Origin of the sequence: Brevibacillus brevis NBRC 100599, from assembly GCF_000010165.1 — a bacterium.
In the GTDB taxonomy this organism is placed as follows: Bacteria; Bacillota; Bacilli; order Brevibacillales; family Brevibacillaceae; genus Brevibacillus; species Brevibacillus brevis_D.
Map to the genome: position 1 here is coordinate 5808284 of NC_012491.1, position 57671 is coordinate 5865954.

Here is a 57671-nt window from a genome sequence, read left to right on the forward strand (position 1 = left end):
TTCGTTGTAGCGGCCCAAGTAGCAGGAATCGTGGTAGGTGATGCGCTCCTTGACTTCCTTGGTTGGCTTCAATTTGCCTTCCTTCACCCACTCCGCCAACAGCTCAGAGTGGTGATACACCTCTGCGTTCAACCCGAATTCTGGATATTCGTTCTTGAACGTATTGAACGCATGCGGATCGCAGGTGACGATTTTTTTGACTTCATATGATTCAAACAGGGCGATATTTTCTTGGGCGAGCTGTTGGAACAAGAATTCATTACCGATACGGCGAGCCGTATCACCAGAGTTCTTTTCCTCGTTACCCAAAATGGCGAACTTCACGCCTGCTTCATGCATAAGCTTCACGAATGCCTGCGAAATTTTTTGGCTGCGCAAGTCAAATGATCCCATCGAGCCTACCCAGAACAAGTACTCGAATTCCTCGACCTGCTTCACAGTTGGCACCTCGTACTCACCGTTCAGACCTTCAATCCATTTCGTCCGGTCTTTTCGGTTGATTCCCCACGGGTTGCCCTGACGCTCGATATTGTTCAAGGCGCGCTGCGCTTCTGCTGGCATGCTACCTTCCGTCATCACCAAATAGCGGCGCATATCGATGATTTTATCGACATGCTCATTCATTACCGGGCATTGGTCTTCGCAGTTGCGACAGGTCGTACAAGCCCACAGCTCCTGCTCGGTAATGACATCGCCGATCAAGCTTTTCTCATAGACCGCAGTTGCTCCTTCCGCCGTCGCCGCTACTTCAGATGCTTGGAACGCAATCTGGTTGGCAGTCGTCTGCGAAAAAGCGAAGCTCGGCATCCATGGCGTACGCGATGTCACCGACGCGCCTTTTTCGGTCAAATGGTCGCGCATTTTCGTAATCAGATCCATCGGGGAGAGCATTTTTCCCGTTCCAGAGGCCGGGCACATATTCGTGCAGCGACCGCACTCCACACAAGCATACAGGTCGATGAGCTGCGTTTGTGTAAAATCCTCGATCTTGCCGACACCGAATTCTTCCTGTGTCTCGTCCTCGAAGTTAATGCTGGTCAGCTTGCCTGGCGGGTCCAGCTTTTTGAACCACACATTGACAGGCGCAAACAGCAAATGCGCGTGCTTGGACTGCGGCACGTAAACCGCAAAGCCGAGCAAGATGATCAGATGCAGCCACCAGAAAACGTAAAAGCCTACCACTGCTCCCGTTGTCCCTACTCCAATCGCAGATAATACGATCGCAAAAACAGAAGAGATCGGAGCGAACGCCGATGGCTCATGTCCGAGCCAAATTTGTTCAAAAGCGAGCGAGAGCAAGACAGTCGCCATCAGGGAGGAAATCAGCAAGAGAACAATCCCTGACTTGAAGCCGCGCTTCAGACGCTTGAGCTTTTCGATATAGCGGCGGTAAAATGCGTAGCCGACCGCAGCCAAAATGAGAAACGTGGTGATCTCCTGCATGACAGAGAAGTATTTGTGAGCGCTGCCAAAAGGAAGCTCGTAGCCTTTCGAAAGCCCTTTGATAATCAGCTCGATGGCTCCGAATTGCAGGGTGATAAAACCGTAAAACATCACGACGTGCATCACGCCGCTCTTCTTATCCTTCAGCAGCTTCTTGTGGAAAATGACGTTGTCCAGCATCAGATTGATGCGTGCCCCAAAGTCATTTTTCACATCCGGCTTTTTCCCCAGCTTGATAAACAAGTATCTGCTGTACACGACATGTCCGGCTAAATAAAGCCCGTAAGCAAGAACCAGGAAAAAGGCGATCAAATTAATGAGTGCCAGCATGTTTTCTACTCCCCTCTATTGCGAGTTTGTCTTTGGACGTGGAAATCGTTTTTTCTATCTTATCAGAATCATGGAAATAAATGAATGAGTATTCAGTCAGTCTGTTTATTTTTTTCGAAAAATGAAACGATACTGAGCGACCGCTCATAATGGGTACAACTCGATCTTAACACACAAGTTGCGAATCATCCATCCTCTTCGAAGAGTTGGAAATATTCTTACGAAAAAAAACAGCTACCTTTATACGGGTAGCTGTTGATCCTGCTTATTTTCCTGAAGCTTCCTTGGTCTCGGCAGTGGTGTGCTCTTTCTTGGACTTTTGCTCCGAGCGTACGTCCGCGAGTGATTTGACCTTGGTTGCTTTGATACGCTTGTTGCGCGGCAGATCAGTCGGCTCCAGATTGTCTACCTCGTCTTGCATGAGTGCTGCGATACCAACTGCTTTGCCTTTTGCAGCCTTACAGTATTCGCAGTTTTCTTCATCATGCTCGTGGTATTGCTTCGGCTCTGGATAGGACGTGATAACGCCTTCAAAATTACGCAGGACGACTTTATCGGACGCTTGCGAAATGATGTAATTCGGGCTGACAGGAATTTTACCGCCGCCGTGTGGAGCGTCTACTACAAAGGTCGGAACTGCATAGCCGGAAGTATGGCCGCGCAGGTGCTCAATGATTTCGATACCTTTGCTGACAGGTGCGCGGAAGTGTCCAATTCCCTCTGACAGGTCGCATTGATAGATGTAATACGGGCGAACGCGGATTTTCACCAGGTCCTGCACCAGCTTTTTCATTGTATTCGCGCAATCGTTGATGCCGGCCAAAATAACTGCCTGGTTTCCGAGCGGAACACCAGCATTAGCGAGCATCTCGCAAGCCAGCTTTGCTTCCGGTGTAATTTCTTTTGGATGGTTGAAGTGTGTATTAAGCCAAACCGGATGGTATTTTTTCAGGATATTGCACAGGTTTTCTGTAATGCGTTGCGGGAATACAACAGGTGCACGCGTTCCGATCCGAATAATTTCAACATGCGGGATATCGCGCAGGCTGCTGATGATGTACTCCAGTACGCGGTCATTGATCAACAGACCGTCTCCACCGGAGAGCAGTACATCGCGGACTTCTGGTCTTGAGCGAATATAATCGATACAGGCATCCAGCTGTTTCTTTGGCACGCCCATGCCGATCTGGCCAGAAAAGCGACGACGCGTACAGTAACGGCAATACATGGAGCATTGGTTCGTCACCAGAAAAAGCACGCGATCTGGATATCGATGCGTCAGACCAGGTACAGGAGAATCGGTATCCTCGTGGAGTGGGTCTTCCATGTCGTATTTGGTACGAACCATCTCAGAGGACAAAGGTACAGACTGCATGCGAACCGGATCGCTTGGATCGTCTGGATCCATCAGATGAGCATAGTACGGTGTGATGTTGAGTGGAATCGTTTGCGTAGAAATACGTACGCCCTCTTCCTCTTCCGGTGTCAGGTTGATTACCTGCTTCAAATCATCGACCGTCTTAATGGTGTGCGTAAGCTGCCACATCCAGTCATTCCATTGCTCGTCCGTGACATCCTTCCAAAGTTCTATCGAACGCCAATCGCGTTTTGTCGCTACTGTCATGTGCATCCCGTCTCCTCTCGTCTTATGGTGAACCTCTTCGCTTCACTCAATCAACAAGAGATGCAAGTGCCATGCCAACAAATCAAAAGATTTAGAAAATAAGGAATAGAGCGTTTTGTGAGCGCTTCTTATCCATTTGATCCTTCGCGAGTCTGCCGAATTTTCGGCACTCAACAGGGAGGGATCATCCGTTGCGAGAGCTTGTATTGCAGCGTCTGTCTTGGGATGCCCAAGAGCTTGGCGGCGCGAAGTACATTGCCGTCCGTTTGCTGCATCGCCTCTTTGATCACCTTTTCCTCTACCTCACGCAAAATTTCGGGCAGCGTACAGCCTTCCTTGGGTAGGATTTGAGCTGAAATTGGCGCTTCCTTTTTCTCAGACTGCGAGCGTTCCAGCAAATGAGCCGGAAGATGATCCAACAAAATCATGTCCGACTCCACCATATTCATGGCTGCTTCTATGACATGCTCCAGTTCACGGACATTCCCCGGCCACTCATACGCAGCAAACAAACTAGCCACTTCACTGCTGATTCCACGCACATTCATACCGAAGATCTGGTTGAACTTTTCCAAGAAATGATCGATCAGCATATCCACATCTTCTCTGCGCTCTCGCAATGGAGGCAGTTCAAAAGAGACGACGTTGATCCGATAGTATAGGTCGGTTCGCATGACCCCTCGTTCCACGAGTGACTGCGGTGCTTCGTTGACTGCTGCGATTACCCGTACGTCCACTTTGGTCGAATGGCTCCCACCGATCCGTCTGATCTGACCGTCCTGGAGGACTCGTAGCAGCTTTGCTTGCAAATCGAGCGGCATACTGTTTAGTTCATCCAGAAATAGAGTACCACCGTCCGCCAGCTCGAATAACCCTGGTCGATCATCGGCTCCCGTGAAGCTTCCTTTTGTCGTGCCAAACAGCAAGCTTTCGAGCAATGCGGCCGGAAGCGCGGCACAGTTTTGCGCGATGAATGGCTTACTACTGCGGACAGATGCGTGGTGAATAGATTGGACAAACAGTTCTTTTCCCGTCCCGGTTTCGCCGTATATCAACACAGGAGAACTTGTCCGAGCAGCTTTTCGAGCGCGTTCTTTGAGGCGTTTCATTTTTTCACTCATCGTCAAAATATCTTCGAAATGGAAAGTCGTTTCATCTACCGTGCGTTTTGTCCGTTTCGGCTTGCTAATTTGGGCCTGAAGATCAACCAAGCGCTCCGACAGTTCTTTTAGCTTGCCGATATCCTTCGCCACCTCGACTGCACCGACTAACCGTTTGCCTACTCTCACCGGAAGTGTCGTGTTGATTGTCTCTACACGCATTCCCTTCCAATTCTTATATGTCTGTGTCTGGTTGTAGATTGATTCGCCACTATCGATAACACGTAGCAGAGTACTCGACTGTCGATCAAGTGAAGGAAAAACCTCCAACAATGGCTTTCCCAACACCTCTTCTGAGGTCAATCCATCGAGCTTGGCTGCGACGTGATTGTAGAAAATCGTAATGCCATTTGCGTCCACAACGTGAATTCCTTCATCGATAGCACCCAAGATCGCCTGCAACATTTCTACCGTATCTGACAACGGCATCCTGGCTTTCACTCCTTCCTTCCATCCATGCTGCCAAAAAATCATCACTTCGCCGAATATTCGGCACTTTTACGCTATTATCGATTACGCCCTACCTGAATGGCAAGCATAGCGGTATACAGTAAATGTCCCAATATCCAAATGAGGAACGCTGTCATACTAATCGGGGATTTACTTAACACACTAAATGGGAAAAACGCGACAGAAAAACCGAGCATCCAGTACAGCAAGTATCGTACCGATCGGGCTTTTCGTTCCCAAGGGTAAAAGTGCATGAGAAAAAAGGCGACGATCACACTAATAAGCAGATGAATCAATAGTTCTACAATAGAGGGCAGGTTTTCCATGCCCGGTACATAGCTGACATCAATTAAAACGGGAAAGGTATTGGTATCAAACAAACCATCCCCGAGTGCCAAAAAAGCAGCAAGACCCAAACCGGCTATTAGTCCATTTGTGAGTACAAACATGCTGTATCCCCCTCTCACTTCAGCCGCAAGTACTCCTATTGTACGTGCAAAAAACCGCCCTTGCAAAGGGCGGCTTATTTTCCTAGCTCTATTTTCAGCTCATGCTCACCAGCGTACTGCTCATTCATCCATAGCTGGTATGCGATTTCTACCTGTACAGGAACCTCTGCCTCGTAGCGAATTCGCAGCTTGTTCGTAAGCGTCTCCATTGCAAACGGTCCATAGGGACTTTGATAGGTAGAATGGGTGCTGGCTCCTTTTTCGAATTGCTGCCTGGTTGAAACACCACCCTGACGGACCAGCGTAATAGACGTATCTGTCAGCTTCAGTGTCGTGCTTACTTCGCCTACGCCTTCCATCTGCTCTTTGTAGGTCAAGTACCACGCGGATGCTTTTTGTACGCGCTTGCCTTCATAGCTGTGGGTCGTTTCTTCCCAGTTGCCTTCGACATGATGCCGTGCCGTCAATTTCACTTGTATGTCTTGCATGCTGCTTCCACACTCCACTTTCTTTCGCTTCCCTTTTATCCCTACATTCTACCCTTCACCGCTCTTCTGTGGCAACCGCCGCCTCCGATTTGGCATCCGCCAGCAGGTATTTCATGGTAGCAGCAACCCCAATCGCCGCAAGCAACAGCAGACCCGCCAACACCAAGTATCCGACTCCTGCCCCCGTGTAATCGATCATCGCCGTAAACAAACCGATCAGGACCAGACGCATCATCATGCCGATGGAGTTGAAAAAGCTCATCACCCGCCCCATCTGATGCTTCGGCACAACTGTCATATAGAGCGATTGCCGAATCAATCGCACAGAAGCGTTACTCCACCCGTAAAACGTGTACGCCGCAATCAGCGCCCAGCCATACGGCAAAGCAATCATGACGACAATGGCAATCGCGAATAGCAACGTATTGCCGATCATGGCTGCCAGCTGCCCCATCTTGCGTACGACGATCGCAACGAGTAAACCTGCCGCCACAGCACCTAGTGCATACGTGACCTCTCCTAGCGAATAAACCGAGACACCCGCCTGCAACGTTTGGCTTATGTAAACCGGCTTCAATAAGTTCGTCGCCATAACAGCAATGAAGGGCATAAGTGCGGATATACCAAACAGAAGAAATCCTTTCTTTTGCCGAATGTACCGCCAGCTTTCCATCAGCTGCGCCGTCCACGCGACACCCTGGTTTTGCTTCGCTTCTTTTTCCAGTGTGAAGGTATACGTCATGGTAGACAGCAGGGTAAAGGCGAACAAGTACGTAATCGCATTGAAAATAATCACCACATGCAGCCCGTAGGAGCTCAGCAAAATCCCCGCAAACGCGCCAGCAAGAACGGATGCCGTCTGTCCTTCGATCTCGAGCAGACTGTTGATGCTATTGTAGTGCTTGGGCTCAAACGTCTCCTGAACCAACGCGGACTGGGTCGGGTAATGAATCTGGTACATAAAAGTCGTCGTCAAATAGATAACAATCAGCATCCACTCGGTGTACTCTCCGAAAAAGCCCCAGATCGCGAGCAGGCCAAGTACGCCAAATCCGATCAAGTTTTCGATTAGAAGCATTTTTTTGCGGGAGTAACGATCGATGAGCGTCCCGATATACGGCCCAATAAAAAACATCAGTACCGCAGAAGTAAACATCGTGGAGCCCAAAAGTTGAGCAGAGCCTGTCGTTTCCACGAGGAACCAGGCAATCCCGATCATCGTCATGCCTTGCCCAAAACCGGAGAACAAATTGGAAAAGAACAGCTTTCGAAATGGTGCGTAGGCAAATACCTCTCTCATGCAGACAACTCCTTTGTAAGAAAACCTCCGTCGACTTTTCAATCATCTCACTATTATGATTGTACTGACTATTTTATACTTTGTAAACTAAAATGTTTATTAATTTAATTCAATCTCTCTCACCAATAGAAAAAGCCTCCGGTTCTTTTCCAAAACCGGAGGCTTACTTACGTAGATATCTTATTTTACAAAGCTCAAGAGCAGCTCGCGAACGAATTTGGACGCCGCGATTTGCGTCATTTCACTGTGGTCATACACAGGAGCAACCTCCACCAGGTCACAACCGACGACATTCGCACCGTTGTTTGCCATGAAGTGAATCGTATCGAGCAGCTCACGAGATGTAATGCCGCCTGCTTCTGTTGTACCTGTTCCTGGAGCGTGCGCAGGGTCCAATACATCGATGTCAATCGTCAGGTAGATCGGACGGTTGCCGATGGTAGGCAGCACTTGCTTCACTGGCTCCAGTACATCGTATTTGTACAGGTGCATGTTTTCTTTTGCCCACTCAAACTCGTCCTTCATCCCGCTGCGAATTCCGAAAGAGTATACATTTTTACCGCCGATCAGATTGCATACCTTTTTGATCGGGGTGGAGTGGGAGTATTCGTATCCCTCGTAGTTGTCACGCAGGTCTGTATGCGCGTCAAAGTGGAATACGACCATGTCTTTGTACTTTTCATAAACCGCTTGGAATACTGGCCAGGAAACCAAGTGCTCTCCGCCAAGACCCAATGGGAATTTGCCATCTGCCAATACTTTTGCCACGAATGTACGGATCGCGTCCAGACTACCTTCCACGTTTCCAAAAGGAAGTGGAATATCGCCAGCATCAAAGTATTTGATGTCTTCCAACAGCCTGTCCAAGTACGGGCTGTACTCTTCCAGTCCGATAGAAACCTCACGAATACGGGCAGGACCAAAACGAGATCCCGGGCGGAAGCTCACTGTCCAGTCCATCGGCATACCGTAAATAACCGCTTGGCTTTCTTCGTAATTCCCGTGACTACGGATAAAGACATTTCCAGAGTATGCTTCGTCAAAACGCATAGGTGTAGTTCTCCCCCGATTAGTCGCGGGTCAGCTCAGCCACAAAGTTAGGCAGTTTGAAAGCAGCGTGGTGAACTTCCGCATTGTAGTATTTGGTGCCCAGATCTTTGATTTTCGCTGGGTCTACTTCCAACGGATCATGTTGCTTGGAAGCGATAGTGAAGCTCCACAGTCCGGATGGATAAGTAGGGATGCTGCAAGTGTAGAGACGAGTAACCGGGAAGATCGATTTCAGGTCTTTGAACACACGCTTGATCAGTTCACGGTTGAACCAAGGAGATTCCGTTTGAGCAACCATGATACCGTCTGGTTTCAAAGCATCGTGGATGCCTTGGTAGAAACCTTTTTCGAACAAACCTACAGCAGGTCCTACTGGCTCTGTAGAGTCGACCATGATCACATCGTACTCACCTTTGTGGTCATGAATATGTTTAATACCATCGATGACTTGTACATCTACACGCGGATTACCTGTCAATGCACTCGCAATCTCAGGGAAATATTTTTTGCAAGACTCAATGACGCCACCGTCGATTTCAGCCAGAACTGCTTTTTCTACAGACGCGTGCTTTACGATTTCACGAATAGCACCGCCATCGCCGCCGCCTACAACCAGAACCTTCTTCGGGTTTGGATGCGTATTCAGCGCGATATGAGAAATCATTTCATGGTAGACAAACTCATCGACATCGGTAGTCATAACCATGCCGTCGAGCACTAACATGCGACCAAACTGCTTCGTATGAATTACGTCGATTTGTTGAAACTCGGATTTCTCACTGTATAGGGTCTCTGTAATTTTCGTTGTTATCCCGTGATTTTCCGTCTGTTTTTCGGTGTACCACAATTCCATGTTCATGGCTATGTAACCTCCTTCAATTAACCGCATGAAAATACAATATAACAAGAAAATTATAGTAGCTGTCTTCCAAATTGCAAGATATTTTTCTAGCAAGGAAAGTTTAACCAGCTTGCAAGCGACACATACTACTAGTAACTAGTATGTCCTATTTTATTTATTCAACCGCAGAAAGGAGGAGAGGCACACATGGAAGTCATTCGCGAAGCCCCATTGCTGCGCTATTTGCGTTGGGCTAAGAAATTCGTAAAATTTACCATTCTCAGCCTATTATGTTTCTCTTTTGCCATCTTGCTGCTCATTTTGTACTTACGCTCACAACCACTCCCGGAAACATTTGTAAAGCAAACCACGACAATTTACGCTTCCAATGGAGAGGTTTTGGATACGATGCACCGTGGCGAGAACCGGATTTCTGTGCCGCTTGCAGAGATTTCACCAGCATTGCTTGATGCGACCATTGCTATCGAGGATCGTTCGTTCCGCGAGCATTTCGGTTTTGATTGGAAACGATTAGCCATGGCTGCTTATGTCGATGTCGTTAACATGGACATGCGTCAAGGTGCCAGTACCATCACCCAACAATTGGCGAGAAATCTGTACCTCAGCTTGGACAAGACATGGGAGCGAAAAATCAAGGAAGCCCTGCTTGCGATTCAGCTTGAACTGAATTACAGCAAGGATGAAATATTAGAAATGTACGTGAATCAGATTTATTACGGTCATTCAGCCTATGGCGTACAAGCTGCTGCCCAAACCTATTTCGGCAAGGACGCCAAAGATTTGACGGTTGCAGAGAGCGCCATGCTCGCAGGCATCCCTAAGGGTCCTACTTATTATTCACCATTTGTCGATTTAGAACGCGCCAAAGCCAGACAAAAGCTCATTTTGGATGCGATGGAGCGCGACAATCTACTGACATCGAAGGAAGCAGAGCAAGCCTACGCGGAACCAATCAAGCTGAAACAGCGAGCAAACGATAAGGTAACCGAGCCAGCTCCTTATTTCCGTGATTACATCGCTACTTTGGTAAAAAACAAATATGGCATTGACGAAGAAAAATTTATTCATGGCGGTCTCAAAATCCACACGACCCTTGATCCAGTTGTACAAAAAAAGGCCGAGGATATTGTTGCCTCCGTCTTACCGAAGAATAATCCGAATTTGCAGGTTGCCCTCGTCGCCATGGACCCTGCTACCGGCTATATCAAAGCGATGGTAGGTGGACGTGACTACAAGGCGAGTCAGTTCAATCGCGTGCTTGGCAAGCGCCAGCCCGGTTCCTCCTTCAAGCCGATCATGTATTTGTCAGCCTTGCAAAACGGCTATACACCGCTCACGTTGATGAAAAGCGAACCGACCGTTTTTACCTACGATAACAATAAGCAGTACATTCCCGGCAATTTTGGTGGAAAATATCCAAACGCACTGATCAACATGCGTGAAGCAATCAAAACCTCCGACAATATTTATGCCGTCAAGACCATTGATTTTCTCGGGCCGCAAAAAGTGGTTGATCAGGCAAAGCAATTAGGTATTACCAGCTCAATGCAAGCAGTTCCCTCTCTCGCACTAGGAACTTCACCTGTCTCTCCCTTAGAGCTAAACGCAGCTTATGCAGCAATCGTCAACAAGGGACAAGCAGTGAAGCCCATTGCGATCACTTCCATCGAGGACAGCGAGGGCAACCTTTTGGTTGAAGAAAAACCAGAGAAAACGCAGGTAGCCGATCCTGTCGCATCTGCTCTCTTAGTCAATATGATGCAAAGTGTATTTGAACAAGGCGGTACGGGATATCGCGTAGCTGGTGAAATGAACCGACCAGTAGCAGGGAAAACAGGATCTACGGATTATGACGCTTGGCTGAGCGGATTCACTCCGCAGCTGGTTTCGACCGTATGGGTAGGTTACGACAAAAATCAAAAAGTCGATGACGTAAAGGAAGGCTATCTGTCCAAAAAAATCTGGTCCCAGTTCATGGAAAGTGCGCTCAAAGGTCAGCCCCCTGCCCTCTTTGACATGCCTGCTGGTGTTGTTTCTGTCTATATCGATCCCGCTTCTGGAAAACTGGCGACCGAGCATTGTCCGAATCCACAGCTATTTTATTTCGCCAGCGGAACAGAGCCTCAAGATTATTGCATGAATCACATCCCCAAAAATGAGACACCAACACCTTTAAAGCCGCCGGATTCTTCGACCTTTTGGCAGCGCATGGGCAGTTGGTGGAAACCAGATCACTAAAGAAAAAAGGACGTTTCTCTTAATCGAGTACGTCCTTTTTGTATGCCTATTAACCTAGCGTGCTCTGATTGTCTCCGCCGCCCACGACTCCATCTCCATCGGCAAAAACATGGTCGTTGACGATCGTAATCAGACCGGCATGATCAAGCTGTTCCAGTACTTCAAACAAGCTGTCCCTTTTTCCAGCAGGGAGCTTGCGTACAAAATTGTTTATCTCGGTCGGAGTCACATGTGTGCGGAAATGGACGCCACCGTGCCTCACAAAATGATCATGCGATTGTTCATTACCACGGAGATCTTCTTCCAATGGGTACCGCCCCTTCCGTCAAACAGTTTGGTTCAATCCCCATTAGTGTTCCGCGATTTCCCAAAAACTATGATGAACGCTGACAATTATATAAGACAAACAGGGAAAGAGTGACGGCTCTCTCCCTGTTTGTTGACCAAGTGTACATGTAACACAATATGGAAATAAGTTTACCTGACTTCAATTGTGTGAACAATTCATTTCACGATTTGTTCACAGACCGTTCACGATTTCCAACTTTAGGACAAATTTTGCTTTAATTCTTCGGTAGAATTCTCATACATAGCCTCGTTATTTTCAATCAAAAGCTTTTTCAGAGCGGCTTTTTCCTTCTCGGATAGATCGGTCAACATAATACGTCTCTTCATGGAGTAATCCATGCGATTCACGTGATCCGCCAAAATTTTGTAGCCCCTACGCGCTTCCCGATCGATTTCCATGTAGCACGCAGTCGCCCCTGCATAGTAAGGACCGGCTTCATTGCGATCGACTGTTACCCAAACGAGCCAATAAGGCTTTCCATTTGGTACTTCTTCTTTATTTGTCGTCCATTTGATGCCCTTTTCAACAGAACTTTTGGCATGTAAGGCACCCATGTCAATGTACGCTTCGTCCCCATCGATAATGACCGAGGACACAGCATTCAGGTCGAGCACACCTTGACCAAAACCGCCGTGTACATCGGTTTTTCCACTCATGATGGTAAAGCCGCCTTTTTTATTATCAAAAATATCCATTTGAATAACCTCCAGACAATCATTCTCCTTCCTTTTATTCTACTCGAAAAACGTACGATGACGCAATTTGCCTATGTGCCCAGTTATTTATCCATGGGCTTTTGGGTGTTTCATTTTTTGTTTATGAGCTGGATGATTTTTTCGATGCCCCACATGATCAGGATCGTTACGATCGCTGTATGGACGGCCATGGCAACCTTCATGACTAACAGTTCACCTAGCATCGTGTCAGAGGGAACAATAAACAGGTAGTACACAAAGCTGATACAAAGAACACTTAGAAAGATCAACCAGCCTCGAAAGCCTAGCGTGAAGCGAATGAAAGCACCGATGAGCAAACCAATCAAAGGCCCCGCAAACATCAATGAGAATACGAAAGGACCGAGTATGAACCAAACAATCCAGTTATCATCCATTGTCTTACACCCTTTGCTTTTGATGATTACACATCATTGGAATCCGTAGTTTGTTCTACCTCAGCCAGTCCACGCTCATCAAGCACGTAACGTCTACCTGTTTCTTTGTAACGCTCCGAATCATCTGATGAGAAGCGTTTGATCAGAAAGCGCGCTGGCTCCGCACCCTCTACAGCTACAGGCGGCTGGAATTCCAAGTCTTCACCATCTCGAACATGGATAACAACGATACGATCGTGATACTCAATAGACAGGTCTTCCCGTACTTCTTTTTTATTGACGTCAAGCGTAAAGGTCTGTCCGGACTTGTGTATCGTCACTTCAGGAAAGCTTTTGTCATCTTGTGCAATGATGTAATACAGGTAGTCCGCATTTTGATCCGGAGCATTGCGTAACCCTGGTTGTAATTCGTCATCTCCCTGTAGCAATCGCGTTACTTGGTCGATGACCTCTGGTATGGTCGGCAGCTTGGCGTGTTCGCCTTTCACGTAGTATCGTTTTTTCATATCCTTCTGGGCGTAATTGGCACTCATATACGGAACGGTACCGTCCCCAACGCCAGGATCCAGAATCGGGGACCATTCGTTATAAAAAGAATCATAAAAGTAACCGAGCAGTGTTACTTGGCCGGTACCCACGATGGAATACTGTGGAACATTGATCGTTTTGTTATCCCACTTTTCATGCATCTGGCCGCCATGTCTGACGAGCGGCGCATAGTCGAGGCGAATATTTTTGTCCTTTAAAAAATCGTCATAGGTGTAGTACTGAATGTTACTCCTTTTCAGGAAGCCAACCGATTCAAAGTATTTTTTAGAGGGTAGTAGCTCGTAAACAGCAGGTGCATAGGAGGAAATCACTTTCCCTGTTTCCTCATCCAGCCAAGGGATTGAAAAATTGTATCCGTGCTTAAGAGCCTGATATGCCCGTGGAGAGCCAAGGAAGGGTGTGCCCATGTATACGACACGATTCACTTTGCGCTGGTAGGACACATTGGATAGAAGTGTTTCTTTTACCAAGAGCCCACCCATGCTATGTGCCACCAAATGCACCTGGTTTGCCCCACTTGCCTTAAGTGCAGCATCGATTTTCTCTTTTAGAAGCTTGGCATTTTTGGTGCTGCTGTACCGCCAATCGTACGGTAGTGCAAATAAGGTGCGGTGCTTTTTGTATCCCGCCTTCTCCAGTTCCTTTACCATGCTGTAATACTGTTCAGTAAGTTCTTTTAAAAATGGTGCATAGGAAAGATATTCGATGGCGTAAAAATCATCCTTTTCCGGGTGGATCGTCGCATCACGGGCGACTGGCTGTACATCTATACTATTTGGCTTGATCGGCTCCAAAGAGAGTAGCCGGCGGTGTTTAGGATCATTAATACCAATGAGACTATCACCAAGTCCCAACCATATTTCCGATCTCTTTCCATTCTGCTCTACTTCGAGTCGGGATCCACCCACTCCCGGGATTAAAATAACCGGAATCGTTCTGTCTCCTATATAAAGACTGTACGAGTTAGCAGTAAAACCCGAGCGTTTGCTGGCCATAACCTTGACTATGTAGGTGCCAGGATAGGCATTGAAGATAATATGTTCATCCGAATTCTTCGCTTTCGCGGAACTAGCGACTACTTTTCCAGCCTCGTCGAGCAGAAATACGTCCATATCCATTCCAGTAGGGATATCCTTGAGAGAGACCTCCACAGTAGAAGAGAGCGGAAAGGATAAGCTGTAAAAATCTACATCCGTCTTTGAATGAAGATTTCCTACGATCTTTCGGTTATATGCATCCAGCTTGTATGCCGCTTCCCTTGTGTCGTTCGGCTCGTATCCATCTGCCTTGCCGCCTCCTCCATGATCCGCGGAAAAATCAGCTCGCAAGCGGTAGTAGTAATTTTTCGAAAACGAGCCCTGCTTTCCAACTACCTTGATGTAGTACCATTTGTCTTTTTCCAGTGTCAGTCCCTCGATGAGCTCAGACTCATTTCCATGCTGCTCTGAACGGGCAAGCTCCCCTTCCCCCTCATCATACACATACAGATCGTAGTCTTCGTTTGCCGGAATATCTGTGAGGGAAATATTCATCTGTCCCTTTGTTGTTCCTCTGATTTTCCAAAAATCCACATCATCTTTGCTGCTAATCTTTCCATGACTGTCCTTTCCATCAAATAGCCAATCCGATTTGCTGCCCAAAGTATCATTCGGTTCTACCTCAAAGCGAACTTCTCTATTTCGCAGTTCCGCTTCTCCTGGCTTATTCTCGCTTGAAAAATGCGCATAAAATTCCTCTGCTAGCCGCGAAAGCTCTTCATCGGAGGCATCCTGATCCTGATCCTGTTTGTGTTCTGCCTCTTCTGCCGGAGCCTCGTTTTTGTTTTTGTCTTCGCCCTCTCGTTCGACCAACGTTAACGGCTCTTCCTGATCGGAACCCATTTCATCCCAAGGCGCCTTTTTGATTTTTATTATTTCTACGGTCGGCTCTATGTGTTCAGGTAACGATAACTCCCAGCTACGTAACGGCCCTTCCGCATCATCTATGGACATCGTTATCTGGATAGGGCTATCATCCATAGGCATGACAGCGAGGGAAATCTGAGACTCCTCGTGAAAAGAACGGATTTTACTGACGCTGCCCTGACTGACAGAAAGCTCGACTTTATCCGGAGTACCTGATAATTGTGCCTGAAAACGCACCTCTCCCTCGTCGATCCATGCCCACGCCTCCTCTACGAATATTTCCCGTTCTTTTGCCCAGCCCTGTTCCACTGTATTTCCCAAGCATAAAGCGAATAGGAGAAGCACACAAAGCAAGCGTCGCGTGATTATTCCCACAAAAATCCCCCTCATCCTTTTTCTAGCTTTACAGTAGAAAAAGACAGAGAGGGGGTGCAAATATTTTTACTGCGTCGTATGGTTGCGGATTCCTTGTCGTTCCCATGCATTTGCAATGATACGGAAGGGTAGCGCATAATCTTTTATTTCGTGCCCTTGCCCAGAAGCTTTATTTTGATAAGGGAAGCCCTTGTTCACGTCAAAACGAAAGGAAACAGAGTAATAGACTGCGTAGCTCGCATCCTTTTGGAAGCCATGCTGTTTATCCCCCATCAAAGGCGTATCTACACCCACTTCACGAGCTCCTAGCTTGGAAGCGGAATAGGAAGGGCCTCTCCATAGCTGAGGACTCGCTTGTTGCAGGGCTAACAACGACTGTAACGGCGTTTGGCGTAAGCCTGTTTCTGAAATCCATGCCCGCGCAGCTGTCACGACAGGAAACTGATTACTCACGGGATGGCGGTGTCGAGCCTGTAGCTCCACTTGTGTCAAGATGCGCTCTCCCGCGTAGTAATCATTTGGCTGGCTGTTTGGATATCGGTCTCTGGTATGATACGCTTCCCATTCGGCCGTATGGCGAATCGAGCCTGTTGCATTCGGCTCAAAGACTTCAAAGGAGCGCTCTCCCCCTTTTACCGTAATGGTATAGCGTCCTGCCATCGTTTTGGAGAGGTTCCGAGGCTCACACACCTCTTCATCTTCGTCGTTCATAGCGCAGCTCTCGTAGGACAGTTCAAAATCGACCTGATAATCCATCACGATGACAAAGCCGTTGATTTCAGCCTTGTATTTTTGCGATTGGAGTACTTGGCGCCAAGTCGTCTGTGTTGGGACCGTGGTTCCTGTATACACGACCTCTGAGCCTGTAGATGCACTGCTTACCTGCCATTGCATCGGGGCTCCCGGGCCTGTCAGCTTTAAATCAAGCTGTGGTGGCGTATAAACCGCCATGCTCTTGGCATCTGAAATCCACCCCGGATTGGCAGTGACAGTTACGTTTTTGATCGTGTCCCCGCTGACTGAACTCTCCAATTGCGCTTTAAATTGCGTGATTTTTTGATTGATCTCCTGTTCTGTTTTTTGGAAGCCTTCGTTTATTTTCGTCTGATCAATGACCACGCGAATCGTCGCAGGCTCACGTTCCCACACGCCATCTGCATGTAGCGGCAGTTTTTGTAGCTGTCTACCATCACTGTCATAAATCTCTAACCCAATTTCACCGCCATCAAAATCTCCTCCACCACCAGGCGGCTCCGGAACTTCTCCACCGACAATTTTCACTGGCCAAGCCGCACGATTGTCTGTCCAGATCGTCTCGTTTTCCGGCATGGATTTCCCAGGGTTGATATGGGCAATAAAATCCTCGGATTTTTGCGGATACTTCGTCGGAATCGTGATCTTACGCACCTCACCCGGCTTGAATTCATTCACGTCCAAGCGAGTTTCCTTTTCTGAGCTCGCCCAGCGAACAGCCAATTTCGTATCATGCGTTACTTTCCCGGCATTCTTCACGCTGAATGTAATCGTCGCATCGGTTCCTGCGGCTTGAGGGCTCTTCGGGTCAATTTGAAAGCTCGATTTCACAATCAGTAAATTCTCTCCATCCGGTTTTGGAACGCCTTTGCCGATTTGCACAAAAAAATGACCGTCGCAGCCGTCACTCTGGGTCGAATAAAATTGCACCTTGTACAGTCCTTCTAAAAGAAGACCATTTTCGTCTCTCGGGAAATACACCCAGTGGCTATTTGTGGAGGTATTTGAGCTATCGAGTGCCTTTCCGTTTCGCTTTCTTTCCCAGGAGCCAGACGCAGGATCAAACCACCTCATCGAAAAGTGACTATCATCCGACAAAAACATCCGAAACCGATACTTGTCTGGAATCTCCTCTGCTGCCATTTCAATGGTTTCACCACGTTGAATATCCTTGCTCCACTTTTGGTTGTTTCGATCGATTTCTACTGACGCGAGAATATCCCAGCATTTTTGGTCGGATTCAATGGTGAATCGCACCTCACCCGTGCAGCCCGTCTCGGACTCGAACAGCAGTACGATTTCATCGCCAACATCTACGCTTGCCGGCAACATGAGCCTGAATCGCTCGTCCACTGCAAGCTTGTCGGTTAACGCTGTTTTTCCTTCAGGGCTCTTCCAATACCAAGTACCAGATACCTTTGAGGAAAACGATAGATTAGTATCGTATTGATCTCCAGCCTTCGAAAAATACTTGATGTATACGGGGTCTTTCAATGTAAATCCTGAGCTGACCGATCCATTCATGCCTTCACCTTCAGGAGAAAATGGCAGAGGTGGCTCGCTATGTACTAAAAATGAAACCTTTTTTTGATCAGCGATCGAGCAGGAAGCATCTTTTACCACAATCGTTATTTCCCAATTGCATTCAGGTCGCTCCCTCCACTTTGTCCCATCGAGGTTTAGCTTTAGTTTGTACGTTTTTCCTCGCTCGAATGGAAAATAGTACGGGTTATAAACATTTCCGAACGGAAGCTTTAAACTGGAGGAATCATAGGGTCCCCATCTGCCATTGTCATTTTCCCTGACTGGCAAGGTATAAGTTTTTCCGTTTGGAAGGGATACATCCCACTTGAGCGATGCCTCCGAGCTATCTCCGTATTTGGTTGTGTATTTAGCCCGGAACGTAAGCGTATCGAACGGCATAATCTCAATGGTTTGACCGTTTCTTACTGCAGATGCCGACAGCGTAACGATGGGGCATGAGTCTTCGCCATCTGGCGACTCCACTCTAAAATATTTCTCCCAGCACTCTGTTCCATCATCACTGGTGTAGACGACTTTTACCCGTCCAGAGCTACCGATGCTTCCTGTCCCGACTTTCCTGTTGCCATTCGCTCCAGGCTTCATGTCATAACCATTCATCGTGTATTTTCCTGGTTTATTGGCAGAGAGAGTGATATCTGCATTTTTTTCGACAGCAATATCCGAGCCGCCGCTGGCAACAGCATTGTGGTCTTTAATATCCTTGTCGCCAACGACTTGAATGTTCAGTTTGGTTTTTGTTGACCCGATTGAACATGCTGGACCTGGATCAGGCTTTTCGGGATCAGGCTTTTCCGGTGAGGTTACATCACCCACTGTGAATAGTGCTGTATAAGGTGTCGAAACGCTTATGCTGCTTGATCCTTGGCGGCTTCTTTGATGCAGGTCAGTGATGGTTAGCGATATTTCATACAGGCCTGGCTCGGTAGGCTTATAGTCGGTATTTTTAAAGGTCCACTTGTAGCCTGGGGGACTGCTTGTCTCGTTTACTTTGGGAACGGCAGTGCTTGGATCGTTGAATTTTTGATTAGACAAGATGCTCTTGTATCCACGTCCTGTTGTCTTGTTGATCACGCTTAAAGACCATACAAAAATGCCGCGGTCATAGTAAGAAAAGTCCGTGGCATTTGCATGGATCTCAACTGTTTCGTTGAGGTTGTATTTTGTTTTGTTGGTGGTTATGCTGCCGCTGGGTTGTGGGGTGGTTCGGAAGTGGCCTACCGAGATGTACCCGCCTTTGCCGTCTGGGACGAGGTTGTCTCCTTTGGTGTAGCCTGCGCCGCCTGAGGCGGAGGCTAGTTCTGCGAGGTTGTAGGCTTGGTACTCTTTGAAATCTCTTATAGTACTACTAGAAACAGTTTTACTATAAACATTAGCAGTTCCCCCCAAGATATAATTGGGATTTCCACCAAACCGTTTGATCCAGTAGTTTGTTTCATTTTCGTCTACGAAGTACCATCCTCTGTCTGCTTTTTTGTTGATATCAGCGAATCCTAGTACTCTATTTCCATCAATGACCCTATCTACTTCAATTTGTGATACTGTTGCACCGAGTTCTCCATCTATTCCTGAGATCGCAAGAATGTCAAACTGATTTTTCGGTGCAAGCTCTTTTTGTGAATCTACAGTAGCAACACCAATGCCGTGGTAGTTTGGTGTTGCACCTGCAAAATTTGAATAAATAGTAAGTAGCCCGCTTAAGAGACAAAAGGAGAGCACAGAAAAAATTAATTTCCTGTGCTTCATTATAAGTTTTATCATTATTTTGTACCCTTCACTTTATAAAATTTCCGCGTGTTATCAACTCTCTCAAAAGTAGGTAATTTGGGATACATAAAAGCACCAGCATCCGTTGAATCGTTATTATTTATTATTACTAAAGACATATAGTCTGCACCGTTTATTGAAATACTGAAGGATTCATTATTTAAAAAACCTTCTTTAACATTTTGTTTTGAGACAAACATCGCCCTTATCATAAAATCACCATCACCCTTAGGCACCTTCCCACTAATCTTCCCATTCACAACCTTCAAGCTCTTATGAAACTCATCCGCATATTTCGCCCCTTGCTCAAGCTGCCATTTATCCTTCCACAAATAACGCAAAATTTCCGCCGCTTCCCCTCGCGTCACAGGCAAATCCTCACGAAATTTAGGCTGACCACTAGGTGCTGGCTTCATCCATCCCCACGTGATAAGCGCCCCAGTATTGGTTAAATTGGGATTCTTTTCACCCCGAATCGGCTTCCACGCTGCATACACCAGCGCTGCCGTTTCTTCCTTCGTCAACAGCCTGTTCGGCTCTACCTTCACCCCCGCCAAAATCCCCGCCTTCTGCGCCTGCTCATAGCTCACCTTCGCCCAATGCCCTACCGGGAGCTCCGGAACGGGGGCTACCTCCTTCAATCCGCGAATCGCTCCTAAACTCGCGATAAACTGCCCTTGCGTGATTTGACTATTCGGATAAAAGTTCCCCTTGCTATCCAGCCATAAGTATTTCTTCTGTACACCGAAATCAATGGCTGCCTTTGCTGTATGTGAAGCGTAATCGTTCGCTGACGCAGCAGCCTGTACGGTTTGACTATTAGCTACTCCAGTAAGCCCTGCCACTGCGAGAACAGCTGCTAGTAGGTATGACATGATTGCACGTTTGTTCATGGAATGACCCCCCTCTTTACTGGACATTTTACCTATATTATCCATTTTTAGAAAGAGTCTGATTTAGGTTCCTTTGCAAAAAGCTTCGCAACGTATTCTCGGGCACCGCCCCTTCCAGCTTGTCGATCACCTTACCTTGTTCGACGACAAAAACAGTGGGGGTTGCCTCTGCCCCGAGGCGCGACGCTTCATCTAGCTCTTTCTGCTCATGGATATCCAGTCGTTGGATCATTTCAGGTGGATACTCCTTCACGACTTTCTCAAATGTCGGGCCGAACTCCGTACAATATCCGCAGCTATCACTATAGACGTACACCACTTTTACTTCTTCTTGTGCACTGGCTGTACCCCACCACGCACTTATACCGACGGCAAGCATAACAACACCGAGCAGGATCCACAGCCACCATTGCTTGCTTCTACTCACGTCCATCTCCCTTTCGCGAATCAGAATGTTTCATAACGTATGCACTTGTCAAAGAACGATGCCCGTATTATGCAGCTCCGAGCTGAGACAAAAAAAGCCAGCCCCATTGGACTGGCTGACATGTATAAAAAAAAAAAGACGTACCACAACTCTTGCAAGTTCGTACGCCGTGCTTTTCCTCGTATGATGTTTCCTATTGCATAAGTAAACTGCCGCCGTCTTCCTTCATCAACGCACGCAGTTCTTCAATAAACGCCTGCCCTTTTTGAATCTCTTCCTCGGTGTAGCGCTGCTTGCTCTTAAACGTAAAGATTTTGCCCTTCATTTCCTCATAGGGCAAGTGGTTGAAATACAGAATCGTAGAAACCAGCTCGAGGAAACGGGAATTCTCCTCGTTCATACGCAAAATCGCACGTTCTCCACTACCGAAGTCAACCTCATGAAACTTGAGAAAATCATGACCGGTTTCGTTCAAAGAGTAACGATACATATGAATGGCACCTTTACTCTCCATTTGCTCATCCAGAAGCCCCATGTTGCACAGCTCATCTACTCTGAGCGTCAGCTCTTCCGAATATGGACCGTACATGTGAAACTCGTAGCGCTCATCGAAATCCATCTCCAGATGTTTTCCTATGTACACCATCTTTTGTAATTTTTTTCGCCCGCTCACTTCGCCGACTATCTCAATCAGGCGTATGATCTTGGCGTGACGATTAAGCATCCTCCATCACTCCCAGACGTTCTCGAATCTTACGGGAGAGATCCCCCGGCAAAGCCATGACTTTATCCAATGGAAAGTACAGCTTGTAATCAAAACGCCGCTTTCCGCTAATGGCCTGTACAATTTCTGACTTCTGTGACAGCTCGACAAGTTCGCCTGAAGGCATTTGGAGCATAATCGGAATGCGCTCCTCTTCTTCTCCGGCACGGTAAAAATCATACGGAAGATCGGAGGTCGTGTCTACCTCCAAATAATACATCGGATCAATTCCGGCAGATTGAAATAGTTCTTTCAACTCAGACAGCAAGCGAAAATCCCTCGGATTATATTCGACGTATTTAAAGAGATTCCTGTCCAAAAAACGGGCGCACAAATCTTTCAACACAGGGTCTTGCTCTCTGCGCCAGAGCTGCATATAGAAAAGAATGATCGACTCATCAAGCGCTAAATAGTCAGCCAGCTCTACTTTTTCCTGCAAGAAAGGCAGCAGCATGACAGGCTCCTGCATGAACGGATAGCCTTGGGAGAACAAGAGCTTCGCCCGTTGAAAAATTTTGCACAAGATGACTTCGGCACTTCGCGTCACCGGATGGAAATAGACCTGCCAGTACATTTGATAACGAGACATGATGTAGTCTTCGACAGCATGCATCCCGCTGAATTTAAAGACAATGCCATCCTCCTGCGGCCGCATGACACGCAAGATTCGCTCAATCTCGAAATTGCCGTAATTGACGCCCGTATAGTAGGCATCACGCAGTAAGTAATCCATCCGATCGGCATCGAGCTGGCTGGAGATGAGACTTACGATCAGTTTATTGTCATATGTCTTATTAATCACTTCTGCCAATTTCTTCGGGAAGCTATCATCAAACCGACGAAGAATTCGGTTGATTTGCGTATCTCCAAGCAAAATGGCGCGCGTCCAATCCTCGTGGTGATACTTGAACACCTTTTCAAAAGAATGGGAAAACGGACCGTGGCCCACATCGTGGAGCAAAGCCGCACATAGACACAGCAGCTTTTCCTCGTACGTCAACTGAATACGGCCTTCGAACGTCTCCAAAATTCTGCGCATCAGTTCATACACGCCAAGCGAGTGGTTAAAGCGGCTATGCTCTCCACCGTGAAACGTAAAAAAGCTGGTGCCCAGTTGCCTGACTCTGCGCAAACGTTGGAATTCTGCCGAGTTGATCAAATCCCAAATGAATTTGTCCCGCACGTGGACGTAGCGGTGGACAGGGTCTTTGAATACCTTTTCTTCATGAAGAAGCTGGGGCTGTTGCATCCTGGACACTCCCTTCCTGTACTGCTTTTTCTATCTATTACTGACAGTGAATTTTGATTCTATCATATCATACGTCTAATACCTTTTCTTGCTTAAACAAACTCTTACAAAAATCTGAAGAATGCCATTTCCATCTAGACCGAGTAAAAGGCATGTAGGATTATATAGGAAAAAATGGTTGGAATGAGAGGTTTTCGCAAGTGTGGACAAATACATTTCGATACATGACCAAAAACCCACTTTTACTCCTTTTCTTGATGATGATGCTCTTTTTGCCCTTGCTCGCCTCCTGGGGACAATTTCTCTCCTCAGGTTTTTTCGGACAAACTGTTTCCGTATCTCTACTATTCTGGCCGAAAACCGATTGGAAGGTCGCTGTTCCGCTTCCTGGCTGGCTTATTTTTGGTGTGATCTCGCTGATTTACGTTGGCGGCATCTTATGGCTTGTACGGGGGAAAAAGTTGGGGCAAGCCTTTCTGTTCATCCTTGTCGGGCTCTTATTGGCAAAAGCGGCTGGAGCTGCCTTTCAGGCGATTAGCGGATGGTCTACCACGCAGCCAATTGGTGCTCAGTCACTCGCTGGCAAAGCAAATCTGCTTGTGTTTGCCACTTGGCATAATCCTTTGTGGGAGGAGCTTGTCTTTCGCGGCATCCCGTTTCTTTTGCTAACACTCATCTATCGAAGGAGCACAGACCTGCCCACTGGTGTGAAGTGGATGTATCTACTCATTCCTTCCATGATTTTCGCCTACTATCACGTACCTGGGCATGGTCTAGGAATTCTTTTCGAATCGTTTCTCATTGGTGTTTTGTGGGCATGGGCAGCACTTCGCTGGGGATTGCTAGCTCCGATCATCCTGCACATTTATGCGGACGCGATGATCATCCCTTCTCTCCCCAAAATGAAAAACATGCCTCTGGAGGAGATTCCCTGGCTGGTCAACCAAAGCATGCTGCTACAGTCAATCTGGGCTTTATGTGTACTCGGTTTTCTCATACTGGTTCTTGCTCTGTTGATAATCGGCTGGCGAAAAGCAAGAAAAGCTTACTAAAAAACAGCGACAAACTCCCGAAAGAAATGAATCGGAAAGTTTGCCGCTGTTGCATGTATTATAGAGTCTCTGCCTCAGGCCCATACAAATCCGGGCGCTTCGCGGCTTTTTTCGCCAACTTTTTGATCTTGTGCTGCGTTAGAACGGTATAGAAGGACGGCACAACGATCAAAGTCAAAAGTGTCGAGAATGCCAAGCCAAAAATAATGGTGACCGCAAGTGGTTTGAACAAAACGTCACCTGAAATAGCTAACGGCATCATACCAGCAATCGCTGTAAGCGAGGTCAAAAGAATAGGCCGTAGTCGTGCCTCACATGCAGAAATAACTGCCTGCTTCAGCTCCATGCCTGTATGACGTGCTTCCTCGATGAACTCGATCAACACGATCCCGTTACGCACCACGATGCCCGCCAGCGCAATAATCCCCATCATTGTCATAAAGCCAAGTGGTGTCTGGGTCACGAACAAGCCGATCAAGCTCCCCGAAACAGCGAGATAAATCGTACTTGTAACCAGTACAGGGATCGTCAAGGAATAGAATTGCATCGCGATCAAAATCAAGATCAGGAAAACAACAAGAATCGAGAGTTTGCCCATGTCGATAAAAATATCAGTCTGTTCGGAAGTCTCGCCGCCAATCTCATAGCGGTATCCTTCTGGCAAGGACATACTATCGAGCATCGGCTTGATCTCTGCCATTACGTCTGTCGCCGTTCTCCCTTTCAGATCACTGGTAACTGTCACGCTCCGCGACAAATCGCGATGCGGAATCGTCTGTGTACTGAAAGTCGGTTTTACCTCCGCCAGCTGTGATAACGGGATCAGCTCTCCACGTGCATTGGCGATGCTGAGCCGCTGGAACAGCAATGCAGGGTCTTCCTCGCCTTTTTGCAAGAACAGCTTCATATCGATCAGGTCTGAGCCTGTATCAAACTCGCTGACGGTGATGCCTTCGCTCACCAGACGCAATGTCGTGGACAAGTCTGTATAGTTGACGAGCTTTTGCTCCATCAGCTCTTTGTTCACGACAAATTCCAAGGTGTAGCGTTCTACCCCGAAATCGTCTTGCACATTGTACGTGCCCTCTAATCCGGCAACCTTTTCTTTTGTTTGCGCAGAAAGAGAGCGCAGCGTCTCAATATCCTCTCCGTAAAAACGAATCACGACTGGTTTTCCAACCGGAGGACCTGCCTCCAGCTGCTTCGTCAAGATACTCGCTTCCGGATACAGCTTTTTGAATTCTTCCGTCCACGGCTCCAGCATGTTCTCGAGATGGGTCTCTTTTTCATTATAACGAACCACTAACTGTCCGACGGTAATGCCGCTTCCAGCAGCTGTATCTCCACCGAACATTTTCGGTGCACTGCCTCCCGCGTATGCAGATACCGCCTCGATACCAGGCTGCTTCAACACCCAATCTGCCGTCCCACGCACCACCCGGTCTGTTTCTTCCAGACTGTTGCCCACGGGGAGACGGATATCGATGAGAAACTGCGGGCGATCATCGTTCGGGAACAATTCCACCGGAGTGAGCGGTATCAATCCATATGCAGCCGTTCCGATCAAAACGCCAATCATTCCTGCCAAAAGTGGTCGCTTCAAAATTTTCGGCATGACCTTGCTCGCATACCACTTGGTCAGCTGCAACAATTGTTTTCCCAAAAGTCCAGCGGGCTTGCGATACCCTTCTACGCCAGCCTTTCTACGTTGCTCATACCATTGGCGAAAGATCGGGATGATCGTCAGTGACATGACCATTGACGCCAGCATCGTCATCGAAATAATGACGGGAACCGGACGAATGAACTGCCCGACGTTTCCACTAAGAAACATCAAAGGAGCAAATGACGCAATCGTAGCCAGCGTAGCGGTCGTGATCGAAATCGATACTTCCTTGGCGCCATTAACCGCCGCAGCCATCGGTTTTTCACCCAGGACAGACAGTCTCCGCTCGATATTGTCATTGACCACCACGGCGTCATCGACCAATATCCCGAGCACAATGATCAAGGAAACGATCGAGATCATGTTAAGTGAAATACCCATAGATGGCAGGAACATAAGCCCCACAGCCAAGGAAATCGGAATCGCCATCGCTACTACCAACGATGTGATCAGGTTTAATCCGAGCGCACACACCACCAAAACTGCGACAATGGCAATCATCATTTCCCGAGTCAGGTCGCCAAAAAGCTCATCCACACGTTCATTCTGACTATAAATCGAGTGTCTCTCGGCCCCTGCCGGAAGTGTTTTATCCAGAGTCACCATCATCTCGTCTACACGCTTCTGCAAGGACGGTACATCGCTTCCCGTCTCTGCATTAACACTGATCGTGATCGAAGGCTTCCCATTGAAATACGAAGTTGTTTTCACCGTCTCCGTCGACATTTTGACCGATCCGATGTCCTTTAGATAGATCGGGAAGCCCTCTTTTGAACGGGAGATAATGACTTTGTTCAGTTCTTCGACATCTGTATTTTCCGCCAGCTTGAGCTGGTAGGTCCGTTTTTCTGTGGTCAGGTCGCCAAGCGGGATTTTTTCATTTTCCTTTTTGACAGCCATCATCACCTGACTCCACGTGATCCCGTATTGGCTAAGCTTTTGCGTATCAACCTCGATGTGGACTTCCTGCTCCGGTAGACCTTCCACCAGTACATCCGCTACGTTTGGAATGGTGCGCAGCTGTTCCTTCCACGATTTCAGCATGGTACGCATGCTGTACAATTCCTCACGCGAGTCAGCGGTGACCGCAAACGATTGGACAAACGTACGGTTCAAATCATCATTGATGATCGGTTGTTTCGCATCTGCTGGCAAATCAGCCTCTGCGTCCTTTACCTTCTTCCGCAATTCATCCCATTTTTGCTTCGGGTCTACGTCACTCTTTGCTTCCACCATGATAAAAGAGACGCCGAGGGAAGATGAGGATGATATATAGTTAAGTCCTTGCAATTCGTTGATTTTTTCTTCCAGCTTTTTCGTAACAGCCTGCTCGACCTTTTCCGGCGAAGCTCCCGGATAAACCGTCGTGATCGTCGCCATGTTTACGATAATATCCGGCATCTCTTGCTTAGGCAGTTGAAAAAAGCTGAGGGAGCCTACAAGTACAATCATGCTGAAAAACAGGAGCGTAATTTTGCGCTTTTGTACGATGTACTTGATCACGGCTGTGTACCTCCTGCCGCCTCGATTGGGTCACCGTCAAACAAACGGTCCACCCCTTTGACGATCAGTTGGTCTCCTTCTTTTAATCCGCTCTTGATCTCGAGCTTGTCACTTACAATCTGCCCGATGGCTACGCTTGTTTTGACAGCTTTCCCGCCTGCATTGACGAAGACATGCGCGTCATCTTTGCCTCTACTGATGACTGCTTCTACCGGTACGTAGACACCTTCCTGCCCCGTTACCGTTTTGGTCGCTTTCACCACCTGACCAGCAAACCAGTCACGAGCTTGGTTGGCGATTTGAACCTCTACGCCAATCGTTCCGGTATTTTGGTTCGTGGCGGGAAATATTTTGGTCACTTTGCCATCCCGTTTTTGACCATACAGGTCTAAGGAGATCGCCTCGCCTACTTTCCATGCAGAAATCTCACGGTCAGGAACGGGCAATACGACTTTTAATGTATCGATGTTGCCGACTTGATAGACAGGGGTACCTGAACCGACCAAGTTGCCCGCAGACGAGAGCTTAGCGATGATCGTCCCGTTAATCGGCGAACGAAGCTGCGTTTTGGCAAGTGTATTGGCTGCCACTTCTTTGGCGATAACCGTCTGATTGTAGACAGCCTGTGTCAACTGTTTGTCTTCCGAACGAGCTCCTTGAGTAATCAGGGAATAAGACTGCTGTGCGTTTTGCAAATCCTTTTGCGCAATCGTCAGTCCATTTTGTGCACTTTCATACTCGCTTTTGGAAATGGCGTTTTGCTGGTAGAGCTTTTCAATCCGATTGAAATCATCCTGCATTTTTTGCAGTCCTACTGTTGCCTTCTCCACAAGCAAACGCGCCTGCGTCACTTCTTGCTCTCTCGCGCCATTGTTTACCTTGCTAAGATTTGCTTCACTCTGCTGCACGGCAGCGCTGGACGAAGCAACCTGGAGCGAGTAATCTGTAGCATTCACTCGGGCAAGCACATCGCCCGCTTTGACCGTGTCTCCTTCTTTTCGGTTCATCTCCACAATACGACCGCCTACTTCAAAAGAAACGAGTGCTTCCTCCAAAGGAGCCAGCGTACCAGACAACTCCGTGACGGTAACAGCCTGCTCCTTCTTTACTGGTGCAACGACGACATGCTTCAACTCCTTCTGAGGTGCCGAAGCAGGCTGTTGCTCGCTGCAAGCCGTCGTTGCCAATAGTCCGATCATCATTACAGATACAAGCCATCTTCTCTTCATGACTTCCTCCGCCCCTATGTAGCTATGCTGTTTATTTGAGTCCTCTGATGCCTTGTAGCAAGATTTCAGAAGCATTTTCAAAAAGCTCTTCTTCTACCATTTCGAGATCGAGATTAACCCGATACTTCGCCATGAAGGCATAGAAGAAAGTGGAGACGAACATAAGAGCTGCCGTGAACGGAACAGCCTTTGGCAAATGACCTTGCTCCTGAAACACTAGGAGCTTGTTGGACAATACCTCGACTGCGGTCATCGGCAGGCTGCTGAACATCTGCACGACTTCTGGGTGATTATCCGCTTCAATCATGCAGATCATGAAAATTTCTTTGCGCTCGACTAATAAGCCGTAATACGTACGTGCGTAGCTAACCAGCATTTCCTTGAGATCAGCAAACTCGCCTTGCAACCCTTGCTCCAGCTGCTCTCGGACATCCATGATTTCTTTCAGGAGTTCAGTCAGGATGCCTACCTTGTTCTTGAAGTGACGAAATACCGTCACCTCATTCACCCCAGCAAGCTCAGAAATCTTGCGTGTAGTCGCTCCCTTGTATCCCTTTTGTGCCATTAGCTGACGTGCGGCCGATAAAATTCGCTCACGGGTTTCCTGTTCCTCTTCGCCTCTCCCCCCCAGCTTCTGTTCTATATCTGGGTGATCCATGACGCACCTCCGTACCAAGCAAGCAATTACTTGCATTTTCATTTTTTTCCAAACTCATTATATAAAGAGACTGCATGCATGTAAATACTTGCATGCAGTTTGAAATGTTAATTTTTCCTTGTCACCCTTATCGTTGTGTCAGCGTCTTAACCTGGGAGCTTTGGTCTTGCTTGCATTCTGTGCTGTATTCAACCAGGTCAATTTCGCAGTCTGGCCCAATCTCGACCTTGTTGCCGCGAACGACCTTGGCCTTTGTGTTTTCCAGGTAGATTTCGTCTCCTTCAATCGTCTCTACAGTCAAGGTATTATTGAGAAAATGCTTCAACAGCTTGCCCAAAGTGCTATTGCCTGTTCGGCGCACCTCGATGTACTCTCCGCCTATTTCTTTTGCCTCGCAGCTACCATGCAGTATGACCTCGATTCGCCCCGCATTCAGCAGTCCTCCGATACTAAACGCACCGTTTGCCCGGAACACTTCTGCTTCGCAATCCCCTGCGGTTTTCAATGATCCGTGAACCTTTACATCCTCTCCTGCCATATTGCCCTGTACCTTGACATTGCCACCGACTTTTAGACTCGTAAAGTTCAAATCGTCCGCAACATCAAGCTGACCGTATACAGACAATGTATCCATCTTCACTTTGCCTTTTATCGATGCGTTGCCTTCTACTCTTGCCGAAGAGCCAATGAGATCTCCCGTGATACTGACATGTCCCGCACAATGAAGCGACTCGCACTCTACGTCGCCATTAATCTTGCCGTAACCTTGCACATCTACTTTGTTGTATACACCACCCGTAGCATTCACTGCCCCATGAAAGATCAAATCTAGCTTGTTCTTATTCTCGTTCTGCATGGTATGGTCTCCCCCTATAAATATTTTCCTTTTAATTCTTCGATGCAATTGGCTAGATCGAGCCGCTTCACTACCTTTACACCGCTATCAAAATACATTTCGGTAGAGCTAGACACCAACACGAACGTGGAAATCCCCATCTTGCGCATAAAGATCAGCTCACAAGGCTTCCCTTCGAATTTGGGATAGTGGCTAGCCAGTACCTGCAACAATCCGCCGCCTTCATCTACACTCAAGTCTCCTGCGGCCAAAAGCTTTTCTAACACATAGGCGTATAATGCCTGCTGGAAGGTAAAGGTCCGTAAGCTCCCGAGAAAAACGTTAAACACTTCTAGAGAAGTAGTCGAAACAATGTTTCGTGCCAATAATTCCTCTGCTGTCAACGAGGTTCCACTCATACTTGGTGAAAACATGTCCGCCAATTCATCCAGCGACAGGTCGTCTTTCATGTTCAGGATCTTGTCGATTCGAGCCAAAATCTGTTCCCGTGGGAAAAAGGTTTCTTGCCCTGTAAAAGTGGCTCGACGAATGAACCATTCCTCTGGAATCAAGTTCTTTCGTTTCCAACGGTACAATTGTCCGTACGAAATGCCGGTAAGCTCCAGCAGGTCCTTCTTCGAGATTACATTTGCGTCCAAGTGAAGCACCTCCGAAAACAATGTAACATAACACTGTTACGTTATTCAACTGCAGATTGTTTGACACTCGATTGATTGTCACAAAATCCCATCAGCTGGATCAAATAAATGATTTGAATGCAGAAAGGAAAAAGGACATATGAAAAAACAAGCACTAGCTGTGACAAGTATGATTGCCTTGCTGTTATCCGTAGCATCTCCGTTTACAAACACACAGACACCAGCATACGCAGCTGGTCAGGCGCCAGCAGTAAAGCCAGAAATGATGACCCTCGCCCAGCTTGACAAAAATGTCGTAGAGACGGCTAGACAAGCGATGCAAAAGCAGGCGGGCGATGTGCCGATCGAACTGGACGAGATCAGGGGAGAAACGGCAAATTCCTGGGTGATTACGGCAAAAAACAACAGAGGTGAGGTGCTCGTTACCAAGCAGGAGGGAAAGGTTGTATCTGTAAACGTAAAATTAAAACTTAGCGAAGTGGCAGCTGATTTGCAGAATACTGTTACGAGCACGTTAAAAGGAATGGATAATCAGCATGCCTTTACGATTGATAGGGTAGAACGGATCAACTGGGAAAAACAAAACATTTGGCTGTTCAAAGGGCAACATGCATCGGTCAGCATTGACGCTGCAACCGGGAAGGTCAATGCTGCGAAATTGCATTATACAAACGAGCAAATAAACCCCAAAGTGATCGATACAGCCCAAAAGGCGCTGAAGTCTCTTTCCAACGATAAAGCATCGGCGCTGCTCCCTGAGGTAACACTGGTGAAAGAATCGAAAGAACGCTTGGATCAAGTATGGGCTTTCATGGATACCGAAGGGAAATACAGTATCGTCATAGGGGAGAAAACAGGGAAAGTGGTGGCAGCTACCCTGATCAGCGAGTTCATAAATGAGAACTATACCGCAGACGAAGATATTCCCAAGGTGTTTGCCAAACCATTCTTTACAAAAGAAAAGGCGATTGCTGCTGCCAACCCGATGATGAAAAAGGTTTTTAACCTCGATCTGACCGGATACAATGTTTCGTCCAAATATAACGTATATACGTTTACGAAAAAGGGGAAACCGACTGTTACGGCATCGATCAACCACAAAGGAGTCTTCCATGATTTCGTCGTTTCGCCTGAAAACGGCTTGATCAACTAGGGCACAATCCACCTTTACCAAATACACCAATGAAACCACCTTTCTATTAAAGGTGGTTTCAGCTTCTTGGCCGTTCTTATCTAAACTCTGCTTGCATCAAGCGTTTCATATCCGATGGTATCGGTGCCTCGACTACAATCTCTTTTTCGAGAAGCGGATGTAAAAAGGATAATTTCGAAGCATGCAGAGCCTGTCGGCGTAACAAGCCTCTCGCTCCCCCGTACATCGTATCACCAGCAAGCGGGTGTCCAATGTGGGCAAAGTGAACGCGAATTTGATGGGTACGACCCGTTTCCAGCCAGACGCGAGCGAGCGTCATTTCCTCAGAGGTCTGTTGTACCTCGTAATGCGTGATGGCAGGATCGCCACTCTCCACGACACGGCGTTTCGTCGGATGACGCGCATCTCGGCCGATTGGCGCATCGATCGTTCCCGCTCCCTCTGACAACACGCCACTGGCAACCGCAAGATACTCGCGATGAATGCCTCCTTCGCGCAGCAGCCTGTCAGCCAATTGATGACCATAGCTGCTTTTGGCTACGAGAATAGCTCCTGATGTATCTTTATCTAGCCGATGCACAGGATGTACGCTCGTCTGCTCACCACGTGCCGCCAGTACGGCAGCGAGTGCATGTACCAATGTGTCGGTCTCCTGTTTAATCGGGTGCACCATCATACCTGCCGGTTTGTTTGCAATTAAGAGATGATCGTCTTCGTACAAAATGTCGATGGACGGCATTGGTGTGTTCGGCCCCTCGGGCTTCGTATCATGCTGGGGCTGCCTAGGCACTTGCTCTTGTCTCTCAATGACACGAACAGCGATTGTATCTCCTGCTTTTACTTGTCTTTGCAGGAATGGCTGCTTGCGATTGAGCAAAATTCCTTTGCTTCTCGTCAGCCGCTGCATCATACGACCCGACACGTTGAGCTTTTGCCGGACGATTTGTTCCACGTTCATTCCCGTGTCTTGTTCACTGACGGTGTATTCGATCCAATCTTTGCGGCTCACGTCTAATCCCTCTGTTCCATGCTTTTTTCTTATTGTAACAAAAGGATGCCTGAGATGCTCGTTTGTAGTCGTCCAACGTTTGTGGTTGGGGAAGCCCTGCCACATGTCTTCCAGTCGCCTGTATCCTCTCTTCGTTCGGGCGGTCTCCTTCCAGACATGTGACAGTGCTTGCGGACTGCTTGTGATTACTTCGTGCTTTTAGAGCGGTTTGGTTGTTATTCGACGAGGTTTAAATGATAAAAAACAGAACTTTCGAGAAGTAGGCAAAAGCCCCGTAGGAAGAAGCGCATTTCCAGTCCAAGCGCCTCTGGAGCCCAACCCAGCTCCGGAATAAATGGCGGGGGTTTTCAGCTTCATTTATGAAACCCTTCCTCGAAACTTCTACGTTTGAAGCGCTCCCGCCAATTATTCCGGAGCGAACAGTCAATCCCCCTTGCGGGGCGTAGGCCGAAGCGTAGACTGGAAATGCGCTTCTTCCCTCACCGATAGCTACGTTTAAAAAACAAAAAAGCCACCATGTTCAGCATGATGGCTCCGTTGTACCAATTACCCTTTTAAGTTTTCCGGATTGAGTCCTTGCAGCTCCGGCAAAACGAACAAACCGTCTTTGCGAATCATCACATCATCAAACCAGATTTCTCCGCCGCCGTACTCAGGACGCTGGATATTTACCATATCCCAGTGGATTTGGCTGCGGTTGCCGTTATCTGCGTTGTCGTATGCACGGCCTGGTGTGAAGTGGAAGCTGCCGGCAATTTTCTCATCGAACAAGATATCATTCATTGGGTGCAGGATGTACGGGTGTACGCCAATCGCGAATTCCCCAATGAAGCGCGCTCCTTCGTCTGTATCGAAAATTTCGTTGAGTCTCTTGGTATTGTTAGAAGTCGCCTCGACAATTTTTCCGTCCACAAACTTCAGACACACGTTTTCAAATTTCGTGCCCATGTAGCTTGTTGCTGTGTTGTACGTAATGGTTCCATTCACGGAATCACGCACAGGAGCTGTAAAAATCTCACCGTCTGGAATATTGCGCAGCCCTGAGCAGATGACACTCGGAATGTCCTTGATCGAGAATTGAAGATCCGTCCCTGGTCCCACGAGACGCACTTTGTCTGTACGATCCATCAATTGCTGCAAAGGCAAAAAGGCTTCGTGCATCTTTTTATAGTCAACAGAGCATACGTCAAAATAGAAGTCTTCAAAAGCAACAGTAGACATGTTGGCATTTTGCGCCAAGCCCGTAGTCGGGTAGTTGAGCAGTGTCCAGCGTACATTGTTGGTCAGGTAGTCATGCAATTCTTGCATCACACTCTGATGCGCACGACGACGCTCTACGGGAACATCGGCCATCTCACTGTCGTTGGACGGACCATTAATGACGATATATGTATCCAAATCTTTGTACATTGGCTCTTCCCATTTCGCCAAATGAGTCGCACGCTCTGCACTTGCACCGAGCATCAGCTCACGTTGGATAGACGGGTCAATAATCCGTACGAACGGATAGGCACCCAAGTCGTATGCCTGCTTAACCAATTCTTTCGCCAAGGCGTGACCCTCGCCACGAACTTCAATCAACAAGCTTTCTTTTTCCTTCAGGCGTACAGAATGGCTCAGCAAATTTGTAGCCAACTTGACGATGCGTGTATCCAGCATGCGATATCCCCCACATTCCTAGCATGATTTGATTAGTGTTAAAAAATATTTTACCGAATGGAAGCCCCTTTTTCAATTATCGATGTTCTTGGTACTATTCGAAAAAAACCAAAAAATTATCTTGCATAAATTCGACTCTTTCGAGTATTCTAATCAACAAGAGTTTACCTATGTAAAAAATTTGAAAGACGGGAGTGCTGAGTTCATGGTGTGTTCTGTAGTTATCTTCGCTTAGGTGGGGCCTCTCTTAAGGGGCACTGCCTCTTACAACCCTATCAAAAGCTAGAAGCTGCAGGATGCCTGAACCGCTTCCGTCTTTTTCCCGATATGAATTGCGGGCCATGTTCTTGGGTGAACAGTCGGTTTACTGTACCTAAAATTAAAGGTATATAACCGTCTCTCTTTTGTCCCCCTTTGAACTGGTTATTTCCCGCCACCCTTGTATCGTTTGATAAAGCGCAAGCGGAAGAGCATTGTCTCTACCCCGTTTGTGCTTTTTTACGTGGAATTTTTCCAAGAAGAGAATCGAGGTCAAGGCACCTGCCGAAATGAATGGAGGAATTCGTGTCATGATTTGGCGTTCGTGGGATCTTAACTTGAAGGTACGTCTCTTTGGTGAATTGATTACGCACACCTTCTTTTGGATGTACTTTCCGTTTATGGCGATTTATTTTAGTGATACGTTTGGAAAGGATGTAGCGGGTCTTCTCTTGATGGTACCACCGCTGCTCGGGATGCTGTCCAACCTGTTTGGCGGATATTTGGCTGACCGGGTAGGGCGCAGATTCACCATGCTGCTCTCGCTCTGTACATCGACGGTGATGTTCGCATTGTTTGCGTTCTCACCGTCTCCCTGGATCGACTACATTGCCTTCATCGGGATCGGGATCGCTGGGGCTCTCTACTGGCCTGCCAGCTCCGCCATGGTGGCTGATTTGACCACAGAAGACGATCGCAGAATTGTATTTGCCACCTTTTACACAGCGATGAACATCGGGGTGGTCGCTGGTCCCGTATTGGGTTCTGTCTTTTTTGTCCATTATCGCCCGCAGCTGTTGATGTTCTGTACCCTCGTTGAACTGCTTTTTGCGATTACCGTCTTTTTCCTGATCAAAGAAACGCTGCCTGAACACGTCCGTCAGGAGAAGGCAAAGGAGCGTTTTTCCCTGATTCAGCAATTCCAGAGTTACGCCATTATTTTCCGAGACAAAGCTTTTGCCCTGTACATTGGCGCAGGGATTTTGATCGCCATTGGATTCATGCAATTGGATATTTACATGGCGTTGTATGTGAAAGAGCATGTCATGCAACAAGCATTATTTTCTTGGGGCAATTGGACTTATTCTGTCGGGGGAACCAGCGCATTCGGCTGGCTCATGGCCTTAAATGGTTTTTTGGTGGTTCTGTTTACACTGCCAGTTACACGCTGGTTCGAAAATTGGAGTGATCGCAACAGCCTCGTCATCTCCTCCATCTTATTCGGTGTCGGTCTGTTCTTGATGGCCTTTACGACGAATATTTGGCTCCTGTTCGGCTGTATGGCGATTTTGACATTCGGCGAGCTGATGCGTACACCAGTCGCCCAGAGCTTTATCAGTAAATACTCGCCTGAGGATGCACGTGGTCAGTACATGGGAGCTTCTTCGCTCCAGTTCTCGATTGGTCGCTTTATCGCTCCGCTTACGATCGGTCTATCTCAATGGCTCGCTCCTGTTGGCGTATTCAGTGTCGTCCTGGGCTTAACCCTAGTCAGTGCTTATCTGTATATTATTTTGTTCCGCATGATCGGTGCCGAAGAAGCTAGCAAAAGTAGCTAGAGTAGAGCATGTCCGTTCTACCAAATTCCCTCCTCTCATATAAATGAAGCATAGATAGCTTGACCAGGAGGGGATCGTATGAACCAGCCGAATGCCTTTGCTACCTTTAAAGAACACCGAGGAGTCGTCTACCGAACTTCTACCTATCTTCAATGGGGACCGAATTCAGAGGGTCATCATTCTCTTGGGAGCTGTCTCTTACTGAATCCTGGTAGTGCCAAGCTTTTTCGTGAAAGACCTGCATCCAACCATAGCATCATGGGTCAAACCACACTCGATCCCACCATGCGACAATTGATCCGACTGGTGGAGGCGTTTTACGGAAAACGGGCATTGGTAGGCAGATTCCATATTTACAACCTGTTTTCCGTACAAAATGCTGCTGCCGTAAGTGCTATCTCTCATTTTGAACAACTCATCGATGAGAAAGAGACAACGCTCGAGGCTCAGCTCGTATCTACGCAAGAACTGCAAAAGCATCCGTGGCTCCTGATCGGTTGGGGGCTTTCCCATCACCATTCGTGGCAGCATCTTTCTTCCCTCAAGAAACAGTGGAAACAACGGATCGCAGCAGCAGGGATACCGACTTTTGGCAAGCCCTGCCCGAAAGGAATGGATTACTACCATCCGAGTCCCCCTCTACATGCGACGAAGGAAAAGATCGTGGAGGAGCTGGTGGAGATCTATCGGAAAACGATTGGACGAAAGTCTGCCCATCCGCTTTAGACAAAAAAAGAGTCTGTCTTCCCTCCAAACGGGAAACAGACTCTTTTCCATTCACTACGGCATCTCACTACCTTCGAAAAATTCTGTTCTGTCAAAACGGCCGCGCATCCATTTGTACGTATCATCATAGATGGCGCGCTTGACAGGGTCCGTGCTCTTGACAGACTCTAGCAATGTCTTAGAGCCGAAGTAGTAAGCGTGCACGTTGTTTTTATCCATCCCCAGCTTGTGGGTGGCAACTAGCTGATTGTAGTAGGTCTGATAGAACTTCGGATCATTGTACATCTTCCAGTCGCCTTCGATCTCGATGTCCATGTTGTACTTGTTGACGACCTCCAGTACCCCTTGAATACGGTCAATTCCTACCGGCTTGTCGCTGTAATAGCTCGGCTGCAGGAACGCCTTATCGAAATAAAGAGATTTCCACTCGGACACTCCCGGTGAACCGAAATACGGAATCCAGTAGTAGCGCAACGCCTCGTCATGCACCATGCTACCCATGTCACGAATCAATTGGCGCTCTTTCGGTGCGCTATCCTCCACCAGCTCATGGAACCAATAAATTCCTTCCAGCTTCAGATAGGCGTATCCTTCCCTGTTCCAGCGCTTCATGAGCTCCTGGAAGTACCACTCCAGCGCAGCTTTGCGATTCAAATACGCTTGCTCTTCTCCAATTCCCGCAGGGTTGAAGGAGAGAGATGGTTTCTTTTCATCCAACTGACCAAAATTGGTCTGATTGGCATTCGGATACGGCAGTGCCAGCACGACATTTTCCTGTGTCGGTGTCGAATACAGCGTTCCGCGCAGGCGGTTGTACTCCCGCATAGCCTGGTTGAGAGCATCAAGCTGCTTGTTTGAGCCGAACAAATCATTCATGTACTTTGTCCAGCTTTCTTTCGTCGCAGGAATGGTCTGATACGGCAGGAACAGAATCGTGTCAAACATCTGGTCACGCATATAGCCATCTACGGTGCGGTAGCCAACCATCGGGAGGAAATCTTCTTTGGTCCATGTCCCGAGTTCGTTATGCTCCCCGGTATAAGCGAGTAGCATATTTTCCACACGACGACCAGCTTGTTTGGCTTCTTCCAGCTTCGCCGGGTTTGGTGGCGGCAGCAAGACAGCTCCATTGTTCCACTCGCTATCCGGCTTTGCCCATACCTCCAGCTGGCGAGCGAACGTAAATACTTTCACTGGGAAGGATACCCGAACATACCGGGTGTTGACGTCAGGCAAGGTCACGCTCAATGTGCGTGTAACCAGCTTGTCCTCTTTGGCGGAAACATCGTGAACAGCTCTTCCCGCATACGACCAAACTTTCCCGTCGCGAGATACCTCGACTTCCATGTATTCTGGCATCGTAATACCCGAAGTCTTCTGCTGCTTAAACGTTAGCGCAACTCTCTCCAACGGCTTCGCCTCGTCGAGCTCAACGGTCACCTTGCGCCCAAACTGACGGTGGTATCCCGTCCAGTCTTCTGTAGGCGTAACAAGTCCACCTACTGGACCCGGATACTGCTTCTCCAGCTCTTGGAAATACGAGTCTGGGGCTCCAAAAGTAGTCACCGATGTATAACTGCCAGGCGCGATATTGACCAGTTCGTCCTTCTCCGCTGGCTCCTTCGCCTCTTCTTCTACTACCGTCTTGCTTTCATCGACTTCCGTTGCCGAGTCATTGGAGGAAGTCACCGGAGCAGTCTTTAAGGTGTCCTCTGCCTTTTCGACAGCTGGCTCACCAGCGTTCTTGATTTCAACCGGAATTGTCGTCGTGTTGTAGCCGACTGTCACCGTGAGATTTCCTTTTCCCGCCGTAGGACCAGCAACAAAGGTTCCGTCTGCCGAGATGGTTCCCAGCTCAGGACGATCAAAAGCGAAAATAGGTGTAAAAGGCAGCTCATCTCCCCCGATGCTGCTTACCTTCAAGCGTTGGCTCGTGCCAGCAGCCAAGCTCAGCCGCTCTACATCTACTTTGTATTTCACCTGTTCAGCTTGCTGGTAACGTGCATCCAAGACGCGCTCAGCGATCACAGCCGCCTCCGCACGCGTGACGGTTCCTGACGGATTAAACTTGCCGTTTGCACCTTGCATCCAGCGCTGATTCGTCACTTCTTCCACAGCCGTTTTGGCGTAGTCGGCGATATCTTCTTCATCGCTGTATGTAACAGGAGTCTGACCTGCCACTTTGGTCACAGATCCCTCTTTCATCAAGCGAGACAGCATGACAGCCAGCTCTTGTCTTGTAAGCGGGTCTAGAGCACCCATGGTATGTTCACTTCTGCCGTTCATCACACCCAACTCGGAGAGTCCATAAACGTACGGTGCATAAGGATTTTCCAAAGGAACATCTTCAAAAGCGGCTTTCTCAATTTCTGTTGGTTGAAGACCGATTACTTTTGTCAAAAGTACCGCAATGTCTTGTCGAGAAATCGTGTTTTGCGGGTTGAAACGGTTTTCTCCCTGACCACTGATCATATAAAGGGCTGCGAGTCTGTTTACGGCTTTTCTAGCGTAACTGTTGCCCAAATCCGTAAACTCCGTGTGTGCTTCTTCTGGTTTTTTGAACTGATCTTCCAGCTTCTTGGTGTCTACTGCCGGTTTCTTTGGCTCTGTGGCAGCATGAGTCAACGGCGTACTTTGGACCAGTAATGTAGTCGCTGCCAATAAAGCAAACAACATTCTGCTCCCGAATCGTTTCTTGCTCATTACATTTTCTCCTCCAATATGCCCCTTCTGTAGAGGTGGTTCAAAAAGCCATCCTTTGAACACACCCCTTATGTCTACTCGGTTGGGGTAACCATTGGTCCGCGCGGTGGTCTAGGTCCGAAAAACTGATAGTAGTCTACCTTGATATTTCCGTTGTAGAGCTTGCGCTTCTTGCTTGCTGTACGACCAAAATGCTCCTCAAACTGCTCGTCGGACGTAATAACGTAGAATGACCAGGTATCCATGGCAGCAAAGGTTTTCCCCATTTCGCCATACATCTTGGCAACCTGCTTCCATTCTCCCAAGCGCTCTCCATAAGGTGGATTGCAAATCAAGTAGCCGTACTTGCGCTTGGTTCGAACATCCCGTACATCCATTCGCTGAAAATGAATCAGGTCATCTACACCAGCCTCCGTCGCGTTGTAGCGGGCAATTTTCAGGATCTCGTCATCCATATCTGTCCCGATAATCTCCAGCTTTTGATCATAGCGCGCCAAATCATGCGTTTCTGCACGGGCTTCACGCCAAGCTGTTTTCGGAATGATCGGCCACGTCTCGGAAACAAATTCCCGGTTCATCCCCGGAGCGATGTTTTGTCCGATCAACGCCGCCTCAATCGGAATTGTACCCGATCCACAGAATGGGTCCATGAATACCCGATCAGGCTTCCAGCGAGACAGCATAATCATCGCCGCAGCCATGGTTTCTTTTAGTGGCGCTTGTCCGATCAATTCCCGGTAGCCGCGCTTGTGCAGACCCGGTCCTGATGTATCAATCGTGAGCGTCGCCACATCCTTGAGAAGTGCCACCTCGATCTTGTACAGCGGCCCTTGCTCATCGAACCACTCGCGGTTGTAGGTCTTTTTCAGACTTTCTACGACTGCTTTTTTCACGATGGCTTGGCAATCCGGAACACTGAACAAGGTAGATTTGACCGATTTCCCTTCCACAGGAAATGTCCCATCCTCTGTGATCCAATCGGCCCACGGCAGTGCTTTTGTCTTTTCAAACAGCTCGTCAAACGTAGTTGCTTTGAACTCCCCTATCTTTAGACGCACGCGGTCGGCAGTTCGTAACCACAAATTTGTGCGGGGAATCGCAGAAATATCTGCCGTGAACGTTACCTTGCCGTTCTCCACCTGTACGGGTCCGTATCCGAGCGCCTTCACCTCTTCTGCTACTACTGATTCCAAACCAAAAGTCGCCGTAGCGATCAATTCTACTTTTTGCATATGTAATCTCCTGTCCGTCCAATAATCCTTCGGGCCATGCCCTCATCCTACTACCTTACATATTATATTACCCCATTTCCGAATAGCGTTGGTAAACTTGTCTAAATTCAAAAGACCCATCACCGAAAAACAGTGACGGGTACGGCATGCGAATCATCCCTATGGGAAATCCTACAAAAAAAACCTTACGAACGGGAGGGAGTCAGCATGCCAGAATTACCTGAGATGGAGAACTATCGCCGACTGCTACAGGAGAAAATCGGTGGCGGAACGATTACGGCCACACACGTTCAGCGGGAAAAAACGATTAATTTGCCTCCTGCGGAATTTGCTCGTCTTTTGCAAGACAATCGCCTGACGCTCGTCGACCGCCGTGGCAAGCATCTTCTCTTCCATCTGGAAAGTGGTCATGTCCTTCTGCTTCACTTGATGCTCGGCGGCTTTCTATACCTGGGCTCTGCGGAAGATAAGCTAAAGAGAACCGCTCAAGTGACTCTTTCCTTTGGAGAACGCCTTTTATATTTTCACGGCCTCCGTTTAGGCTACCTGCATTTACTCACTAACGTTCAGATCGACGAAAGACTGGCTCCTCTTGGGCCCGAGCCATTGGACCCACTGTTTACCTTTACCCGATTTACGGAGCTGCTCGCTGACAAACGCAGTGTCCTCAAAACAGCGCTAGTCAATCAGCATTGGCTCGCGGGCATCGGCAACTGCTATGCGGACGAAATCTGCTTCCATGCCGCCATCCTGCCTACCCGAACGATCCCGACACTTTCTCTCGAGGAACAAAAACGACTGTATCATTCTATGCAAACCGTGCTTACAGAAGCGATTCGATTCGGCGGTTACATGCAGCCGCTTTTTCAAGGCGATTCCCTGACAGGTGGCTTCGATGAGCGCTGCCAGGTGTACGATCGCGGTGGTGAGCCTTGCCCGCGCTGTGGACAGCCTATCGAAAAGAGTGAGCTCTCCTCCCGCAAGGTATTTGCCTGCGCGAACTGCCAGCATTGACAGCTTCACTCCCTAGACGACAGGGGTCTGTGCAGCTTCCATCTGCTTGATCATAAACACCTGCTCTGTTTCGGAAGGACTGAATCCTGCCTCTTGTAGTATTTCAACAAGCAAGGTATCAGCTGCACGCAAATTATACGTAGACCGGCGGCATTCGTGTGCAAGCGGCCCATACACATGCCCGAGTGCGGTTTTCAAAATGTCTGGTGCATCAGGATGCTCTGGCTGCGCTACACATTGACGAAGCACGATCCCGCTGACTTTGCCTTCTTCGTTTACCACACACTTGTACATCGCATAGCCGACCGCCTGACCCTCTCTGTCCTCTACGAGCACGGCCTGCGAATCTCGCAAGTTCATCCAATAATTTTGCCAAGGGACATCGGTTACGTAAAACGGCAGCATGGCGGCTTCCTGGGCCAAAATGCGCCGAACCCGATAATCAGCCTGTTCATTTGTCTGAAAGGCCTTCTCTGCCAGCGGTCCACTCTGCTGCAAAAACAGCAGACGATCCACGACGTCATAGCCTTTTTGCTCATACAAAGCAATCGCTTTGGTATTTTGGCTCAATGCCTCCAAGGTAGCTACTTCCACCCCAGCTTCTCTGTATAAATCCAATGTCGCTTCAATCAGTTGCTTCCCTACTCCCTGTCGGCGATATTCCGTGGCGACACCCGTACCACCATTCCAGGCGACTTTTTTCCCTGCAACAGTCCTCATCCCACTGGCCACTAAGCCAATCGGCTCTGTGCCGTCAAAAGCAACCACAGACAGGGACAGCACGTATCCCTCGCCCCCCAGTCGCTGGACAAGCGTTTCTTCTGTCATCGTAAACTCGATAAAATAGCCTTCGAATCCTCTGTTCCACGCTTTGGTCACTTCTGCAAAGGTACAGTCGCTCATCCGTTTGATGGTAATCATGGTATCACCTTCCTAGTTTTAATAAAATTATTTTAATTGATAAAATCTAAAAATTCAATCATCTACAGACACTTCCTCCAGCTTTGTCACCCACATGCCTGACATGGTAATATGAGAAAAATCACTTACTCGGGAGGTTCCTATGCGCAAACAGCTTACGGTCGGCTCGCTCATCCCTGGACGATCTGACGTACAGATGTCGAGTCCAGCTCCCGTTCCCGTGCATCCGCAAACGTCGGTGAAAAAAACAGATAGGAGCCCGGTTCGCCCCCAATCAGAGCAGAAGCTCGTACAGGTGAAGCAACGCTCTCAAACGATGCCAGTCAGGTACACTCCCTCTCAGACATTATTACAAGCTGCGCTCACGCAAGCTCAACCCATCGCTTACAAATGCCAACAAGGGCATTGCGGCAAGTGCAGTGTACAGATCGTAGCTGGTGCATCCTTACTCGACACCCCAACCGGACAGGAAAAAGCAAAGCTGGGAGAAAAGCTCGCTACTGGCTATCGCCTCGCTTGTCAAAGTACATTTCGCTCTTCGATTCCTACATAGAGGATATTTTTAATAGAAAAAAGGTGGCCGTAGCATGAATCCTACACGCATCCTACTATTCGCTGGTGGCAATCTGGGCACCTGGGCGATCCAAGAGATACGCGAAAATGATTGGCTCGTCGGTGTTGACAGAGGTGCCTTGTTCCTCGTTCGCAACGGTCTCGTACCAAAATTGTCGATCGGTGACTTTGATTCTGTCAGCTCCGAGGAAATGGCAGAAATTGAACGCCTCAGTATGCACGTCTCCTCCTGCGATCCCGTTATGAAAGATTGGACCGATACAGAAATGGCCCTTACTTGGGCAATCGAGCAACAGCCCGAGGAAATTGTGCTGCTCGGTGTGCTCGGCTCTCGTTTTGATCATATGCTGGCAAACGTACACTTGCTGAACAAAGCTTTGCAGACGGGCTCCAACTGCCGCATCCTCGATGAAACTAATGAAATCCGGCTGATTGACCGCCAGAGTACGATAGAGCAGGATCATTTCGATCATATCTCCCTGCTGCCCTTTACACCAGAGGTCACAGGGATTACCTTAACCGGATTCCTCTATCCGTTGAAGGACGCAACCCTGCGGATCGGCGACACGCTTGGTATTAGCAATCTGCTAACGGAACAGACAGGAACAATCACGATACAAACGGGCAAGCTGCTCGTTGTCAAAAGCAAAGACTAATCACTAGAAAAAGAAAGGATCTCCTTTGCATGGTGCAAAATAATGGAGATCCTTTTCCTTTTCCCTGCACAAATACAGGCTACTCTTCCTCAACCTGCATCGGCAACTGCCAGTCAATCTCTTGAAGCCCGCGTGAACGCAAAAACTCATTCGTCCGCGAAAAAGGACGGCTGCCAAAAAAGCCGCGATTCGCCGAAAACGGGCTCGGATGCGGGGAGGCGATGACGAAATGCTTGTTTCGATCAATGAATGCCGCCTTCTCCTGCGCATGCTTACCCCACAGGATGAAAACGAGAGGGGTCTCCCGGTCGTTCAACAAATGAATAATCCGATCTGTAAACGTCTCCCACCCAATGTCCTTGTGCGAATTCGGAGTGCCGCGCCGAACCGTCAGAACGGTGTTCAGCATCATAACGCCTTGCTTCGCCCAATGATTCAGGTAACCATGCTGAGGGATTTCAAAACCGACATCACTTTTCAACTCTTTGTAGATGTTGACCAGAGACGGTGGCGGCTTGATTCCCGGCTTGACCGAAAAGCTCAATCCATGTGCTTGTCCTGGTCCGTGATACGGGTCTTGCCCCAAAATCACTACCTTTGCATTCTGATATTCTGTCAGGTGCAGCGCTGTGAATATATGAAACATATCTGGGTAGATTGTCTGCGTCTGATACTCTTCCTTCAACGTCTGACGAAGCTTTACATAATAGGGCTTCTCGAATTCATCGGCCAATACGGGGGCCCAGTCATTTTGCAATATGGTAGTCATGTTCCTCACCTTGTCCGCTGTTTTTTTCTACCTTACCACAAACCTAGCCATCACTGAACCATTGATTCGAGAACTAGGACTATTCTGATTTAGTCCTATCTTTCCCATGATTCCTAGTCTTTGTTTCCTAGTACCCTCGTTTGATAGCTTTTCTCCTATGATCTTTGACATAATGATGGCTGGGAAGATTTAGAGAAAAGAGAAAGGGAGAGGGTTTCACATCATGAAATGGGACATCAAGTCATTTTTGGGGGGCATTGTTGTAGGTTCGGTGCTCTTTTCCGGAATTGCCATTGCAGCACCCGCTTTTCCAGACGCGGAAGAAGGAATGAAAACACCATTCACCTACTACTTTGACGGGTTGCCGAAATCACCGAACAGCGACGTACAAGGCATCATGTACAAAAACTCCGTCTATGTGCCAATCCGCTTCGTAGCTGAGAACCTGAACAAGCCGGTCATTTACGACGCGAGAACCAAATCGATTTTCATCGGTAAAATTCCATCCGCAAAAATGTACTCCAAAATGGAAGCGATCGAGCTGGTGAAAAAGAAGTTCGCTGGCAAACTCTCGCCGACACATGTAGTCGAGTACGCTCACGACGACGAAAAAGGTCACTATGTCATTCAAGTGTACCAAACGGTCGTAAACAACTTCCAATCTGGCGACAGCTACACCAGTACGTATGGCTGGTTCGTAGTGAACCCGAATACCGGGGAAATTAAGTCGTTATTATAATTTCTTCTGCACTTATCTATTCGTACGAAAAAGACAGCGGACTAGGGACCCGCTAGCACCGGAGGCTATCCTTCCGGTGCCTTTTTTGTTTCTTGGAAAAATTTAGATTGATTACCACTTGTCCCATATGATACGATCTCTCTATCAACACTTAACATACATTTTTATTTACTATTTATTTTATATAAGGAGTGAACTTGTTTATGTCTACCTTCCCGAACTGGGCGAGTTTATACCTTCAACGTCTACAGCTAGACCGCAAGCCACCTAGCCTCTCTTATCTCAGTGAGCTCTGTCGCGCGCATCTGCAGACCTTCCCTTATGAAAATGTAAGCAAGCTGCTCTTCTTCCGTGACGGGAAACATGAGATACCGACCCCTGAGGAATATGTGCACAATGCGATCCATCATCATTTCGGCGGCACATGCTATACCAACAATCACTGCTTTCTCTCTCTGCTTCGAGCTCTCGGATTCTACGGTCAGCTCGTCTTGCCAGGCGGCGGGCATGCTGCCATCCTGATCGATGGTCCGAATACAGGAGAAACACCTGTCTATGTGGATGCTGGGGCTACCGCTCCTATCTTTGAGCCAATTCATTTTCTCGAAGAGGGGAACCATGTAAGGCCTTTTGGCACTGCCTCGATGGATTTGACCAAAAGTCCCGATCATCCTGAACACTATCGCTTTACGCGGTATGAAAACGGAAAAGTGGCAATTCCTCGGTGGGATTTTCATCCGAATGAACGAAAAGAACTGCCTGACTTGTCGGAAGCCATCCGCTCCTCCTTTTTACCGGACGCCTTCTTTTTGAATCGACTTCACATCCATCGTTTTCAGCTGGAACAAGATCGCTTCGTACTCCTCAAAAACAACGCTCTCCAAATCGGTTATTCAGATGGCACCAACCAGATAACACCTCTGCACACTATCGCTGACATAGAAGCTGCTGTCGCCGATGAAATGCAACTGCCACTTCTCCCTGTTCGCGAGGCAGTAGAAAGCCTGCTTGAGCGTGGTATTGATATTTTTTCTGCTCCCAAAAAAGAAGAAGTCCCACTTGAAAACGCAGCTCTCGATCGTCCTACCATTTGTTAATATCTGGTTGACAATGATAATATTTCTCACTAATATGGAAAAGTAGGGAAATGGTATATAAGGAGTGTCGCACTTCATGATGATGGAGATAAAAACATACGTCGTCCAGGAAGGTCATTCTGACAAAATCGTACAAGGCTTTAGCGAGCCTGGTGCTGTTGAGAAGGCTCCTGGCTTTGTAGATTTGAGCGTGCTGGTACAGAAGCCACACAAAGGTGAAGAAGAAGTGGTCGTCATGATCCGTTGGGAATCAAAAGAGGCGTGGAAGCAGTGGGAGCTGAGTGATGTTCATCTGGCAGGTCACCGCCAAGCACGTGAAGAAGAAACTCCTGAGTGGTACATTAGCGGCAAAACTGGCCATTACGAGCTGAAAGCGAAAAAAGAACCGAACCCTTCGTAATTATAGAAAAAAGTGGCTCAAGCAGACTATCTGCTCGGCCACTTTTTTATGACGTGCCAGTGGTTGTACACCGAGTAAGTTTTAGAAAGGGTAATGTAGGATATCCTGGTCTCATAGTTCTGATCGTTTTTGTGATTGTCGTTACAGCAATCGTATTTAGTATAAAAGCTAAGAAAAAAAGAAAAAGAGACTGACAATTTCTTACCGTTCAAGCTTTGACGAGCTATCGGTATCATATTTATTTAATCAATCCGTACTTCTCCATCTTCCGGTACAGGGTCGACAAGCTGATCCGTAGCTCATTGGCAATCGCGGCTTTATCCTGCCCATACTTGCCTGCATTCAAATAGCGCTGAAGAATGGAGCGTTCATATTCTGCCACCAGCTTTTCCAGCCCCAAATCGCTGCCTACTGTCGTCGGCTCATCCTCAAACAGCAGATACTCAGGAAGCTCCTCGTTGCCGATGACGTGCCCCTCCGCCATGTTGACCATATACTCGACGGCGTTTTCCAGCTGACGAATATTCCCCGGCCATTCGTATGCTTGTAGTCGTTGGACGAGTTGGGCTTCGAGCTCCAGTCTGCCTTTTTGCAGCAACGTCCCGTACCGATACAGGAAGTGCTGCAAGTAAAGCGCGATATCCTCCGTACGTTCACGCAACGGCTTTAACCGCAGAGGGATGACGTTGAGTCGATAATACAAATCCTCGCGAAACGTTCCTTCCCTGACCATGCTCTCCAAATCCCGGTGTGTAGCAGCAATAACACGCACATCGACACCCAACGTTTTTACGCCGCCTACCCGATCTACTGTTTTCTCCTGAAGGACGCGCAACAGCTTGGGCTGGAGGGACAACGGAATATCGCCTACTTCATCCAGAAAAATCGTACCTTTGTGGGCCAGTTCAAATTTTCCCGGCTTCCCTTCGCGTCTGGAGCCTGTGAATGCGCCGCCTTCGTACCCGAACAATTCGCTTTCCAGCAAGGTCTCGGGAATCGCCGCGCAATTCACTGCTACAAATGGCTGTCTGCTGCGCCCACTCTCGCAATGAATGGCTTTGGCCAACAGCTCCTTGCCCGTTCCGCTCTCTCCCCGGATCAAAACGGTGGAAATGCTGTTCGTCACTTTTTTCGCTTTGGCAATCACATCTCGCAAGCCTGTTTCTGCCCCAATCAGCTGGGCGAAATACACCGGATGAACCGTGGCCTGCGGCATTTCCTCTTGAATATTGCAACTCTTCTCCCGCTCCGCATCCAGCTCTAGCAGCTTGTGCGCTATCAAAGAACTCGTATGCTGCAAAAACGGCATCCATTTTTCCGAGTGGTGCAGCATTTTTTCCTTTTGTTCAGGGGAAAAGCCGATAATTCCGATGACTCCTACCGTCTTCTCCCGTTTGTGCACCGGAAATCCAATCGTCGCCAGCTCCCGGCATTGCTGCAAAAACTTGCAATTGCCACACTGCGACTCGTTCTTTTTCATGTCAAAAATCATTCCCGGCTGTCCGGTTTGCAGGATCATACGGAAAAACGATCCCTCGGGCGCAGGCAATCCAATCAGCTCCTGATAGTAGCCGGTTCCGCTCACACGTATCCCTTGTTCATCCAGGATGGTGACATCGAGTCCCAGTACCTTGGAAATATTGTCGGCGTACGATTGAATGAATTCCTCGATCCGGGAAAACTCTGTCATGCCCCATCCTCCAGTTTCACGTTCCTTTATCCCCTGGACGCTGCCGCCACGGGCAAGCTAGCTAGCGCCTGCTCCAAATCTGCGATGATATCCTCCACGTCCTCCAAACCAGTCGATAAGCGAATCAGACCGTCCGTAATGTTGAACTTGATCCGCTCGGAAGCAGGGATCGAGGAATGCGTCATCGAGGCAGGATGCTGTACCAGTGTCTCGGGATCTCCTAAACTAAACGATATCATAGCCAAGTGCAGAGCGTTAATGAAAGATTTGGCTGCCTCGTAACCGCCCTTTACTTCAAAAGAAACGATCCCGCCCATTCCGGCCATTTGCCGTTTAGCCAGCTCATGCTGTGGATGCGAAGGCAGACCAGGGTAATAAACGTGGGAGATTGCAGGGTGCTTCGCCAAAAACTCCGCGACTGCCTGAGCGTTTTGTCCATGCTGTCTGACACGCAAGCCGAGTGTCTTCATCCCACGCAGGATTAAAAAAGCATCCCAAGCATTCAAATTTTGTCCCAAGTCACCCATGACGTTTTTGCGCATGAATTGGATATGCTCCTGCTTCCCGACGATAAAGCCCGCGATCACATCGCCATGTCCGTTCAAATATTTGGTGGCGCTATGCACGACGACATCTGCCCCTAGCTCAAGTGGTCGCTGTAAATACGGCGTTAAGAAGGTGTTGTCGACGATTACCACAATGCCATGAGCGTGCGCCAATAGGGACAGCGCCGAGATATCTAAAACGGTCAGGCACGGGTTCGAGGGTGTTTCGATGTACAGGACTTTTGTGTTCGGCAAAAAGGCACTCTCGACTGCCTCCAAATCGGTGCAATCGACGAAGTCCGTCGCAATGCCGTAACGCGGAGCCATGGTCGTAAGAAACTTGTAGCTCCCCCCGTACACATCTCGCGTACACACCACATGATCACCCTGCTTCAAAAAGGCGAGCAAAGCCCCCGATATGGCAGCCATCCCACTGCTTACGCCCAGGGCAGCTTCACCATTTTCCAATGCGGCGATTTTTTGCTCTAAAGTGCTGATGGTAGGATTGCCATATCTTCCGTAGTACGTTCCTTCTCGCTCACCAGCCACGCACGCCGCTGCGGAATCTGCATCTGGAAACGCATAGGCCACAGCAGGCACCACCGCGGATACCACTGCTCCTGTTTTTTGGCAAGGCGTTTGTGCGGTATGAATAATGGAGGTGTCCATCTTCCACTTATTTGTCGTCATTGATTGTCTCTCCCTTTGGTTTGTGCTGTTACCAAAGGGTATAGCAAGGTTCATGCCAAGGTGAGAAACCGCATCATTCCAGGGCTTTGCGCTTTTTTCCGCTATCGACATTCGCAATTATGCAAATCAATTTTCTTAGATGCACGCAAAAAAGCCGTCAGTTGCCCCAACGACCTTTCGCATAGTTGCAATTACATTTTGCACAATTAGAAAAACAGCTTATACGAGCATACCGCCCCCGCTTTTCCTGTACTTCAAAATGCCCTCTGCTGCTCGATAGGAGAGAGCACCCATCGTTCCTGTCGGATTGTAGCCGCTATTATGCGCAAAGGAGGAAGCCCCGACGACAAAAACGTTTTCCGCATCCCACATCTGCAAATAGTTGTTGACTGCCGAATTGTCTGGTGAAGCACCCATGATGACGCCACCTGTATTATGTGTCGATTGGTATGGCGTGATATCGTAGGGTCCGAGCTTGCGGTTGATTTCGAGCTTCTCGTTCGCTCCCATTTCTTTGACAATTTCCGCGCATTTATCAGCACAAAATGCCGCCAGCTCCCTATCCTGGTCAACGAAATCATACGTAATGCGGATCAACGGATCTCCAAAAGCGTCCTTGTACGTCGGGTCCAGATCAAGGAAATGCTGTTGAAATGGCATGGAAGCTCCTTGAGCACCTACGGATATGAATCGATTCGTGTATTTGATCGAGGCAGCCTTGAAATCCTTGCCCCAGCTAGGCGTTCCCGGCGGTACCTTGTTCGTGCCAATTGGTCGAAAGCCGGTTTGTGTGACAGAGATATTCGCCCCATGGATAAATTTCAAATTGGAGTGATCGAAGTTATCACCGTTGTAGTCATCCAAACACATTCCCAACGATCCTGCGCCTGCATAATTGTTAAATTCCTTGTCGTCGAAGAAGCCCACCGCGCCTCCTCTCAAGACTTGATAGGCGTAGTTTTTACCGATCACGCCTTTTCCGGTTGTTGGATCATACGGTTTTCCTAGCTTGGACATGAGCAGGATGCGCGTGTTGTTGAATACATAGCTGGTCATCACCACAATATCAGCGGGCTGTTCGAATTCCTCCCCTGTCGTGACGTCCGTATACAAGACACCTGTCGCTTTGTTCCCTGTATGTAAAATTCTGCGGACATGGGAATGCGTGCGAATTTCAAACTTCCCTGTCTTCTTGGCTACTGGGATCACGGTCACCACTGGATCGGCTTTTGCTCCGTACTCACAGCCAAACCTTTCACAGAAGCCGCAGTACTGACATGCAGCCCGTGCCACCCCGTCTGGATTGGTATACGCTTGCGAGAGATTGGCTGATGGAAGGATGTATGGATGCAGGTTTTTCTTTTTCGCCGCATCCGCAAACATTTTCATACTCGGTGTAGTACGCATCGGAGGCGTCGGATAAGGACTGGAGCGTTTCCCCCCCAACGGATTCTCCTCGCCAGCGATTCCCGCCATCTTTTCAAACTTATCGAAGTACGGCTCCAGTTGATCGTAGGTAATGCCCCAATCCTGGATTGTCATTCCCTCTGGAATTTTCTTAGCACCATACCGTTCAATCGTCTTGGAGCGGATTTCGAAATCATACGGCAGGAAGCGGAAGGTCTGTCCGTTCCAGTGGACACCAGATCCCCCGAGTCCTGTCCCGAGCAAAAAGGAACCATATGACCGCATAGGAAGCGCACGAACGTTCATTTTACTGCGGAACGTGATCGTTTCCTTGGACAAATCTTGCATCAGCTCGTAACGGAGGGCATAACGCAATTCATCGTGTACCATGAAGTAGTCTTCGGTTTTGCGCTCCTTGCCTCGCTCTAGCCCCACTACTGTCAGACCTTGCTTGGTTAGCTCAGAAGCAATAATGCCTCCACCCCAGCCCACCCCCACGATCACGACGTCAACCTTAGGTAACTTTTTGGCCATATGTTACAGTCCTCCCTAATGTTGATGATCCCGCAAGCTTAAGGGAGCCATCTTCACAAACTCAGGCTTATCAATCAGCTGTGTATACGCCATTTGATTACCTGGGAAATTCTTCATTTTCCAGCCGTCCATATTTTTATTGCCTCCGTATAGAGGGTCTGCATAAACACCTTCGATCGTACTGGCCCGAAGCATATTGAAAAAAGTGCTCGCCGAGATGGTCGTCAATTTTACTTCATCGGATTCAAAGGCCTTTAAAACAGCGTCCTGCTGTTCTGGTGGGAGTTCGTAAAACCGCTTTCCGTGGGTACTGTTGCTATAGTTGTTCATCTCTTGAAGGCCGATATCGAATATTTCCCTGCGTTTTAACCTACCTTGATAGCCCTGTGTAATTTCACCCGGATAAAAGGGCGCTTGCATGTAATCCCGAGCATTAAAGCCCCAATCACCTGCTAGCTGGTGGTCAATGAAATAAGCTGCACCAAGTGCCTTCGCCCCCGGACCTAGCTCATCCTCAGGAAAAATGCGCTCGCAAGCGGCATCCGCCACCTTGAATTGCTCAGGCGTAAAAAACATGAGCGCCTGATTGTAATCGGCCGTAGGGGGCGGTGCTGCTGGCTGGGCTTGAGGTTCCGGTTTTCGGAGCAAGCTCCCTGCCACGCCACCCACGACCAAGCTACCGAGCACCAAGCCAGAGTTTTTCAAGAAGTTCCTCCGGGATACTGGCTGCTCCTTCACGTTATTTGAATCTGCCAAATCTACCACCTCCAGTGATTTCCTTCCTTTGGTTTGTGCATTTTTTCCTCAAGATAATCGTGGTCACAGAAATTTTTCCAACAAGCTCCACTCATAACTTCATGCAGCGAACAAAAGATAACTTTACAGAGGTAGGATGACTTGGAGGGATCTTGGATGAAGCACTTCCACAAATGGGTTGGTACCGCAGGTTTAGGGACTGTACTTCTACTGACAGCTTGTATGAATCAAGCCGCTCCGCCTACGAAGCCACATACGCCAGCACGCACACAGTCCACAACGCAAGCTCCAAAAGGCGCAACGGTTATTCCAAGCGTGGATCGCGATAAGAAATTCACGACAAACGCACACGGCCATACGTATAGCGGAATGGGCAATGCTCTCTACAGCTCTATGGGCAGCTCACACCTGCACACGGGTGGTCCTTCCACAAAGCTGGAAGCCCAACTGAAGGCAGCGGGCGTACACGGCGTCCAGGCGTTGATTGTGAACGACGCCGTCTACTTGGCTCCTTCTACTGCCAATACACAATCGATCAATCAAATGGATCCGATGCAGTCCCATCTCATCAGCAATTACTCCGGAAGCTCCAGTCGCGGGCATGATGCTGCCCGTACAAAATCAGGGAGCGGAACTCCAGGGACATTGGGTACGAGCGATCATCAGAGCACATTTGCACAAGCACGCGCCCAAATCGAGCGTATCTATGGGACAGATACACCTGTGAAGGTCGTGAGCTCAAAAAAAGGCATCAAAGCGCTAGAAACGGTGAAAAAACAAATGAAGGATCAGAAGAATCAGCAAGCCATGGCTGAACAGTTGAACGTGCTCATTCGTGAAGCGAAGCGATAAACAAAGAAAAAGGGACAAGCATTTTCGCTTGTCCCTTCCTTATTTCGATAAAAAATCTTGGATTTCGTTCACAGTCTCTTGCGGATGCGTCACCATTAGCAAATGCTGTGCCTTCGGTATCATTTTCACCTTGGCCTGCTTCACTATTCCTTGATAGGTGGCAACTGCCTGTCGATGAAACTGCTGCTCTTCTTTTGAAAATAAGCTGTCGTCAGCCAGCAATAATAGCACGGGGCATGTTAGCTGTTGAAACAATTCCGGTTTGCTATAGACGCTGTACTCTTGGAAGTAAGCGGAAAACGCCTCCCTCGGTAAACGGTAGCCATAGCTTCCGTCTTCCTTTTTTACAAGCTCCTCTCGCATCCATCCCTCTGGCATCACGCTCGTACCATATCGCTCAGAGAACTGCCTTTCTGCCTCCTCTACGGAAGAAAAACGCGTGGTAGCCAGCCGCTCGACAACCTTCTCCGGATTGAATCCGGGGGCTTCTCCCAAGGAATAATAGCCTCCATCCAGCAAAACGAGCGAAGCTACGCGCTTGGGTTCGCGAATCGCAAGCATCTGGGCAGGCACAGCTGAAAAGGACGCTGCCACAATCGTTACTTGTTCGAGCTGTTCTTTCTCCAAAAGTTGAATCAAATCCGTTACGATCCGCTCAAATGAAAAGGAGCCATGGCTCACAGAATTCCCGTGACCACGGATATCTACCGCAATTACCCGATATCGCTCTGCCAATGCTGGCAAGATGGGCGCAAACAGTAGCTTGGTGTTGCGAATGCCGTGCAAAAGTAGCAGGGTAGGTGCTTGTGGTTTTCCTGTTACGCCGTACTCTAGTGTGCCTCCTTCTACCTGCAAACGATTGACTTGCGCGAACAATGCTACGTTCATTTTGCCTGCCTCCTTACTAAATACGTCTCGGGATCAGCACGCCAATATGAGCATGCGAAAGCCTTTGCCAAGTTTACTCTCTCTTTACTTGATCGTCTAGAAGAGGGTTGGTAAAATACCTCTTTGTTCAGGCTGTCGTGGTGGGGAGGAAACAGGAGAAAACGCTCAGCTTCTAGGGCCACCCCCTGGGGGATTGACTGCCCGACTCCATGCAAAAAGCGAAACCGCGTCCAAAGTGGTCGGTTCAGGATGTGTTTCAGAGGTGGACGCTAAGGGCGTGTTTCGCTTTTAGCATTGCGTCTCGGTCGGTGTCCCTAAGATCTTCGCTTATTTCTCCTGTTCCCTCTGCGAGCTGATTGTTTTTCTCCTACCAAAGCCACGTGATACGGTGTCTTCCATACACCCGTGATATACTAGTAGTCAAACACTGAACTGGGAGTTACGTTTAATCAAATATTCAAGATAACGAAATAAAGGAGTTATCATGGGACAATATTTAGTCAGAGAGAGCACGAAAGATGACGCTGATTTTATTGAGCAAAGAATAGTTGAATACAATGAATCGAATGTTCCATTTGAACTGACCGTTCCTTTTTCAAAAATCAATAAACACGTTCGTGATGAAGATGGCAATATCATTGCAGGAATAAACTGTGTGTACTATTCTTGGAGATGTTTGTACATTGATGCTTTATGGGTCAGAGATGATTTGAGAAAGAACGGATTGGGAAGCAAGCTTCTTCTTGAAATTGAAAACACAGCTAAGGAGTATGGAATTCATTTGATTCATTTAGATACTTTTGATTTTCAAGCAAAGGACTTTTATGTAAAACACGGGTACGAGATACATGGTGTACTCGATGATTGCCCTCTTTCCCATCAAAGATTTTACCTACAAAAGAGAATCGATTAGCAGTCAATCATCCGTAGAAAGGTAGCCCTACATCCAATAATGGGTGTAGGGCTCTTTGTGTTCCACATGTTACTCCTCAAATTTCATCATTTCCAAATTGGTTTTCTTGACCTTCACCAAATACAACAAATAGATCAGGCCGACAGAGCTCCATAGCAAGCCCAGCATCATGGACGTTGCTTCTAGGTTGACCCACAAAAAGGCGATGAACGTTGTCCCGATGAGTGGTGACAACACGAAGCCCCACCAATCCTTGATAGACTTGTTCTTTTGTTTGCGGAAATAGTACGCCATTACGCTGATGTTCACAAAGCTAAAGGCGATCAGTGCGCCAAAGTTAATAAAGGACGTGGCGGTTAGCAAATCCATGTACAAAGCAAACAGCATCAACGCTCCTACCAACAAAACGTTAAGCACGGGCGTTCTCAGCTTCGGATGTACATAACCGAACCAGCGCTTCGGCAAAAATCCGTCTCTGCCCATTGCGTACAGCAAACGGGTGACACTCGTGACGGATACAAGCCCGGAAGCCAGCGTTGAGGACAAGGCGGCGGCCAAAAACACCAATTGAAAAACGGTTCCGCCGATAAACAACGCAATCTCCGCTGAAGCAGCTTCTGGATCAGATAATACCGAAACATCAGGAAATAAAGATTGCATGAAATATGAGGCCGTAATAAACAACGCTCCTCCCGCGAGTGCTACGAGCATAATCCCGCGAGGAATCGTCTTTTTCGCATCGACGGTTTCCTCCGTGAGCGTGGTTACTGCATCAAAGCCAAGGAAGGAAAAACAAAGAATTGACGCACCCGAAAGCAGTGCAATGACAGACATATCCGGTGACAAAAATGGTCGCAGGTTGAATACTTGCCCAAGCCCGTCACCTTGCGTAAGACCACGGATTGCCAATCCCGCAAACAGCACGACGACCACGACTTGAAACAGCACCAAAATCGAGTTGACGGATGCGGTTACTGTTACGCGAAATACGTTTAACCCCGTCACCAGTACAATGAATCCTATAATCCACCATACAGTCGATACATCAGGAAATACGGATGATAGGTAAACCCCTGTCAACAAGGCGTTAATCATCGGTAAAAACAAATAATCCAGCAAGGACGCCCAGCCTACCAGAAATCCGGCATACGGATGGATCGTTTGCTGCGTATACGTATACGCGGTCCCTGCTGAAGGGAATAGCCGTACCATCTTTCCGTAGCTTGCTGCCGTAAACAGGATTGCAAGAAGTGTGACTGCATAAGCAGCAGGAACGTGCCCCCCCGTTTCTCCAGAAACAATGCCAAAGGTGTCAAAAACGGCCATCGGGGCCATGTAGCCCAGTCCAATTACGACAATATGCCGCAACTTCAAACTACGTGTTAGTTCTGCTCTCCCGTTCACTGCCTGTCCTCCTTTTTGTAACAGAATAATTATACACGCCAATTTATAATCACGAAAGAAAAAAGCGCCGCTGCACACGGGTTCTCCATGCACAGTAGCGCTTGATTTATATGAGTATTTCCTATGCTTTTGGCAGTTCAAAGGAACTCTTCAATGATACAATCCGGTTGAATACGAGCTTATCATCTGTCGTATGCTTCGGATCGACATTGAAATAGCCATGACGGAAAAATTGATACTTGTCTTGAGGCTTGGTTTCTTTCATATTTGGCTCCACGTAGCCTTGCAGCACTTCCAACGAATTCGGGTTAACGTTATCGAGGAAAGTACCCTCTGAGTCTTCATCATCCATAATCAATGGCTCGTACAAACGGAATTCAGCAGGAACTGCTTGGGTCGCGTCCACCCAGTGAATCGTACCTTTTACCTTGCGACCTGTAAAACCGCTGCCGCTCTTCGTCTCAACGTCATACGTGCAATGGATCTCGATCACGTTGCCTTCTGCATCCTTCACAACGTCATTGCATTTAATGAAATACGCGTGCTTCAGACGCACTTCATTTCCCGGGAACAAGCGGAAATACTTGCTCGGCGGGTTTTCCATGAAGTCGTCCTGCTCAATGTAGATTTCGCGGGAGAACGGAATTTCACGATTGCCCATCTCTGGGTTCTCTGGATTGATCTCCGCTTCGAGCATCTCAACCTGTCCTTCCGGATAGTTCGTGATGACGACCTTCAATGGATTCAATACAGCCATCGTACGTGGTGCCTTCAGCTTCAGGTCCTCACGGATGAAATACTCCAGCATTTTCTCGTCAACGGTGCTGTTCGCGCGCGCTACTCCTA

General features: G+C 48.2%; 48 protein-coding genes (2 of these 48 running past the window's edge). 13 read left to right on the forward strand and 35 right to left on the reverse strand.

Annotation, left to right across the window (positions count from 1 at the left end):
• The 8 genes from BBR47_RS27510 to speE form a co-directional block, all read right to left on the reverse strand.
• A protein-coding gene (locus tag BBR47_RS27510; RefSeq protein WP_015893669.1) for a heterodisulfide reductase-related iron-sulfur binding cluster crosses the window boundary here: on the reverse strand, positions 1 to 1773 show its 5' portion. It extends 303 nt beyond the left edge of the window; only the first 1773 of its 2076 coding nucleotides appear in the window; the start codon lies at positions 1771 to 1773; its stop codon lies off the left edge, out of view.
• 265 nt (positions 1774 to 2038) lie between these two features.
• Positions 2039 to 3403, reverse strand: coding sequence for a lysine 2,3-aminomutase (ablA, locus tag BBR47_RS27515; RefSeq protein WP_015893670.1), 1365 nt, complete (start codon positions 3401 to 3403; stop codon positions 2039 to 2041).
• 164 nt (positions 3404 to 3567) lie between these two features.
• Positions 3568 to 4986 (reverse strand): sigma-54 interaction domain-containing protein, encoded by a 1419-nt coding sequence (locus tag BBR47_RS27520; protein ID WP_015893671.1) that lies wholly within the window; start codon positions 4984 to 4986, stop codon positions 3568 to 3570.
• Between the two features lie 77 nt (positions 4987 to 5063).
• Positions 5064 to 5456, reverse strand: a complete 393-nt coding sequence (locus BBR47_RS27525; protein ID WP_015893672.1) for a hypothetical protein — start codon at positions 5454 to 5456, stop codon at positions 5064 to 5066.
• A gap of 74 nt (positions 5457 to 5530) precedes the next feature.
• Complete coding sequence (locus BBR47_RS27530; RefSeq protein ID WP_041749698.1) at positions 5531 to 5944, reverse strand: DUF1934 domain-containing protein; 414 nt, start codon at positions 5942 to 5944, stop codon at positions 5531 to 5533.
• Between the two features lie 55 nt (positions 5945 to 5999).
• Complete coding sequence (locus tag BBR47_RS27535) at positions 6000 to 7244, reverse strand: MFS transporter (RefSeq protein ID WP_015893674.1); 1245 nt, start codon at positions 7242 to 7244, stop codon at positions 6000 to 6002.
• A gap of 180 nt (positions 7245 to 7424) precedes the next feature.
• Positions 7425 to 8294: an agmatinase gene (gene speB / locus BBR47_RS27540; protein ID WP_015893675.1), complete on the reverse strand. Its 870-nt coding sequence runs from the start codon at positions 8292 to 8294 to the stop codon at positions 7425 to 7427.
• A gap of 19 nt (positions 8295 to 8313) precedes the next feature.
• Positions 8314 to 9147: a polyamine aminopropyltransferase gene (gene speE / locus BBR47_RS27545; protein WP_026134007.1), complete on the reverse strand. Its 834-nt coding sequence runs from the start codon at positions 9145 to 9147 to the stop codon at positions 8314 to 8316.
• A 195-nt stretch (positions 9148 to 9342) separates the two neighbouring features.
• Here speE and BBR47_RS27550 point away from each other — a divergent pair, with 195 nt between their 5' ends.
• A complete protein-coding gene (locus BBR47_RS27550) occupies positions 9343 to 11394 on the forward strand; it encodes a transglycosylase domain-containing protein (protein ID WP_015893677.1) in 2052 nt (683 codons plus the stop codon).
• Positions 11395 to 11443: 49 nt separating this feature from the next.
• Here BBR47_RS27550 and BBR47_RS27555 read toward each other — a convergent pair whose 3' ends face one another.
• The 9 genes from BBR47_RS27555 to BBR47_RS27595 form a co-directional block, all read right to left on the reverse strand.
• Positions 11444 to 11701: a hypothetical protein gene (locus tag BBR47_RS27555; protein ID WP_015893678.1), complete on the reverse strand. Its 258-nt coding sequence runs from the start codon at positions 11699 to 11701 to the stop codon at positions 11444 to 11446.
• 239 nt (positions 11702 to 11940) lie between these two features.
• A complete protein-coding gene (locus BBR47_RS27560) occupies positions 11941 to 12438 on the reverse strand; it encodes a YwhD family protein (RefSeq protein WP_015893679.1) in 498 nt (165 codons plus the stop codon).
• Positions 12439 to 12548: 110 nt separating this feature from the next.
• Entirely contained in the window at positions 12549 to 12854 is a 306-nt protein-coding gene (locus BBR47_RS27565) for a hypothetical protein (RefSeq protein ID WP_015893681.1), read from the reverse strand.
• Between the two features lie 26 nt (positions 12855 to 12880).
• The gene (locus tag BBR47_RS27570) at positions 12881 to 15682 is read right to left on the reverse strand and encodes a lipase/acyltransferase domain-containing protein (protein WP_015893682.1); all 2802 of its coding nucleotides are present in this window, start codon (positions 15680 to 15682) and stop codon (positions 12881 to 12883) included.
• Between the two features lie 66 nt (positions 15683 to 15748).
• Positions 15749 to 19738, reverse strand: a complete 3990-nt coding sequence (locus tag BBR47_RS27575) for a hypothetical protein (protein WP_015893683.1) — start codon at positions 19736 to 19738, stop codon at positions 15749 to 15751.
• Complete coding sequence (locus BBR47_RS27580) at positions 19738 to 20637, reverse strand: S-layer homology domain-containing protein (protein ID WP_015893684.1); 900 nt, start codon at positions 20635 to 20637, stop codon at positions 19738 to 19740. Before BBR47_RS27580 ends, BBR47_RS27575 begins: the two co-directional genes overlap by 1 nt.
• A 37-nt stretch (positions 20638 to 20674) precedes the next feature.
• Positions 20675 to 21070 (reverse strand): thioredoxin family protein, encoded by a 396-nt coding sequence (locus tag BBR47_RS27585; protein ID WP_015893685.1) that lies wholly within the window; start codon positions 21068 to 21070, stop codon positions 20675 to 20677.
• A 187-nt stretch (positions 21071 to 21257) separates the two neighbouring features.
• Complete coding sequence (locus BBR47_RS27590) at positions 21258 to 21788, reverse strand: YwgA family protein (protein ID WP_015893686.1); 531 nt, start codon at positions 21786 to 21788, stop codon at positions 21258 to 21260.
• A complete protein-coding gene (locus BBR47_RS27595; RefSeq protein WP_015893687.1) occupies positions 21781 to 23076 on the reverse strand; it encodes an HD domain-containing protein in 1296 nt (431 codons plus the stop codon). Before BBR47_RS27595 ends, BBR47_RS27590 begins: the two co-directional genes overlap by 8 nt.
• A gap of 200 nt (positions 23077 to 23276) precedes the next feature.
• Here BBR47_RS27595 and BBR47_RS27600 point away from each other — a divergent pair, with 200 nt between their 5' ends.
• Positions 23277 to 24128: a CPBP family intramembrane glutamic endopeptidase gene (locus BBR47_RS27600; protein WP_015893688.1), complete on the forward strand. Its 852-nt coding sequence runs from the start codon at positions 23277 to 23279 to the stop codon at positions 24126 to 24128.
• A gap of 58 nt (positions 24129 to 24186) precedes the next feature.
• Here the strand turns inward: BBR47_RS27600 and BBR47_RS27605 are convergent, their stop codons facing one another.
• The 5 genes from BBR47_RS27605 to BBR47_RS27625 form a co-directional block, all read right to left on the reverse strand.
• A complete protein-coding gene (locus tag BBR47_RS27605) occupies positions 24187 to 27297 on the reverse strand; it encodes an efflux RND transporter permease subunit (protein ID WP_015893689.1) in 3111 nt (1036 codons plus the stop codon).
• Positions 27294 to 28526, reverse strand: a complete 1233-nt coding sequence (locus BBR47_RS27610; RefSeq protein WP_015893690.1) for an efflux RND transporter periplasmic adaptor subunit — start codon at positions 28524 to 28526, stop codon at positions 27294 to 27296. Before BBR47_RS27610 ends, BBR47_RS27605 begins: the two co-directional genes overlap by 4 nt.
• A gap of 31 nt (positions 28527 to 28557) precedes the next feature.
• A complete protein-coding gene (locus BBR47_RS27615; RefSeq protein WP_015893691.1) occupies positions 28558 to 29184 on the reverse strand; it encodes a TetR/AcrR family transcriptional regulator in 627 nt (208 codons plus the stop codon).
• A gap of 127 nt (positions 29185 to 29311) precedes the next feature.
• Positions 29312 to 30040 (reverse strand): cell shape determination protein CcmA, encoded by a 729-nt coding sequence (locus BBR47_RS27620; protein WP_015893692.1) that lies wholly within the window; start codon positions 30038 to 30040, stop codon positions 29312 to 29314.
• Between the two features lie 14 nt (positions 30041 to 30054).
• Complete coding sequence (locus BBR47_RS27625) at positions 30055 to 30678, reverse strand: YhbD family protein (protein WP_041749700.1); 624 nt, start codon at positions 30676 to 30678, stop codon at positions 30055 to 30057.
• A gap of 139 nt (positions 30679 to 30817) precedes the next feature.
• Here BBR47_RS27625 and BBR47_RS27630 point away from each other — a divergent pair, with 139 nt between their 5' ends.
• On the forward strand, positions 30818 to 31831 hold the full coding sequence (locus BBR47_RS27630) for a hypothetical protein (protein ID WP_015893694.1): 1014 nt from the start codon (positions 30818 to 30820) through the stop codon (positions 31829 to 31831).
• 76 nt (positions 31832 to 31907) lie between these two features.
• On the opposite strand, the gene BBR47_RS27635 is transcribed toward BBR47_RS27630, so the two are convergent.
• Together BBR47_RS27635 and BBR47_RS27640 are read right to left on the reverse strand one after the other, a co-directional pair.
• On the reverse strand, positions 31908 to 32840 hold the full coding sequence (locus BBR47_RS27635; protein ID WP_015893695.1) for an RluA family pseudouridine synthase: 933 nt from the start codon (positions 32838 to 32840) through the stop codon (positions 31908 to 31910).
• A gap of 546 nt (positions 32841 to 33386) precedes the next feature.
• The gene (locus tag BBR47_RS27640) at positions 33387 to 34499 is read right to left on the reverse strand and encodes an aminopeptidase (protein ID WP_015893696.1); all 1113 of its coding nucleotides are present in this window, start codon (positions 34497 to 34499) and stop codon (positions 33387 to 33389) included.
• A gap of 569 nt (positions 34500 to 35068) precedes the next feature.
• Between BBR47_RS27640 and BBR47_RS27645 the strand changes: the two genes are divergently transcribed.
• On the forward strand, positions 35069 to 36316 hold the full coding sequence (locus BBR47_RS27645) for an MDR family MFS transporter (protein WP_015893697.1): 1248 nt from the start codon (positions 35069 to 35071) through the stop codon (positions 36314 to 36316).
• 78 nt (positions 36317 to 36394) lie between these two features.
• Positions 36395 to 37042, forward strand: a complete 648-nt coding sequence (locus BBR47_RS27650; RefSeq protein WP_015893698.1) for a hypothetical protein — start codon at positions 36395 to 36397, stop codon at positions 37040 to 37042.
• A gap of 54 nt (positions 37043 to 37096) precedes the next feature.
• On the opposite strand, the gene BBR47_RS27655 is transcribed toward BBR47_RS27650, so the two are convergent.
• Both BBR47_RS27655 and BBR47_RS27660 read right to left on the reverse strand, forming a co-directional pair.
• The gene (locus BBR47_RS27655; RefSeq protein WP_015893699.1) at positions 37097 to 39745 is read right to left on the reverse strand and encodes a DUF4855 domain-containing protein; all 2649 of its coding nucleotides are present in this window, start codon (positions 39743 to 39745) and stop codon (positions 37097 to 37099) included.
• 74 nt (positions 39746 to 39819) lie between these two features.
• A complete protein-coding gene (locus BBR47_RS27660; protein WP_015893700.1) occupies positions 39820 to 40977 on the reverse strand; it encodes a THUMP domain-containing class I SAM-dependent RNA methyltransferase in 1158 nt (385 codons plus the stop codon).
• A 207-nt stretch (positions 40978 to 41184) separates the two neighbouring features.
• Here BBR47_RS27660 and BBR47_RS27665 point away from each other — a divergent pair, with 207 nt between their 5' ends.
• Positions 41185 to 41991, forward strand: coding sequence for an Fpg/Nei family DNA glycosylase (locus BBR47_RS27665; RefSeq protein WP_015893701.1), 807 nt, complete (start codon positions 41185 to 41187; stop codon positions 41989 to 41991).
• A 12-nt stretch (positions 41992 to 42003) separates the two neighbouring features.
• Here the strand turns inward: BBR47_RS27665 and BBR47_RS27670 are convergent, their stop codons facing one another.
• Entirely contained in the window at positions 42004 to 42912 is a 909-nt protein-coding gene (locus BBR47_RS27670; RefSeq protein WP_015893702.1) for a GNAT family N-acetyltransferase, read from the reverse strand.
• Between the two features lie 142 nt (positions 42913 to 43054).
• On the opposite strand from BBR47_RS27670, the gene BBR47_RS27675 reads away from it, so the two are divergent.
• On the forward strand, positions 43055 to 43465 hold the full coding sequence (locus BBR47_RS27675; RefSeq protein WP_015893703.1) for a 2Fe-2S iron-sulfur cluster-binding protein: 411 nt from the start codon (positions 43055 to 43057) through the stop codon (positions 43463 to 43465).
• A gap of 34 nt (positions 43466 to 43499) precedes the next feature.
• Entirely contained in the window at positions 43500 to 44141 is a 642-nt protein-coding gene (locus BBR47_RS27680) for a thiamine diphosphokinase (RefSeq protein ID WP_015893704.1), read from the forward strand.
• A 79-nt stretch (positions 44142 to 44220) separates the two neighbouring features.
• Here BBR47_RS27680 and BBR47_RS27685 read toward each other — a convergent pair whose 3' ends face one another.
• Positions 44221 to 44910 carry a uracil-DNA glycosylase gene (locus BBR47_RS27685; protein ID WP_015893705.1) on the reverse strand — a complete coding sequence of 230 codons (690 nt, stop codon included), beginning with the start codon at positions 44908 to 44910 and terminating at the stop codon, positions 44221 to 44223.
• A gap of 223 nt (positions 44911 to 45133) precedes the next feature.
• On the opposite strand from BBR47_RS27685, the gene BBR47_RS27690 reads away from it, so the two are divergent.
• From BBR47_RS27690 to BBR47_RS27700, 3 genes are all read left to right on the forward strand, one after another.
• Positions 45134 to 45649, forward strand: coding sequence for a stalk domain-containing protein (locus BBR47_RS27690; RefSeq protein WP_015893706.1), 516 nt, complete (start codon positions 45134 to 45136; stop codon positions 45647 to 45649).
• Between the two features lie 203 nt (positions 45650 to 45852).
• The gene (locus BBR47_RS27695) at positions 45853 to 46746 is read left to right on the forward strand and encodes an arylamine N-acetyltransferase (RefSeq protein ID WP_015893707.1); all 894 of its coding nucleotides are present in this window, start codon (positions 45853 to 45855) and stop codon (positions 46744 to 46746) included.
• Between the two features lie 76 nt (positions 46747 to 46822).
• Positions 46823 to 47146: an antibiotic biosynthesis monooxygenase family protein gene (locus BBR47_RS27700; RefSeq protein ID WP_015893708.1), complete on the forward strand. Its 324-nt coding sequence runs from the start codon at positions 46823 to 46825 to the stop codon at positions 47144 to 47146.
• 238 nt (positions 47147 to 47384) lie between these two features.
• On the opposite strand, the gene BBR47_RS27705 is transcribed toward BBR47_RS27700, so the two are convergent.
• The 4 genes from BBR47_RS27705 to BBR47_RS27720 form a co-directional block, all read right to left on the reverse strand.
• A complete protein-coding gene (locus BBR47_RS27705; RefSeq protein WP_041749701.1) occupies positions 47385 to 48836 on the reverse strand; it encodes a sigma-54 interaction domain-containing protein in 1452 nt (483 codons plus the stop codon).
• A gap of 26 nt (positions 48837 to 48862) precedes the next feature.
• Positions 48863 to 50071: a trans-sulfuration enzyme family protein gene (locus BBR47_RS27710; protein ID WP_015893710.1), complete on the reverse strand. Its 1209-nt coding sequence runs from the start codon at positions 50069 to 50071 to the stop codon at positions 48863 to 48865.
• Positions 50072 to 50290: 219 nt separating this feature from the next.
• Positions 50291 to 52012 (reverse strand): GMC family oxidoreductase, encoded by a 1722-nt coding sequence (locus BBR47_RS27715; RefSeq protein WP_015893711.1) that lies wholly within the window; start codon positions 52010 to 52012, stop codon positions 50291 to 50293.
• A 15-nt stretch (positions 52013 to 52027) separates the two neighbouring features.
• Positions 52028 to 52768, reverse strand: a complete 741-nt coding sequence (locus tag BBR47_RS27720) for a gluconate 2-dehydrogenase subunit 3 family protein (RefSeq protein WP_041749702.1) — start codon at positions 52766 to 52768, stop codon at positions 52028 to 52030.
• A 156-nt stretch (positions 52769 to 52924) separates the two neighbouring features.
• Here BBR47_RS27720 and BBR47_RS27725 point away from each other — a divergent pair, with 156 nt between their 5' ends.
• Positions 52925 to 53620: a hypothetical protein gene (locus BBR47_RS27725; RefSeq protein ID WP_015893713.1), complete on the forward strand. Its 696-nt coding sequence runs from the start codon at positions 52925 to 52927 to the stop codon at positions 53618 to 53620.
• Positions 53621 to 53659: 39 nt separating this feature from the next.
• On the opposite strand, the gene BBR47_RS27730 is transcribed toward BBR47_RS27725, so the two are convergent.
• On the reverse strand, positions 53660 to 54508 hold the full coding sequence (locus tag BBR47_RS27730; protein ID WP_015893714.1) for an alpha/beta fold hydrolase: 849 nt from the start codon (positions 54506 to 54508) through the stop codon (positions 53660 to 53662).
• Between the two features lie 484 nt (positions 54509 to 54992).
• Here BBR47_RS27730 and BBR47_RS27735 point away from each other — a divergent pair, with 484 nt between their 5' ends.
• Entirely contained in the window at positions 54993 to 55421 is a 429-nt protein-coding gene (locus BBR47_RS27735; RefSeq protein WP_015893715.1) for a GNAT family N-acetyltransferase, read from the forward strand.
• 69 nt (positions 55422 to 55490) lie between these two features.
• Here the strand turns inward: BBR47_RS27735 and BBR47_RS27740 are convergent, their stop codons facing one another.
• Both BBR47_RS27740 and BBR47_RS27745 read right to left on the reverse strand, forming a co-directional pair.
• Positions 55491 to 56825, reverse strand: coding sequence for an APC family permease (locus BBR47_RS27740; RefSeq protein ID WP_015893716.1), 1335 nt, complete (start codon positions 56823 to 56825; stop codon positions 55491 to 55493).
• 121 nt (positions 56826 to 56946) lie between these two features.
• Positions 56947 to 57671 carry the 3' portion of a glutamine--tRNA ligase/YqeY domain fusion protein gene (locus BBR47_RS27745; RefSeq protein ID WP_015893717.1) on the reverse strand. The gene runs 943 nt beyond the window's last position, so only the last 725 of its 1668 coding nucleotides appear in the window; the start codon falls outside the window, past its right edge; it ends in the stop codon at positions 56947 to 56949.

What these genes read in the sequence shown, in the direction of transcription:
- BBR47_RS27550 (WP_015893677.1), top strand. Translation starts at nt 9,343, where the DNA reads ATGGAAGTCATTCGCGAAGCCCCATTGCTGCGCTATTTGCGTTGGGCT.
- BBR47_RS27520 (WP_015893671.1), bottom strand. Translation starts at nt 4,986, where the DNA reads ATGCCGTTGTCAGATACGGTAGAAATGTTGCAGGCGATCTTGGGTGCT.
- BBR47_RS27595 (WP_015893687.1), bottom strand. Translation starts at nt 23,076, where the DNA reads ATGCAACAGCCCCAGCTTCTTCATGAAGAAAAGGTATTCAAAGACCCT.
- BBR47_RS27695 (WP_015893707.1), top strand. Translation starts at nt 45,853, where the DNA reads ATGTCTACCTTCCCGAACTGGGCGAGTTTATACCTTCAACGTCTACAG.
- speB (WP_015893675.1), bottom strand. Translation starts at nt 8,294, where the DNA reads ATGCGTTTTGACGAAGCATACTCTGGAAATGTCTTTATCCGTAGTCAC.
- BBR47_RS27565 (WP_015893681.1), bottom strand. Translation starts at nt 12,854, where the DNA reads ATGGATGATAACTGGATTGTTTGGTTCATACTCGGTCCTTTCGTATTC.
- BBR47_RS27690 (WP_015893706.1), top strand. Translation starts at nt 45,134, where the DNA reads ATGAAATGGGACATCAAGTCATTTTTGGGGGGCATTGTTGTAGGTTCG.
- BBR47_RS27650 (WP_015893698.1), top strand. Translation starts at nt 36,395, where the DNA reads ATGAACCAGCCGAATGCCTTTGCTACCTTTAAAGAACACCGAGGAGTC.
- BBR47_RS27660 (WP_015893700.1), bottom strand. Translation starts at nt 40,977, where the DNA reads ATGCAAAAAGTAGAATTGATCGCTACGGCGACTTTTGGTTTGGAATCA.
- BBR47_RS27710 (WP_015893710.1), bottom strand. Translation starts at nt 50,071, where the DNA reads ATGACGACAAATAAGTGGAAGATGGACACCTCCATTATTCATACCGCA.
- BBR47_RS27615 (WP_015893691.1), bottom strand. Translation starts at nt 29,184, where the DNA reads ATGGATCACCCAGATATAGAACAGAAGCTGGGGGGGAGAGGCGAAGAG.
- BBR47_RS27735 (WP_015893715.1), top strand. Translation starts at nt 54,993, where the DNA reads ATGGGACAATATTTAGTCAGAGAGAGCACGAAAGATGACGCTGATTTT.
- BBR47_RS27715 (WP_015893711.1), bottom strand. Translation starts at nt 52,012, where the DNA reads ATGGCCAAAAAGTTACCTAAGGTTGACGTCGTGATCGTGGGGGTGGGC.
- BBR47_RS27535 (WP_015893674.1), bottom strand. Translation starts at nt 7,244, where the DNA reads ATGAGAGAGGTATTTGCCTACGCACCATTTCGAAAGCTGTTCTTTTCC.
- BBR47_RS27525 (WP_015893672.1), bottom strand. Translation starts at nt 5,456, where the DNA reads ATGTTTGTACTCACAAATGGACTAATAGCCGGTTTGGGTCTTGCTGCT.
- BBR47_RS27680 (WP_015893704.1), top strand. Translation starts at nt 43,500, where the DNA reads ATGAATCCTACACGCATCCTACTATTCGCTGGTGGCAATCTGGGCACC.
- ablA (WP_015893670.1), bottom strand. Translation starts at nt 3,403, where the DNA reads ATGCACATGACAGTAGCGACAAAACGCGATTGGCGTTCGATAGAACTT.
- BBR47_RS27665 (WP_015893701.1), top strand. Translation starts at nt 41,185, where the DNA reads ATGCCAGAATTACCTGAGATGGAGAACTATCGCCGACTGCTACAGGAG.
- speE (WP_026134007.1), bottom strand. Translation starts at nt 9,147, where the DNA reads ATGGAATTGTGGTACACCGAAAAACAGACGGAAAATCACGGGATAACA.
- BBR47_RS27560 (WP_015893679.1), bottom strand. Translation starts at nt 12,438, where the DNA reads ATGGATATTTTTGATAATAAAAAAGGCGGCTTTACCATCATGAGTGGA.
- BBR47_RS27575 (WP_015893683.1), bottom strand. Translation starts at nt 19,738, where the DNA reads ATGATAAAACTTATAATGAAGCACAGGAAATTAATTTTTTCTGTGCTC.
- BBR47_RS27685 (WP_015893705.1), bottom strand. Translation starts at nt 44,910, where the DNA reads ATGACTACCATATTGCAAAATGACTGGGCCCCCGTATTGGCCGATGAA.
- BBR47_RS27585 (WP_015893685.1), bottom strand. Translation starts at nt 21,070, where the DNA reads ATGGACGTGAGTAGAAGCAAGCAATGGTGGCTGTGGATCCTGCTCGGT.
- BBR47_RS27700 (WP_015893708.1), top strand. Translation starts at nt 46,823, where the DNA reads ATGATGATGGAGATAAAAACATACGTCGTCCAGGAAGGTCATTCTGAC.
- BBR47_RS27645 (WP_015893697.1), top strand. Translation starts at nt 35,069, where the DNA reads ATGATTTGGCGTTCGTGGGATCTTAACTTGAAGGTACGTCTCTTTGGT.
- BBR47_RS27725 (WP_015893713.1), top strand. Translation starts at nt 52,925, where the DNA reads ATGAAGCACTTCCACAAATGGGTTGGTACCGCAGGTTTAGGGACTGTA.
- BBR47_RS27630 (WP_015893694.1), top strand. Translation starts at nt 30,818, where the DNA reads ATGAAAAAACAAGCACTAGCTGTGACAAGTATGATTGCCTTGCTGTTA.
- BBR47_RS27675 (WP_015893703.1), top strand. Translation starts at nt 43,055, where the DNA reads ATGCGCAAACAGCTTACGGTCGGCTCGCTCATCCCTGGACGATCTGAC.
- BBR47_RS27530 (WP_041749698.1), bottom strand. Translation starts at nt 5,944, where the DNA reads ATGCAAGACATACAAGTGAAATTGACGGCACGGCATCATGTCGAAGGC.
- BBR47_RS27655 (WP_015893699.1), bottom strand. Translation starts at nt 39,745, where the DNA reads ATGAGCAAGAAACGATTCGGGAGCAGAATGTTGTTTGCTTTATTGGCA.
- BBR47_RS27610 (WP_015893690.1), bottom strand. Translation starts at nt 28,526, where the DNA reads ATGAAGAGAAGATGGCTTGTATCTGTAATGATGATCGGACTATTGGCA.
- BBR47_RS27640 (WP_015893696.1), bottom strand. Translation starts at nt 34,499, where the DNA reads ATGCTGGATACACGCATCGTCAAGTTGGCTACAAATTTGCTGAGCCAT.
- BBR47_RS27705 (WP_041749701.1), bottom strand. Translation starts at nt 48,836, where the DNA reads ATGACAGAGTTTTCCCGGATCGAGGAATTCATTCAATCGTACGCCGAC.
- BBR47_RS27580 (WP_015893684.1), bottom strand. Translation starts at nt 20,637, where the DNA reads ATGAACAAACGTGCAATCATGTCATACCTACTAGCAGCTGTTCTCGCA.
- BBR47_RS27730 (WP_015893714.1), bottom strand. Translation starts at nt 54,508, where the DNA reads ATGAACGTAGCATTGTTCGCGCAAGTCAATCGTTTGCAGGTAGAAGGA.
- BBR47_RS27670 (WP_015893702.1), bottom strand. Translation starts at nt 42,912, where the DNA reads ATGATTACCATCAAACGGATGAGCGACTGTACCTTTGCAGAAGTGACC.
- BBR47_RS27620 (WP_015893692.1), bottom strand. Translation starts at nt 30,040, where the DNA reads ATGCAGAACGAGAATAAGAACAAGCTAGATTTGATCTTTCATGGGGCA.
- BBR47_RS27590 (WP_015893686.1), bottom strand. Translation starts at nt 21,788, where the DNA reads ATGCTTAATCGTCACGCCAAGATCATACGCCTGATTGAGATAGTCGGC.